The sequence below is a fragment of the Aliihoeflea sp. PC F10.4 genome (genome assembly GCF_054612275.1).
This window is the reverse complement of the sequence record NZ_JBTSWH010000001.1, coordinates 3886213-3942240: the sequence shown is the minus strand read 5'-3', so window position 1 is coordinate 3942240 and position 56028 is coordinate 3886213. Positions and strand designations below refer to the sequence as shown.

Below are 56028 nucleotides of genomic sequence, written 5' to 3'. Positions count from 1 at the left end.
TCTCCCTCGTCGAGCGCGCATCCGAGACCATCGACGCCGAAAAGGCGCAGGCGATGGCAAAGAAGATGCAGGCCGGCAAGTTCGACCTGAACGACCTTGCCGACCAGCTTCGCCAGATGCAGCAGATGGGCGGAATGGGCGGAATCATGGGAATGATGCCCGGCATGGGCAAAATGAAGGATCAGGTCGCGGCCGCCGGTTTCGACGACAAGACCTTCGGTCGCCAGATCGCGATCATCCAGTCGATGACAAAGGCGGAGCGGTCTAATCCCGATCTTTTGAAGCATTCACGCAAGAAGCGCATCGCTGCCGGTTCGGGCACCGACGCCGCGGCGATCAACAAGCTTTTGAAGATGCACCGCCAGATGGCCGACATGATGAAGGCCATGGGCGGCAAGGGTAAGGGCGGCGGCATGATGCGCGCTGCCATGGGCGGCCTCGCCTCCAAGATGGGGCTCGGCGCAGGCATGGGCGGTCTCGGTGGAATGGGCGGCGGCATGCCGGACCTTTCCAAGATGGACCCAAAGCAGCTCGAAGCCCTGCAAAAGCAGGTTCAGGCATCCGGCCTCGGCAAGGGAATGCCGGGTGGCCTTCCCGGCGGCGGTCTGCCGGGCCTTGGCGGCGGCTCGCTTCCCGGTCTCGGCGGCCTGCCCGGTCTGCCGAAAGGCGGCAGGAAATGATCCCGACGCTCGAAACGGAGCGCCTGATCCTGCGCGCACCCCGCGCCACGGATTTCGACGCCTATGCGCGCTTTTACGAAAGCGACGCGTCACGTTTCGTCGGCGGTCCGCAGGATCGTATCGGCGCGTGGCGGTTTCTGGCCACGTCAGCCGGAACCTGGCATCTGCGCGGTTTCGGTGAATTCGCAGTCGAGGAAAAGGCGAGCGGCGCTTCCGTTGGTCTTGTCGGCCCGTGGTTTCCCGAAGGTTGGCCGGAGCCGGAAATCGGCTGGATGATCTTTCCCGAGCACCAGCAGCGCGGCTACGGCTTCGAGGCCGCAGTGCGGGCCATCGCGTTTGCCTATCGCGATCTTGGTTGGAAGGCCGCCATCTCGTTGATCGTGGACGAAAACGAACCGTCGGCCGCTCTTGCCAGAAGGCTCGGTGCCGTGCGCGAAGGTGAAGCCGAGTTCAAGCCCTACGGTATCAACCCGTTCTGGCGGCACCTGCCGCCGGCTGATTTCCTCGCGCGCCATTCAGGGAAGCTTTCATGACCGAAACATTGGATGCACAGCGCGCCCGCGAAGTCCTCGCCTCCTACCGCGCGTCGATCGACAATATCGACGCCGCGCTGATCCACATGCTCGCCGAGCGCTTTCGCTGCACGCAGGCCGTGGGCAAGCTCAAGGCGCAGCATGACCTGCCCGCTGCCGATCCCTCGCGCGAGCAGACCCAGATCGAACGGCTTCGCCGCCTTGCGAACGAAGCCAATCTCGACCCCGATTTCGCGGAGAAGTTTTTGAACTTCATCATCCGTGAAGTCATCCGCCACCACGAGGCCATCGCCTCGCAGAAACATTGAACCGAACATCCATCCCAGGAGAACTGAAATGGCACTGAAAATTCGTCTGGCCCGCGCGGGCTCCAAGAAGCGTCCTTACTACCATGTCGTCATCGCCGACGTTCGCGCTCCGCGCGACGGTCGCTTCATCGAGCAGGTCGGCTCGTGGAACCCGATGCTGCCCAAGGACGGCGAGCGCGTGAAGCTCAATGAAGAGCGCATCAAGTACTGGCTCGACAACGGCGCGCAGCCGACCGATCGCGTGCTGCGCTTCCTCGATCAGGCAGGCGTTGCCAAGCGTGACGAGCGCCAGAACCCGACGAAGGCCGAGCCGGGCAAGAAGGCGCAGGAGCGTCTGGCTGCCCAGAAGCAGGCCGAGGAAGATGCAGCCGCCAAGGCTGCCGCCGAAGCCGAAGCTGCGAACGCACCGGCCGAGGAAGCTTCGGAAGAAGCCGCTTCGTAAGTTTCTGTCGCTTTTCGACAGTCGAAACCCCGTCGGCTCGTGCCGGCGGGGTTTTTCATTTTGCAGCGCCACAAAAATTATCGTTGCGGCGAAAGTCGGATCGGTCTTGTCTCATGCGTCTTTCAAAACGAAGCGCACGAGGCCGAACATGCTCTACGCCATACTTTGCTACGACCACGAAGATGCCGTCGGCCAGTGGACCGACGAAGAGGACGCCGCCGTCATGCAACGCCTCGACGGCGTTCTGCAAAAGGTCGAGAAGACGGGCCGGCTTGGTCCCGTCGCGCGCCTCCTTCCGACAACGGCGGCGACGACACTCCGCAAATCGGCCGGCGAGCCGCTCGTCATCGACGGACCGTTCGCCGAGACGAAGGAGCAATTCCTTGGTTTTTACCTGATCGATTGCACCGATCTCGACGAGGCCATCGCCTTTTCGAAGGAACTCGCCGAAGCAAATCCGGGCAACGGCTCCTATGAGATCCGACCGGTAGGCTACATGCGCCCGCCCAGTGCGCAGCAGGACGGCTGATGAGCGAACCGGCGACCATCGACAGGACGCTTTCCGCAGCACGTCCGCAAGCCGTCGGCGCACTGCTGCGCTATTTCCGCGATCTCGATCGGGCAGAGGATGCATTTCAAGAAGCGAGCCTTCGCGCGCTGAAAAACTGGCCGAAGAACGGACCGCCACGCGATCCGGCAGCCTGGCTCATCTTCGTCGGTCGCAATGTCGGGATCGACGCGGTGCGCCGCGACAAGCGACTGGTCGCCCTGCCGCACGAGGAAGCACTGTCCGAACTCGGCGACGTCGAAACGCCGATGGTCGAAACGCTCGACGGGCAGGACTACCGCGACGATATTTTGCGCCTCCTGTTTACCTGCTGCGACCCGGCTCTGCCGCCCGAACATCAGGTGGCTCTGGCGTTGCGCATCGTTTCCGGGCTGACGGTGCCGCAGATCGCCCGCGCCTTCCTCGTTTCCGACACCGCCATGGAACAACGGATCACCCGTGCCAAGTCGCGGATCGCGGCATCCGGCCGCGAATTCGAAACGCCCGACGCAGTCGCTCGGGTGCAGCGTGTGGGCGCGGTCGCCGCGATGGTCTATCTCGTCTTCAACGAAGGCTATTCCTCGCGAGCCGAAAACGTCGCGGCATCCGGTGTCCTGTGCGAGGAGGCGATCCGGCTTGGCCGCCTGCTGCTGCGCCTTTTTCCGACAGAGCCCGAGATCATGGGGCTTCTGGCCCTGATGCTTCTTCAGCATGCGCGGTCTGCGGCGCGCCTCGACGCGACCGGCGCGATCGTGCTCCTCGCCGACCAGGACCGGACCCGCTGGAACGCAAAAATGATCGCGGAAGGGCTGGCGCTCGTCGACAAGGCGTTTCGTCATAAAAGGCCGGGCAGCTACCAGATTCAGGCGGCCATCGCAGCGCTGCATGCGCGCGCTAAAACGGCGGCGGAAACCGACTGGACAGAAATCGAGCTGCTATACCGCATGCTGGAAACAGTCGAGCCATCGCCCGTCGTTACGCTCAACCGCGCGGTCGCGCTTGCCAAGGTGCAAGGTCCGAAGGCGGCTCTCGATCTCATCGAACCGCTCGGCGATCGCCTCGGCAGTTATTTTCATTTCCATGGCCTGCGAGGCGGGCTGCTTGCCGAACTCGGTCGCTGCCGCGAAGCGCGCGAAGCGTTCGACCGCGCGATCGCGCTTGCCCGCACACCTGCGGAGGCCACGCACATCCGCCGCCATCTGGATGAGATGCAGGTTTAGGCCGCTGCCTTGGCGCGCTTGTCGAGGAAGCCGGACATAAGCTCCAGCCCTTTACGCAGGATCGCCTCGTCATTGGCATAGCCGATGCGCAGATACCCTTCCATGCCGAACGCGCTTCCCGGCGTCAGCATCACGCCTGTCTCGTCGAGCAGGGCAAGGCAGAACGCTTCGGACGACATCGGCAGATTATAGCGCAGCATGGCGATGGTGCCCGATTGCGGCTTCACCCAGTCGATGAGCGGCTCGCGGGCGACCCAATCCGACAGGATCGCAAGATTGGTGCGCGTGATGCGCTTTGAGCGCGCAAGCATCGCGTCGGCGTTTTCGAGCGCCAGTGCGGCAAAATGATCGTCGATCATGCCGACGCTGATCGTGTTGTAGTCGCGGTGGATCGAGATCGCCTCGATGATTTCCGTTGGCGCGCAGACCCAGCCGAGCCGAAGACCAGCCAGCGCGAACGCCTTCGACATCGAACCCGTGCTAACGCCTTTTTCATAGAGGTCGGCAATGGAAACGGTCGCCCCGCCGCCGTCCTGATCGGTGCCGCGATAGACCTCGTCGCACAGGACCCAGGCTCCACTAGCGCGGGCGATCGATACGATTTCTTCCAGCCCCTCGCGGCCGATCAGAGCGCCGGTCGGATTGTTCGGATTGGTCAGGACGATCAGCTTCGTTCCATCTGTAGCAAGCCGGCGCAATTCGGCCGTATCGAGCCGGAAATCATCCTCCCGTCGCAGTTCGAGCCGAACGATTTCGGCCCCAAGGCTTTGCGGGATGGAGACGTGCTGCTGATAGGTGGGGATGACCGAGATGACGCGGTCACCCGGCTCGACGAGCGCCTGATGAACGAGTGCGTTCGCACCGGCCGCGCCATGCGCCACGATGATATTTTCCGGCTTCTGGTGCTCGTAGAGCGCTGCGATAGCCGCACGCAACCGCTCCGACCCCTCGATCGCGCCATAGGAAAGGCGCATCGTCAAAAGCTCCGTCAGATCGGCCGGGCCTTTGCCGGCGAGTTCCAGAAGTTCGGCGAGCGTCACCGAATCGACGCAGGTCTCCGCCAGATTGAAATCGCATCTTGTTTCATGCGCGTTCATCCAGATTTCGACGGCGAACGGATCGATTTTCATGGCAGGCGTCTCCGATATTGCAGACCAAGCGTGGCCATCGGTTCCTTAATGTCAAGCCGAACGGAATTTTGGAACCGACCTGTCGGATCGTGTCAGCGCGGATCGTCCTGATACCGACAACGCAGTGCGGAACCTATGGGAGCCTCTTATGACCGAACATTCCAACGACCTCGTTCTCGATCGTCTTATCGATGCGCCTGCCGACAAGCTGTTTCGTTGCTGGACAGATGCGGAGTTGCTGAAGCAATGGTTCGTTCCCGCGCCATGGACGATCGCAGGCGTTGAAATCGATCCCCGGCCGGGAGGGGCGTCGTCTATTACGATGCGCGATCCCGAGGGGAACGAATATCCGAACAACGGCGTCTATCTGGAAATCGTGCCGAACCGGAAGATCGTCTTCACCGACGCCTACACCGCCGGATGGGTGCCTGCGGAAAAGCCGTTCTTCACGGGCATCATCACCTTTGCCGACGAGGACGGCAAAACGCGCTATACTGCCCGCGCCCGCCATTGGCGTATCGAGGACCGGGACGCGCACGAAAAGATGGGTTTCCATGAGGGTTGGGGCAAAAGTGCCGACCAGCTCGCGGAACTGGCAAAGCGAATTTGAGCTTTTCTGACAATCGATGTCGGATCGGTACGATCCGGTTCGTCTTTCTTTCAGATCAACCAAAGGGAGAATCGAAATGAGCTATGTCGACGGATTCCTGCTTGCCGTTCCGAAGGCGCGACTGGACGAATACAAGAAGACCGCCACCCTGGCCTCCGAGGTCTGGCTCGAACATGGCGCGACCAGCTATGTCGAATGCGTCGCCGAGGACGTGCCCTATGGCGAATTGACATCATTTCCGCGCGCGGTTCAGGCCAAGGACGACGAGATCGTCATCTTCGCCTGGGCGACCTATCCCGACCGCGCCACACGCGACGCGGTGATGAAGAAGGTCTTCGAGGATTCACGCCTGAAGGCGCAGATGGAGGACATGCCGTTCGACGGCAAGCGGATGATTTTCGGCGGGTTCGAGGCGTTCATCGAACGCTGACCGGCAACAGGAGGAAACGATGTCCGACTACAAATATCCAGGCGTGATCCCGCATCTGAGTTCCAAGGATGCGAACGCCGCAATCGACTTCTACAAGGCCGCGTTCGGTGCTGAGGAAAACGGCGAGCGCACGCGCATGGATGACGGCAAGCGCGTCATGCATTGCGAACTGAAGATCAATGGCGGCACGTTGATGATCGCGGACGCCATGCCAGAATACGGCTATCCATGGGTCGAACCGCAGGGCGTCACGCTCAATCTGATCGGCGACGACGCGCGCGCCATCTGGGACCGCGCCGTAAACGCCGGTTGCGAGGTGGTGATGCCCTTGGAAGTTGCGTTCTGGGGCGACCTTTACGGCGTTCTGAAAGACCCGTTCGGGCACAGCTGGGCCGTCGTCGGACCCGCTCCGAAAAGCTGATGCACACATAAAAAAGGCCGCGATGCGCGGCCTTTTTTGCATGATCGGGCAGGTATCAGGCAGCTTGTTTCTTGGGCTGGATCAGGCCGCGTGCAACGAGCAGCTCGGCGATCTGAACCGTATTGAGCGCAGCGCCCTTCCGCAGATTGTCCGAGACGATCCAGATGTTGAGGCCGTTCTCGATCGTCTGGTCCTCGCGAATGCGGGAAATATAGGTCGCGTCCTCACCGGCCGAATCGAGCGGCGTGACGTAGCCGCCATCCTCGCGCTTGTCGATGACGAGGCAACCGGGTGCTTCGCGCAGGATGTCGCGCGCCTCGTCGGCGGTGATCGGATTTTCGAACTCGATATTGACCGCTTCGGAGTGCCCGATGAAGACCGGCACACGCACCGCGGTGCAGGTGACCTTGATCTTCGGGTCGAGCATCTTCTTGGTCTCGGCCATCACCTTCCATTCCTCCTTGGTCGAGCCGTCTTCCATGAAGACGTCGATATGGGGAATGACGTTGAAGGCGATGCGCTTGGTGAACTTCTTCGCTTCCACCGGATCGGCGACGAAGACGGCGCGCGTCTGCGTGAAAAGCTCGTCCATGCCTTCCTTGCCCGCGCCGGAAACCGACTGGTAAGTCGAGACGACGACGCGCCGGATTTTCGCCTTGTCATGAAGCGGCTTGAGGGCCACGACGAGCTGCGCGGTCGAGCAGTTCGGGTTGGCGATGATGTTCTTCTTCGTAAAACCGTCGATGGCGTCGGCGTTCACTTCCGGAACGATCAGCGGCACGTCCTGATCGTAGCGCCACGCCGACGAATTATCGATGACGACACAGCCCTGGCGACCGATCTTCGGCGACCATTCCTTCGACACGTTGCCGCCGGCCGACATCAGGCAGATATCGGTATCGGAGAAGTCGTATTGCGCGAGGTCGCGAACCTTCAGCGTCTTGTCGCCATAGGAGACTTCCGTGCCCTGGCTGCGACGCGAGGCGAGCGCGACGACCTCATCGGCCGGAAAGCCGCGCTCTTCCAGAATGTTCAGCATTTCGCGCCCGACATTGCCGGTTGCGCCTACGACTGCGATCTTGAAACCCATAGTCTTTCTTCCTCGATCTCTCCGCGTTCACCTTGGAGACTATCCGCCGCCGGCAGCGGGGCTCTCCTCCGGCCGATCCCGGGGAGAGGGCGAGGCGGCCGGACGGTCAGACGGTTTTGGTCGTCGTTTTGGAGAGCGTGCCGGCCGGGGTGAAGCGGTCGCGCGAAGGCATGCGATCGGTAAAACGTGCCGATTGCGAAAACGCCATGAATGCCATCAGAAGGCCGCGCATTTGAAAAATTCCCGTTCGGCAGGGCTTTTACGCGGATTGCGGGCAGAGTCAATTGGGGAGGGAAGAGGCGATCATCATAGGCGGCGGGAAGCGTAACCGCCAATTGATTGCTCCCTCTTCCCATCAATGCGGCCCGGCCCGCCCGCGCGTCTCGCCCAGAAGCTCATGCACGAAACGCAACTTCTCGCCCACCTGCTCGGAGATGACGAACGGATAGAGATCGGGCAGGCCCATGCAGCGGTTGATCTGGTTCGACGCCTCGCAGACGATCAGCCAGCGGGTCAAAAGCTCGTCGAAATCAGCCGGCGGCTCCGGGTGCTCGACATGGGTGGCGACGGGCGTGTCGGCAAAATCGCCCTCGTTCGGCGGCAGATCATGCTCGACGGCGGTGTCGAGGCGTCCGAGCGGCATGTTGAGCGCGGCGACCATTTCCAGCGTGTCATAGATGTGGAGATAATGGGCCCAGGTCTCGGCCCAGTCTTCCCATGCGTGGCTCGCCGCATAGTGCGAGATGTGGTTTTGCTCCCATCCGGCAACCGGCCCGGCTTCGTAATGGCGCTGGAGCGCCTGCGCATAATCCTCGCGGTCGTCGCCGAAGACCGCCCGGCAGCGATCGAGCCATTGCGGATCGTCACGGATCAGCCGGTCCCAGTAATAATGTCCGAGTTCATGGCGGAAATGGCCGAGAAGCGTGCGATACGCTTCGCCCATCGAAACGCGCATCTTCTCGCGTTCAGGGCTGTCGGCCTCGGCGACATTGAGCGTGATCAATCCATTGTCGTGCCCGGTCAGGATGCGCTCCCCGCCCGGTCCGCCACCAATCGGATCGGCCAGAAAATCGAAGGCGAGGCCGACTTCGTCTTCCGGCGCAGCTTTCGGCGCCACGTCGAGCCCGAAATGAAGGAGCTGATAGACCGCGCGACGCTTGGCAGCCTCGGTTTTCGCCCATCGCCGGTCGTTGCCGGCGACACTCATGTCGGGAACTGTCTTGTTGAGCGAACAGGCGCGGCAAAAGCCGGCCTCCGTTTCGGCCACCCAGTTGCAGCCGGCCGGAACGGCGTTGGTGCAGGCGATCCCCTCCTGTCCGGCGACAACGAAGTTCTCCTGCATCGGGTTGTAAAGGACGGTGGTGCCGCAGGCGAGACAAAGCCCGTTCTCGAAGTAAAGGCGACTGGAACAGTGCGGACAGGAGAAAAGCTTCATGGCGGAAAATCCGGGCGCGTGATTGCGCAGCAAAACGCGGCTTGCAGACCGATGTTCCGCCGCCCGAGCCGATCCCTGAGGTGTGCCATTTTTGCGGCACTTTTCTGCCGAATGCGGGCCGGGCTTGCTGCCGGCGCAGCGAATCACAATTCGGTCATCATGCTCTTTCAACGAGCCGGTCTAACCTGCCGGTAAGAAAACGCGTGCGAGTGTGGGCAAAAGCTGCAAAACGCATGCGCATTCGGGCATGGAAATATTCTCAGGTATTCTTGGAAAGGTGGACGGATGGCGGGACGGGGACTGGCAAAGACCATTTTCGGCGCGATCGTGGCGCTCGGCGCGACCATGTCGCTGGCGCACGCGCAGCAATGCGGCAATGACGGCTCGGGCTTCAACACCTGGAAAGGGCAGTTCGCCCAGCGCGCGGCATCGAGCGGTATTGGCCAGCGCGGCCTGAACGCGCTGCAGGGAACGAGTTACGCGACACGCACGATTTCCGCCGACCGAAAGCAGGGCGGTGGCTTCACCCTGACGCTCGACCAGTTTCTGGAGCGGCGTGGCGGCAACGCGATCGTCTCGCGCGGCACGCAGCTGAAGCGCCAGCACGCCGACCTTTTGAACCGTATCGAACGTGTCTATGGCGTGCCGGCCGGCCCCTTGATGGCGATCTGGGGCATGGAAACGGGCTTCGGCGGCTTCCTCGGCAATGAAAACATTCTCTCGGCAGTCGCGACGCTCGCTTATGATTGCCGCCGCTCCGAGTTCTTCTCCGAACATCTGGTTGGTGCGCTGCGCCTCGTCGATCAGGGCAATTTGTCGCCTCAGGCCAAGGGCGCGGCCCATGGTGAGATCGGACAGACGCAGTTCCTGCCGGCAAACGTCGTGCGCTACGGCGTCGACGGCGACGGCGACGGCCGCATCGACCTGATCGGTTCGCGCGCCGACGCGCTTGCCTCGACCGCCAACTTCCTGCGCGGCCATGGCTGGCGTCCAGGTGCCGGCTACCAGCAGGGCGAGCCGAATTATGCGGCGATCCAGGGCTGGAACGCGGCCCGCGTCTATCAGCAGGCGATCGCCGTTCTGGGCGCGCGGATCGACGCGGCGAATTGATAGCTGTCGCCAGATGACATTGAAAAGGCGCTGCGAAGCGCCTTTTTTCTTGCCTGCATTCCCGAAATGGCCATCGGGTATGGACGAAGCCGTTTCATGATACATTTAACCCGATAAGGACATTTGCCGCAGCTGAGGGGAACCGCGTCATGGCCGCCATCATCGATGTCATCAATTCCTATCTTTGGGGCTATGTCCTCGTTTACGGGCTGCTCGCCGTCGGCATTTTCTTCACGATAAGGCTGGGTTTCATCCAGTTCGCTCATTTCGGCGAGATGTTTCGCGTGCTCAAGGGCGGCGCGGAAACGGACCGCAAGGGCATCTCGCCGCTTCAGGCGCTGACAATCAGTCTTGCCTCGCGCGTCGGCACCGGCAACATCGTCGGTGTCGCGGTCGCGCTTACCCTCGGCGGCCCCGGAGCCGTTTTCTGGATGTGGATGGTCGCGCTTGTCGGCATGGCGACGGCTTATTCGGAATCGACGCTCGGGCAGCTTTACAAGATCGAGAATTCGGACGGCGAATATCGCGGCGGACCGGCCTTCTACATCACGCGCGGTCTCGGCGCGCGTTGGGCCGGCATGCTCTTCTCGTTCTTCCTTATCCTGAGCTTCGGCCTCGTCTTCAACGCGGTCCAGGCAAACTCGATTGCCGAGGCGGTCGAAGGCGCACTCGGCGTCCCGCGAATCTGGATTGGCCTCGTTATCGCCGTTCTTGCCGGTGTCGTTATTTTCGGCGGCATCCGCCAGATCGCGCGGGTCGCGCAGGTCATCATTCCGACGATGGCGGGCCTCTATCTCCTGATGGCGATCGTCGTTTTGGCGATGAACGCCTCGGAAGTTCCCGGTATCATCGCCTCGATCTTCGCGCACGCTTTCGGTTTCGAGCAGGCTGCGGGCGGTGTCGCGGGCGGGCTTATGGCCGCTATGCTGAACGGCGTTCAGCGCGGCCTGTTCTCCAACGAGGCGGGCATGGGCTCGGCACCTAACATCGCCGCCGTCGCGACCCCTCACCCGCATCACCCGTCGGCGCAGGGATTCGTGCAGGCGCTCGGCGTCTTCATCGACACCATTGTCATCTGCACGTGCACGGCGGTCATCATTCTCCTGTCCGACGTCTATGGAGGCGCGGGCGAGGCGCAGGGCGCGGCCCTGACCCAGTCGGCCCTTCAGGAGCAGTTCGGCGCGGTGGGCGTCTATTTCCTCGCCATCGCGATCTTCTTCTTCGCCTTCACCTCGATCATCGGCAATTATGCCTATGCCGAAAACGCGATGACGTTTCTGGGTTTGGACGGCAAGATCGGCTTGACCGTGCTTCGGCTTGCGCTTTTGGCGATGGTCGTCTGGGGGTCGTATGAGAGCGTTGCGACGGTGTTCAATGCCGCCGATGCCTCGATGGGCCTGATGGCGACGATCAACCTGATCGCGATTCTCCTTCTGTCCGGCACGGTCGCCAAGCTGACGAAGGACTATTTCGCGCAGCGCAAGGCGGGCAAACGGCCCCGGTTTGAGGTCGAGGAATATCCCGAACTGCAAGGCCGGATCGATCGCGACATCTGGAAGTGAGAGTCAGAGCAGCCATTCGATATTGAGGCGCTTCAAAAGACCTATGAAGGCGCGGCTGGCAAATCCCATGCCCGGCTCCTCAAGACGAACACGACCGGACGCCTCCTGCCATGCGATGCGGCCCGACCCGTTCGTGACCACGCGATAGGCCATCTGCGGCACGTCGTCGGTAAAAAGGTCAGCGGCGATGCCTGCAAGGCGCGGCGATTCGATCACCACGCCCATTTCGGTGTTGAGATCGACCGAGCGCGGATCGAAATTGAACGAGCCGACGAACAGACGTTCGCGATCGACGCTGAACGTCTTGGCGTGAAGCGTGGTCGCACCGGCGCGCAGCGCCGACACGGCCGCGCTGCCTGAACCGCGCAAGCGCCGCGATACGCCGATCCGTGCGCCCTTGCGGCGCTCCCTTCGGGTCGGCACCTGCCGCGTTTGCGCACGCATCTCGTAGAGCTTGATGCCCGCCGCCACCAGCGCCTTGCGATAGGGCGCGTAGCCGGCATGAACCACGCTGACATCGCTCGCCTCATAGGCATTGGTAAGAATCGAAATGTCGACGCCGCGCTTTCGCATCGAGGTCAAATCCGCGACCCCGACGCGCCCTGGTACGAAATAGCCCGAGATGATCTGAAGCTCGCGCTGCGGCGTTCCGATCACGTTTTGCAGAAGCCCGGCGAGATGCGTTTTCTCAGCGCCGAGCGCCTTTTTCGGATCGTCGGCGAAAAGCCGCACCTTCGCCCATTCCATCGGCAGCCGCGCGTCTGCCAGTTCGCGCACGATTTCAAGATCGCGCATCGCCTCGACATAGCGCTTTGCGGCAGGGTCGCGCTCCACGATGGACGAACGCCGGCGCAGACGGCGCAAATCGCGCGGCCCGACCCGTCGCAGGAGAAGGCGCGCGGGAAAGGCCGAGGACGCGTTCCAGTAGCGTTCGAATTGCACGCCTGTGTCTGCCACGACCGGACCGATCGCCAGAACGTCGAGATCGGCGAAGAGCGGGCCGTCCTCAACGCCGAAATACTCGTCGCCGATATTGCGCCCGCCGACGATGGTGGCATGGCCGTCAACCGTCAGACTCTTATTATGCATGCGCCGGTTGAGACGGCGAAAATCGAATGCGTATCCGATCGCCTTCGGCCAGCGGATCGGAAACGGGTTGAACAGCCGCACCTCGATATTTTGATGCCGGTCGAGCGCGAAAAGAACGTTGTCGAGCCCGTCGATGCCATTGTCGTCGAGCAGCAGGCGCACACGGACGCCGCGCTCGGCGGCCTCCAGCGCAGCCTCCAGAAGCAGCGTCCCGGTCCGGTCGCCGCGCCAGATATAATATTGAAGATCGAGCGTCTTTTCGGCCTGACGGATCAGCGCCATGCGGGTGGCGAACGCTTCCGTGCCGTCGGACAGGAGATAAACGCCGGAAAGCCCGGGGTGACGGGCTGCATAAGGGCCGATGGCGCGCGCGAGCGTGGTGCCGCTGACATCCGGAGCCGGGCCGGACGGCGGAAGGGCAAGCTCGGGCAGGCGCGTGGCCCGTCGCACCGCACCGGCGATAAGCAGGCCGCCGGCAACCGCGAACAGCAAGGACGATAAGCGCATGAACACCCTCCGCGCCCTATAAGTATCACAAAGGCGCGGAGGTTCCCGCCGCTTGTGGCGGCCGGGCGAGAAAGAGAATCAGCCCTTGCGTTTGCGAGCCGCCAGCGTGCGAAGGCGCAGCGCGTTGAGACGGATGAAGCCTTCGGCGTCCTTCTGGTCGTAAGCCCCGCGATCGTCTTCAAAGGTCACGAGCGCGTCGGAATAAAGCGACTTGTCAGACTTGCGGCCGGTGACGATGACGTTGCCCTTGTAGAGCTTCAGGCGAACCTCGCCTTCGACGTCCTCCTGGCTCTTGTCGATCAGCGCCTGCAGCATCTCGCGTTCGGGCGAGAACCAGAAGCCGTTATAGATGAGTTCAGCGTAGCGCGGCATCAGCTCGTCCTTCAGATGCGCCGCACCCCGGTCGAGCGTGATCGATTCGATCGCGCGATGCGCAGCCAGCAGGATCGTGCCGCCGGGCGTCTCGTAAACGCCACGCGATTTCATGCCGACGAAGCGGTTTTCGACCAGATCGAGACGGCCGATACCGTTGTCGCGTCCAAGCTCGTTGAGCTTGGTGAAAAGCGTCGCCGGCGACATCTCCTTGCCGTCGATAGCGACCGCGTCACCATTGCGGAACGAGATCGTCACTTCCGTGACGGCGTCGGGCGCGTCCATCGGCGAGACGGTGCGCATGTGGACATATTCAGGCGCTTCGGCCCATGGATCTTCCAGCACCTTGCCCTCGGAAGAGGAGTGCAGGAGATTTGCGTCGACCGAGAAAGGCGCCTCACCCTTCTTGTCTTTCGTGACCTGAATCTGGTGCTGTTCGGCGAAATTGATCAGGTCGGTGCGCGACTTGAAGGTCCAGTCGCGCCACGGCGCGATGACCTTGATATCCGGATTGAGCGCGTAGGCCGAAAGCTCGAAACGAACCTGATCGTTGCCCTTGCCGGTCGCGCCATGCGCGATGGCGTCGGCGCCGGTTTCCTTGGCGATTTCGACGAGGCGCTTGGAGATCAGCGGCCGGGCAATCGAGGTGCCAAGCAGATAGGTGCCTTCATAAACCGCGTTCGCGCGGAACATCGGGAATACGAAATCGCGGATGAACTCCTCGCGCACGTCCTCGATGTAAATCTCCTTGATGCCCATCATCTCGGCCTTGCGGCGCGCCGGCTCCAGTTCCTCGCCCTGCCCGAGATCGGCGGTGAAGGTGACGACTTCCGCGCCGAGTTCGGTCTGGAGCCATTTGAGGATGATGGAGGTGTCGAGACCGCCCGAATAGGCGAGTACGACCTTCTTGACGTCTTTCCACTTGGACATTTGGCGGGCCTGCTACGGTTGGGTTTTCGACCGCCTTTTATCAGGAATGACGGGCCGGACAAGGCGTCCGGGCCGCCTTGGCTTGTCACCGGTCCGCCGCACCCGCACGCCTGGCGCGCCGGTCCCGTCGTCCTGTTTCAAACAGATCGTAGAGAACGGCGAGCGCGCCCAGCCCGATGACGACCGCAAGATCGAGCCGCGGCACCTTCCACAAGATGACCCCGAAGAAGGCGACAAAGGCAAGGACGGCGAGGATCTGGATGAGTCTGTTGACGAGCATGACGGCGCTCCTATCGCCCGTAGATCGTTTGGGGCAACCAGTAGACGATCTGGGGGAAGGTGTAGAGAATCGCCATGGTGATGAAGACCATTCCTACATAAGGCAGCGACCCGGCGAAGATCTGCGTCAACCGCACTTCCGGCGGAGCGATGCCCTTCAGATAGTAGGCCGACATCGCCATCGGCGGGGTCAGGAACGAGGTTTGCAGGTTGAGCGCGATAAGAATGCCGAAGAACAGCGGGTCGATCTCGAAAATCACCAGTAGCGGCAGGAAGATCGGCACGAAGATGATGATGATCTCCGACCACTCCAGCGGCCAGCCGAGCAGGAAGATGATGAGCTGCGCCATTAAAAGGAACTGGAACGGCGTCAGGTCAAGCCCGACGACGAAATCGCGGACCACGTGCTCGCCCCCGAGATAGGAGAAGACCGAGGCGAACACCCACGATCCGACGAACAGCCAGCACACCATCGCGGTGGTGCGCACGGAAAGATAGACGGATTCGCGCAGCCGCCGCCATGTCAGCGCACGGTAGGCGATGGCGAGAACGAGCCCGCCCAGCGCACCGATCGCTGCCGCTTCCGAAGGCGTGGCGAAGCCGAAGAGGATGGCACCCAGCACCGACAAGATGAGAACCGCCAGCGGGAAGAACGAGGTCAGCATCATCCACATCAGCCGCGCGATCGGGATCGGTTCGGTCGGCTCAGCGATCTTTGGCGCAAGGCTCGGCTGCATGATCGCACGGATGATAATGTAGACCAGATACATGCCGGCGAGCAGGAAGCCGGGCAGCAGCGCGCCGGCGTAAAGCCGCACGATCGACGTACCTGATGCAGCAGCATAGACGATGAGCATGATCGATGGCGGGATGAGGATGCCGAGCGTTCCGCCCGCACAGATCACGCCGGACGCGAAGCTGGTGTCGTAGCGCGCCTTCATCATGGCCGGGAACGCCAGCAGCCCCATCAGCGTGACGACTGCGCCGACGATGCCGGTGGCGGTGGCGAACAACGCACAGGTGATGAGCGCGGCGACGGCCATGGAACCGGGCACGCGCCGCGTGGCGATGCTGAGCGTCTCGAACAGGCGGTCGACGATATTCGCCCGCTCGACGATGTAGCCCATGAACAGGAACAGCGGGATCGCCGTCAGAACGTCGTTCGCCATGACCGAATAGGTCTGGTTCACGAAGAGGTCGAAAATCCGGTTGTTGAAAAAGCCCCCGATCCATGACTGCCAGAGATCGAGTTGCGACACGTCCTGATCGAGAAGCCTATTATAGGGCGCCCACATGCGCCCGGCGTCGAAATAGGCGTAGTAGCCGAAGGCGATTGCCAACGCCATCAGCGTAAAGGCGATGGGAAAGCCCAGCATGATGACGAAGATGAAGAGCCCGAGCATGACGAGGGCGACGACTGGATCGCTCATGAACGTGGCTCCCGGGGCGTGACGACATCGACGGCTTCGCTGCCATGCTGGAGAACGGGCGCGTTCTCGCGCAGCATGATCGTTTCCAGTTCCTCCACGTCGGGAGCCGGCTGCGGCCATTCGTTCGTGCGCATGGTAACGATGCAGCGGCAGACCTGCGCGATCCCTTGCAGGAAAAGCAGAAGCCCGGCGGCCACGATCACCGTCTTGAACTGGTAGATCGGCATTCCGGCCGGGCTCATCGTGCTGACTTCCATGTAGCCCCATGAGCGGCTGGCATATTTCCAGCCGGAGATCACGAGGGCGAGAATACCGGGAAAGAAGAAGAAGAAATAAAGCACGAACTCGACCTTGGCCTGCGTTCGCGGCTGCCAGAGCCGGTACACGAAATCGCCGCGGACATGCCCGTTGCGCGACAGCGTATAGGCACCCGCCATCATGAACATCGTGCCGTACATCATGTAGCTGAGGTCGAATGACCATGGCGTCGGCGCGCGGAAAGCATAGCGCACGACGACTTCATATCCGACGCCGAGCGTCATGATGATGATGCACCAGGCAAACACCTTCCCGAACCACGCCGACACCTCGTCGGCGAATGCAATGAAGCGGAGCATGTCGGAGATCGTCCATTTCTGTGGGCGGCACCGACTGCCGCCGATAGACGGCAGTCGGCCGGAAAGGATGAGGACGCCGAGCCTAGCTCTGCATTCTCAGCTTGCCCGGGAAGTAATGCTCATAGGCGAGCGTCAGATCGGCCGAGTTCATGATTTCGTAGAACGTGACGCGCTCGACCCATTCGCGCTGGCTGACGAGGATCTTCTTCATCATGGGATCGGCCTCCAGCGTGGGAATGAGCTGGTCCCATGCCTCGAGCTGGGCGCTGAGAATTTCCATCGGTGTGCGATGGACGGTCACGCCGTGCTCGTCCTGCAGCCTGACGAGATCGGCCGAGTAATTGTCGAGCGCCAGAGCGGTGTTGGCCGTGGAAGCCGCCTCGACCGAATATTCGAGAATTGCCTTGAGATCGTCGTCGAGCGAATCGAACACGTCTCGGTTGAACATGAACTCGAAGGTTTCGCTCGCCTGATGATAGGACGACAGCATGTAGTGCTTGGCGACATCCTGCGAGCCGAAGCGAAGATCGGACGACGGGTTGTTGAACTCGAACGCGTCGATGACGCCGCGCTCCATGGCCGGCACGATTTCGCCGCCGGGCAATTGCGCCACGCTCATGCCCATCGATTGTAGGAGATCGGCGGCCAGCCCAACGGTGCGGTATTTGAAACCGTTGATGTCGGCGACTGTCGCAACCGGCTCCTTGAACCAGCCGAAAGGCTGGGCAGGCATCGGGAAACCATAGAACGCGACCACGTTCAGCCCCATCACGTCCTGCGTCAGTTCACGGTAGAGTTCCTTGCCGCCGCCCTGATGGAACCAGGCGAGCATGGTGGTCGCACTACCACCGAAGACCGGACCGGTGCCGAATAGGGACGCGGCCTTATGCTTGCCGTACCAGTAGGCGGCGACGGTATGCGTCGCGTCGATGATGCCGTCATTGACGGCGTCGAGCACCTGAAACGCGCCGACGACCGCGCCTGCCGGCAAAAGCTCGAACTTGATCCGGCCGGCCGACATCTTTTCGACGCGCTCGATATACTGCCGGGCAAAATCCATCCAGATGTCCGACGACGGCCACGACGTCTGCATCTTGATCGTCACCGGAGCCTGCGCAAGAACCGCCGGAGCGGCAAGCGCGCTGGCCGCACTCGCGCCAACGAGCGTTGATGCGCCGAGAAACTTCCGGCGCGAAAGCGTCTTCATGTCCATATCTATCCTCCCTGAGCGGCTCCGCTTGTTTTCCGGATTGTCCGCTGCCGGGGAGAATATTCATTACGCAACGTAAAGCAAGAAAAACTGTGCGTTTTTGTCGCACATCGTATTGAACGATAGTCGTAGTCGCCGACCGACCAGTCATCTGGGCAACATAGCCTGCCGGATGACATCTTGCGGAACAGCGACGGGCATGTTTACCCATCGGGATCGCAGAACCGTTAGGACTGCGCGAAAGGTGATTTGATGGACTTCCTGCCGACCACTGCAATTCTCATCCAGTTCGCGATCGCGACTTTCGTCATCTCGATCACACCCGGCCCGGACATGACGCTCTTCGTCGGTCGCGCGCTCTCGGAAGGACGGGCGGCGGGCTTTGCCTGCATGCTGGGCGCGATGTCGGGCATCGTCGTTCACACGACGCTGGTGGCGCTCGGCCTTTCGGCACTCATCGTCGCTTCGCCGCAGGCGTTCTTCGTGCTGAAGCTCGTCGGTGCGGTCTATCTGGTCTGGCTGGCGTACCAGGCGATCCGGTACGGCTCGGCCTTTTCGCCGGCAACGGGCGAGCAACGCTCAAAGCGGTCCTTCTTCGCCAACTGGGCGACGGGTCTCGGCATCAATCTGCTCAACCCGAAGATCATTTTGTTCTTCATGACCTTCCTGCCGCAATTCGTCTCTGCGAGCGATCCGAACGCACCGGGCAAGCTCTTCTTCCTCGGGGCGATGTTCATCGTGCTTGCTTTGCCGGTAACAGTTCCGATGGTAATCGCGGCCGATTCGTTCTCGGCGCTCCTGAAGCGCTCGCCGCGCGTTACCCGGATCATCGACTATCTGTTCGCAAGCGTCTTTGCCGCCTTCGCACTGCGCATCCTTATGACAAACGCGCGGTGACCTCGTCGCGCCAGTTTCCGGCGTTTCGTCCCGCGATCGCCCAATAGGCGATGCCACCAATCAACCCCGCAGCGAGCGTGACGAGCATCAGCCCGGCATCGGAAGCAGCGTCCGGCCGATCCATCGCCTCAGCGAACCGCCAGCCGGTGTAAAGCCCCACAACCGCCCCGCACCCGGCATGGGCAAGCCAAGAGCGCCAGCTTAGAAGTTCAGCCGCGACGGCGGCGATCATGAAGACGCCGAAGGACATATTGGCGATGATCAATGCGAAGAACGGAACCGTGACGTAAAGCGCCGGGCCGGCCTGCGACAGTTCGGGAACGATGGCGACGATGCTCGACGCAAAGAGCAGATTGACGAACAGGCTCGCCGTCAGACAGGCGCCGATGAAGCCGACGAGGATCGCAACGAAGCGGACGAGATAGGTAACGAAACGGCTCAAATCGCCGCTCTCACGCTTCGCCGTGGCCGGCGATCATCATCGCTTCCAGTTTGAGGCGGTCGGACTTTTTCATCCGCTCCGATTCCGACTTGAGCTGCCCGCAGGCGGCCAGGATGTCGCGGCCGCGCGGTGTGCGGATCGGCGAAGCGTAGCCGGCCGCGTTGACGTAATCCGCGAACTTTTCGATCTGCTCCCAGTCCGAGCACTGGTAGTTCGAGCCCGGCCATGGATTGAACGGGATCAGGTTGATCTTGGCTGGAATGCCCCTGAGCAGCTTCACCAGCGCCTTGGCATCTTCCATGGAATCGTTGATGTCCTTGAGCATCACATATTCGAAGGTGATGCGCTTCGCGTTCGACAGGCCGGGATAATCGCGGCAGGCCTGAATGAGTTGTTCGAGCGGATACTTCTTGTTGATCGGAACCAGAAGGTCTCGCAAATCGTCGTTCACCGCATGGAGCGAGATAGCGAGCATGACGCCGATCTCCTCGCCAGTGCGGTAGATTTCCGGCACGACGCCCGAGGTCGACAGCGTGATGCGGCGCTTCGACAGGGAAAGACCGTCCCCGTCGGACGCGATCAGGAGCGCCTTCTTCACTTCCTCGAAATTATAGAGCGGCTCGCCCATGCCCATCATGACGATGTTGGTGATCTTGCGTCCTTCGGCTGGTACGATGGCACCGTCCGGCGTGTCGCGGTCGGGAAAGTCGCCGAGCCGGTCGCGCGCGGTAAGGAGTTGCGCGAGGATTTCCTCGGCCGTCAGGTTGCGTACCAGCTTTTGCGTACCGGTATGGCAGAACGTACAGGTCAGCGTGCAGCCGACCTGGCTGGAGATGCACAGCGTCCCGCGCCCTTCCTCGGGAATATAAACCGTTTCGATCTCGACGGGACGACCGGCCCCGCGCGGCGGAAAGCGGAACAGCCATTTGCGCGTGCCGTCCTCGGAAATCTGCTCTTCGACGATTTCCGGCCGCCCGATCGTGAACGCCTCGGAGAGTTTGGCGCGCAGATCCTTGGAGATGTTGAACATATGCGCGAAATCGGCGACGCCGCGCACATAGAGCCAGTGCCAGAGCTGCTGCACGCGCATGCGGCGCTGCTTTTCGGGAATGCCGATCTCGCCGAGCGCCGCCGCCATCTCCTCGCGCGTCATGCCGATCAGCGACGGCTTTTCGCTGGTCTTGGGACGAAGCGCGGCGCGCGTGTCGGGCTGGGTGAGATCGAGCGTCAGGGTCATGGGCGTTCAAATGTCCAGTTGTCGCGGTGGCCGCGAGGAGCTAAGTTGTAACATGAAATGCGGGTCGGCCGCCAAGCGCGGGCCTGCCGGGACATGCCCGGCGAATGATGGCGTCCACATAAGCGACGTTGCGGCAAATGAAAAGGCCGGAGCATGCGCCCCGGCCTGTTCAAGACAGAGAAGCCGCCGAAATCAGCTGCAATTCTGGATCGAGTTCAGCGCCGCAGTAATGCCGCGCAGCGAGAACGTGTAGCTCGTGTCGTTGCCACGTCCGGATTTCGCGGCGACCTTCATGTCGGCACCGCCGCGCATGGCCGTGATCAGCTCGCTTTCCTGGGCAGCGTTTTCGAGCCATGCCGACGTGCCGCGCGTGAACAGCGAATAGCTCGAATTGCCGACCTGCACGGTAACCTTCGAGTTCGCCTGGAAATCGTATGAGGCGATGAACTGCGGCTCGTAGGTGACGTTCTGTCCCGGCTTCTGGCTGACGAAGAAATAGATGTCGCCATGGTTGAGGCTGGCCGGCTGCTTTTCCGTGGGCACTGTAAGCACATAGCACACGCGCCCGCCGTCACCCTCATATGAATAGGTGCCCCAGGCATTGTGCTGGCCGATCTTGGTTGCGGACTGGGCGAGCGCCGGCGAGGCGAGCGCGACCATGCCGAGGCAGGAGAGTGTCGCGAGAGTTCTGCGCATGGCTGACCTTGTGTGATCGTGTGAATGTTTAACGAGACGGACCGAAGGCCCGATTACGTCGAATTTTAGGGAAACGAGGTTACCAAAGACTGAATGCACAACGGCACGGCGATCTTCGGTTCTCCTTCCATGCTCTTGCATTGACGTCATCGCGAGCGGATTCACGATGCCTCTGTCCCTGACAGGAGTTGAACCGGGCAAAGACGGCAAGAATTTGACTGAATGTGTCGGCTTGTAAAGTTCGTCGGCAACTTGCCGGTTGCGCCCCAAACGCGTGCCCCGTAGACTTGAACTATACAGCGGCCTGAGGCCGTTCGGGAGAGTTTTCCGCCGCGCATGACGACGACGACTTCAAACGACCATGCCCGGCTGGCCGCCCGCGTGGCCCGCGATCGCGACCGCGCCGCTTTCGAAGCGCTTTTCGATCATTTCGCGCCGCGTGTGAACTTCTATCTCCAGCGTCTGGGGATGGATGCGGCGCAGGCCGAAGATATTGCGCAGGAGGTGATGTCGGTCCTGTGGCACAAGGCGCATCTTTTCGATCCCGCCAAATCGTCGCTGGCGACATGGCTATTCCGTGTTGCACGCAACCGGCGCATCGATCTGGCCCGCCGCGACAAATCGCACCGCATCGATCCGTTCGATCCGATTTTCGAGCCGGACGCCCCGGAACCGGCAGACCGCGTGGTCGACGGCGCTTTGCGAGATACCCGCGTTCAGATCGCGTTGAAAGTGCTGCCGCGCGAACAGATCGAACTCGTTCAACTCGCATTTTTCGTCGGCCTCACCCACAGCCAGATCGCGGAGCGGACCGGCCTGCCCCTCGGAACGGTGAAGTCACGCATCCGCTTGGCTTTCGCGCGGCTGCGGCAGGCGATCGAGGCCGATCCGCAGGTGGATAAGGATATCTGATCGCGGCCCGACGAATTTCGTTGACTCATTTGTTTCAATCAATTTCATTATCGAAACAAACGTTTCAACGAGCAGCCTGTGAGCCTCCCCGATATCTGGCAGCGCCTCGAAGCGCGCTATGACGGATTTTCCCCGCAATTGCAGCGGGCGGCGCGGTTCGTGCGTGAGCATCCGCAGGATGTGGCGTTGAACTCGATGCGGACCTTGTCGTCGCGTGCCGGTGTTTCTCCCGCTGCGATGTCTCGCCTGACGCAGGCGCTCGACATCGAGAACTGGGAGGCATTTCAGGCCGAGCACCGCGATTGGTTGACAACCGAACGGCAGGGCGTTTTCTCGAACCGGGCCGGCCGGCTCCTCGACAGCATGAAACTGCTGCAAGGCGAGGACGTCCTGCTCGACGCCATTCGCGATGCCGAGATGGCGAATGTGGAAACGGCTTTCGCGCCGCAGACGCGCAGGATGATCGACAAGGCCGCAGCGCTTCTCATCGAGGCGCCGTCGATAACCGTCTTCGGTATCAGAAGCTGCTTTCCGGTTGCCTTTTCGATCCACTATTCGCTTTCGCTGTTTTCGACCGGTGCGCGGTTGGCGACGGGAACGGGCGGCGCGCTGCTCGACGAGCTGGATCATCTCCGTCCCGGCGACGCCATCATCATCGTTTCGGTCGATCCCTATAGTCGCGAGGCGGTAGAGGCCGCCCGGCGCGCACAGGAAGCCGGCGCGCGCATCGTGGCCTTGACGGACGGGCCGCTCAGCCCGATCGCTCTCCTGGCCGAAGTCGCTTTGGTCGCGGGAAATGCCGGCCCAGCCTATATCGCATCGCCGATCGGCCTTCTGGCGCTCGCGCAGGGCCTGACGACACTTCTTTTCGCGCGCGGCGGTGATGACGCGCTTGCCGCGCTGCGCCGCCGCGAGAGCGCACTCGCCACACGATCCGCTTATCTGCCTTCAGGAAAACAGACATGACTGCCAACCGCACACGCATCCTTCATCGCGATCCCGCACGCATCTTGCCGCTGGCGGTCGGTGGCGACGGCCCGTATCTCATCGACAGCGCGGGAAAGCGCTATCTGGACGCCTCCGGCGGTGCGGCGGTCTCGTGTCTCGGGCACAGCGAGCGCCGCGTGATTGACGCGATCAAGGCGCAGCTCGACGTGCTGCCCTTCGCCCATACCGGCTTCTTCACCAACGAACCGGCCGAAAAGCTTGCCGATCACCTGATCGCCCGCGCTCCGGACGGGCTTAGCCACGTCTATTTCATCTCCGGCGGCTCGGAAGCCAATGAGACGGCTATGAAACTCGCGCGGCAATATTTCTACGAGCGTGGCGAAACCGGGCGCAAACATTTCATCGCCCGCCGGCAAAGCTATCACGGCAACACGATCGGCGCGCTGTCGGCTGGCGGCAACGCGGCACGACGCGCCGTCTACGAGCCGATTCTCCTGCCGGTCAGCCATATCGACCCGTGCTTCGACTATCGCGAGCGCCGCGAAGACGAGACGCCCGAAGAATACGGCTTGCGCGCCGCAAACGCGCTGGAGGCCGAAATCCTGCGGCTCGGGCCAGAAACCGTCATCGCCTTCATCGCCGAGACGGTAGTGGGCGCGACGATCGGCGCGGTGCCGCCCGCGCCCGGCTATTTCAAACGCATCCGCGAAATCTGCGACCGCTACGGCGTTCTTCTCATCCTCGACGAGGTGATGTCAGGCATGGGTCGCACCGGTACGCTTTACGGTTGCGAACAGGACGACGTTTCGCCCGATATCCTGACATGCGCGAAGGGTCTGGGAGCCGGCTACCAGCCGATCGGCGCGTGCATCCTGTCCGGCGCGATCCATGACACGATCACAGGCGGTTCGGGCGCGTTCCAGCACGGCTTCACCTATATCGGCCACGCAAGTGCCTGCGCCGGGGCGCTCGCCGTCCAGAACGTGATTGAGGAAGACGGTCTTCTGGAAAATTGCCGTGCGATGGGCGAGCTTCTCGACACCCGGCTGCGCGATGAATTTGGCGATCACCCGCATATCGGCGACATTCGCGGACGCGGGCTTTTCCGAGCCGCCGAGCTTGTCGAAGACCGGGAAACCAAAGCGCCGTTCGATCCGGCGCTGAAACTTCACGCGAAGATCAAGTCGGCCGCAATGGAGGAAGGCCTGATGGTGTATCCAACCGGTGGCACCGCCGATGGCAAGGCGGGCGATCATGTCCTGCTCGCGCCGCCGTTCATCATCGGCGAGGCTGAAGTCGACATCATCGTCGAGCGCCTGTCGCGCGCAATCGAAACCGCACTCAAGGCGGCCGCGTGAGCTTCCGGCCCTTCGCCATCGCCGTTGCGCCGAACGGTGCGCGCCGTACAAAAGCGGATCATCCGCGCTTGCCGATGAGCATCGACGATATCGCCCGTGACGCCGCCGAAGCGCTGGAAGCCGGGGCGGCGATGATCCATCTTCATGTGCGCGATGCGGAGGGTTGCCACACGCTCGACGTCGATCTTTATCGCGAGGCCGTCAAGGCCGTGCGCGATGCGGTCGGTGACGACCTGATCGTGCAGGTGACGACCGAGGCTGTCGGTCTTTACGCACCGCCCGAGCAAATCGCGGTCATCGACGCGCTCCAGCCTGAATCCGTTTCCATCGCCCTGCGGGAAATCCTGCCGGAAAACGGTGATGAACGCGCGGTTGCCGCATTGTTCGAGCGGATGGAAAAGGCGGGCACGCTTCACCAGATCATCCTTTATGAAGCCGGCGAACTGTCTCGCGTCGAAAGACTGGCAGCGCGCGGCATATTGCCGGACGGGCCGCTTGCGATATTGGCCGTTCTGGGTCGATATTTCGAGGCTGGCGCGACAGACGACGAATTCGACGCCTTCGTGAGCGCCGGTATCGCGCGACACCAATGGATGGCCTGCGCCTTCGGCCCGCGAGAGATCGAATTCATGCACCGGGTGGCCGAAGCGGGCGGTCACGCGCGCGTCGGCTTTGAAAATAATCTGTGGCTGTCGGACGGATCGCTGGCACAATCGAATGCCGCGCTGGTATCCGCAACAGCAACCTGCGCCAGCCCCCGAGGGCTTGCAAAAGCTGACGATTTGCGCAGGTTCTGGCGAGAGCCTGCGGTGGGGCTCGGTGTTGAAAAGCCGACCGGATAAGAGACGGACGGAAAATCCGGTGCTGATGCACGCAGCCCGGCAAGACAAACTTTCGACCCGCAAGGGGGAACGTGCAGCAAAGGAGAAGCGGAATGAAACCTAAGAATTTGATCGGCCTTGGCCTTGCCGTCGCGATGGGCGGCACGCTCGCCACCGGCGCAGCCAGCGCACAACAGCAATTCGTCACCATCGGCACGGGCGGCGTTACCGGCGTCTACTACGCTGCCGGCGGCGCGATCTGCCGTCTCATGAACCAGACGCGTGCGGATCACGGCTTCCGCTGCTCGGCCGAATCGACCGGCGGCTCGGTGTTCAATCTGAACGCCATGCGTCAGGGTGAATTCGACCTCGGCATGGTGCAGTCCGACTGGCAGTACCATTCGTTCAATGGCTCGAGCGACTTCGAAGAAGCCGGCCCATGGGAAGACCTGCGCGCCGTATTCTCGATCCACCCCGAGCCGTTCACGCTCGTCACGCGCGCCGACGCCAACATCGCCTCGCTGGACGATCTCGAAGGCAAGCGCGTGAATATCGGCAATCCGGGTTCGGGCACGCAGGCCTCGATGCAGATCATGCTCGACGCGCTCGGCTGGGAGCGCAGCGCGTTCTCGCTGGCGGCAGAACTTCGTCCCGATGAGCACGGTCCAGCGCTTTGCGACAACCAGATCGACGCTTTCTATTATGCTGTCGGTCATCCTTCGGCCAACATCGCCGACCCGACGACGACCTGCGGCGCGAAGATCGTCGCGATCGAAGGCGATGCGATCGACCAGCTCGTCGCCGACAACCCGTTCTATGCGAGCGTGTCGATCCCCGGCGGGCTCTACACCGGCAATGACGAGGACATCCCGACCTACGGCGTGCTCGCCACGCTGGTCGCCTCGACCGACGTTTCGGAAGATGCCGTCTACAATCTGGTGAAATCGGTCTTCGACAATTTCGACGCCTTCCGCCAGCTTCACCCCGCCTTCGCAAATCTGGAGCCGGAGAACATGGTGACGGACGGTAACTCGGCCCCCCTTCACCCGGGCGCGGAACGCTATTACAGGGAACAGGGCTGGCTCTAAGTCGGTCTTGAAGGGGTGCTCTGGCACCCCTTTCTCTTTTCAGGGGCCTGAGGGATTATCCGATGAACGCACGCACCGATGACGCACCGCGCAGCGACGAACTTGCGCAAATCGTGGCGGAGGCCGATACGGGCGGACGCGCGCCCACCGATCGCTTCTCGCGTTTCATGCTTCTGGCGGTGCCGCTTTGCTGGGCGCTGTTCCAGATCTGGTACGCCTCTCCTTGGCCCTATCAGCTTCGCATCGGTGTCTTCAACGCCACCGAAGCGCGCGCCATCCACCTCGCCTTCGGCGTTTTTCTCGCCTTCGTCGCCTATCCGGCGTTCAAGGGTTCGCCGCGCAACCATATTCCGTTGATCGACTGGGCGCTCGCGCTGGGCGCGGCTTTTTGCGCCGCCTATCTGTTCCTCTATCAGGCCGAACTCGCCCGCCGTCCCGGTCTGCCGACGACGATGGACCTGACCGTTGCGGTTCTCGGCATCCTGTTTCTTCTGGAAGGCGCGCGCCGCACGCTCGGCCTGGCCCTGCCCATCGTCGGTCTCGTCTTCATCGCCTACGCCTTCTTCGGCTCCTATCTACCGGGCTTGCTCGCCCATCGCGGCGCGTCGCTCTCGCGCGCAGCCTCGCAATACTGGCTGACGACAGAAGGCGTCTTCGGCGTCGCGCTCGGCGTCTCCACGGCCTTCGTCTTCCTGTTTGTGCTGTTCGGATCGCTTCTGGAGCGCGCGGGCGCGGGCAATTACTTCATCAAGCTCGCCTTCGGCCTCCTCGGCCATCTGCGCGGCGGACCGGCCAAAGCCGCCGTTCTCGGCTCGGCGTCGACAGGCCTCATTTCCGGTTCGTCAGTCGCCAATGTCGTGACCACCGGCACGTTCACCATCCCGCTGATGAAGCGGGTCGGCTATCCGCCCGTCAAGGCAGGGGCGATTGAAGTTTCGGCCTCGGTCAACGGCCAGATCATGCCGCCAGTCATGGGCGCCGCCGCCTTCCTCATCGCCGAATATGTCGGCATTTCCTATGCCGAGGTCGTACGCCACGCCATTATCCCGGCACTTTTGACCTATCTGTCGTTGTTCTACGTCGTCGATATCGAGGCGCGCAAATACGGCATGAAAGGCGTCAAGCAGGAACGACGGCGCAGCCGGCTGACGAGCCTTGCCATCGGCGGCATGACGATCAGCGGCTTCATCCTGTTCTGCGGCTTCGTCTATTACGCGCTCGGCTGGACCCGCTCGGCTTTCGGCAGCTATGCAAGCTGGGCCGCCGGTCTCGGCGCGCTGGCCGTCTATGTCGGCTCGATCGCGTGGCGCGCGCGCTACCCCGACCTCGAGGCCGACGACCCGGCCGCGATGGCCGACAAATTGCCCGACGCGGTCGAGGTCGCGCCTGCCGGCATCCATTACGTCATGCCGGTCTTTATCCTCGTCTGGTGCCTCATGGTCGAGGAACTCTCGCCCGGCCTTTCCGCCTTTTACGGCACCATGGCGTTGATCTTCCTCGTTGCCACGCAACGCCCGCTGATCGCGTTCTTCCGCCGTGACTTCAACCTGATCGCTCCGCTCAAGGCCGGCCTCGTCGATGTCGTCGAAGGGCTGGCAACGGGCGCGCGAAACATGGTCGGCATTGCCATCGCGACCGCCGCCGCCGGTATCGTCGTCGGCACCGTGGCACTCACGGGCATCGGCCTCGTCCTGTCGGAAATCGTCATCGCGGCGTCGGGCGGCAACCTCCTGATCATGCTCCTGATGACGGCTTTGATCTGCATGGTCGTCGGTCTCGGCATGCCGACGACGGCGAACTACGTCGTCGTCGCCACACTCATGGCACCGGTCATCGTCGAGGTAGCGACGCTGAATGGCCTCGCCGTCGCGCTCGTCGCCGTCCACCTCTACGTCTTCTATTTCGGTCTCATGGCCGACGTGACGCCGCCCGTCGGCCTTGCATCTTTCGCGGCCTCTGCCATCTCCCGCGCGGACCCGCTCCGGACCGGCATTCAGGCCTTCCGCTATGAAATGCGAACGGCCATCCTGCCACTGGTTTTCATCTTCAATCACCAACTCCTGCTGATCGGCATCGACAGTTGGTGGCATCTGATAATCGTGGTGACCGGCGCGCTTGTCGGCATGTTGATGTTCGTTTCCGTCACGCAGCAGATCTTCGTTACGCGCTCGCGCATCTGGGAAAGCGCGATCCTGCTTCTGGCCTGTTTCATGCTTTTCCGTCCGGGCTTCTTCATGGATCGGATTTCTGATCCCTATATCGACGAGCCGGGCGACAGAATTGTCGAGATCGCCGAAAGCATGCCGGCCGACGCTTTCCTGCGCTTCGAGGTCGAAGGCATGGATCTGTCTGGAAACGACGTCACCCGCATCGTGCAGCTCCCGCTCGGCGAAGCCGGACCCGGTGCGGAACGGCTGGCGGCTTCCGGCGTTCAGATCACCGCTTTCGGCGGACAGACCCAGATCGTCAATGTCCGCTTTCGCAGTCAGGCCGAACGAATCGGCCTGGAGGTCGGACAGAGGGTGTCGCGCGTCGAGGTCCCCGATCCGCAGACATGGCGCAACGAATGGATGTTCATTCCGGCCTTCGCACTGATCGGCTTCGTCGCCGCGCTTCAGTGGCGACGGCGTGAGTGGGATCAGCCGGCGATGCCGAAAACAAGGCCCGCCTGAACGAACGATACAACGGAAAAGCCGCCTCTCCATGAGGCGGCTTTCTCATATGCGCAGCTTGCACCTGGCCGGCAGACACAACCATGCCGACAGCCTGTCCCTATCGGCGGGCAGGACCATAAGGTATGGAGCCGGATGCATCACCGGCAGGCATCTGCCCGGAATTTACGCAAGCCGAGCTGGTGCCGCGATCCAGCGAACGTCCATCGAGGTTTTCCACGCCGTGAACACCGCTGCTCCGATATCCCCCCATCCGACCTTTGCCGATTGGGGAAGCCATGTGCGCGAGACGCTTGTTCTCGGCCTGCCGCTGATCGCCGCGCAATTCGCACAGATGGCGATCAACCTGACGAACACGCTGGTGCTCGGACGACTGGGACCGGAGGAGCTCGCGGCCTCCGTTCTCGGCTGGCAGCTCTTCTTTGTCGTGTGGATGTTCGGGTCGGGATTCGCGTTCGCCGTTATGCCGCTCGTCGCCAACGCGATCGGATCGAACGATCCGCGTGGTGGGCGGCGCTTCGTGCGCATGGGGCTTTGGGTCAGCTTCGCCTATGCCTGCGTGATGATCGTGCCCCTGTGGAACGCGCATGCGATCTTTCTGGCGCTCGGGCAGGACCCGGTCATCGCCGCGCTCGCGGCCGATTATACCGGTATCCTCAAATGGTCGCTCTTCCCGCAGCTTTCGATCATCGTCCTGCGCTCCTTTCTCGGCGCACTCGGCCGCCCGTCGATCGTGGTGACGGCGCTTGTCATCGGCGTCGGCATCAATGCGGCCCTCAATATCGCGCTCGTGTTCGGCAATTTCGGTTTCCCGTCCATGGGAATGCGTGGCGCGGGCTTTGCGACGCTCATCGCTACGTGCTGCGTCGTTCTGTTCCTCGTCGTCTACATCTCCCGTCACCGTATCCTGCGCCAGCAGGAGATATTTGTCCGCTTCTTGAAGCCGGACATGCCCGCAATCGCCGAGGTGTTCCGTCTGGGCTGGCCCATCGGAACCACCATCGTCGCCGAGGTTGCGCTGTTCACGGCCACCTCCTTCATGATGGGCCGGATCGGCACGATGGAACTGGCGGCGCATGGAATCGCGCTTCAGCTGAGCGGTCTCGCTTTCATGATCCCACTCGGCCTGTCCGCCGCGACGACCATCAGGGTCGGCCACGCCTATGGCCGACGGAACCGGCAGGATGTCTTCCGCGCGACCATGACGTCACTCTTGATGGGGGCTGGCATAGCCGTTCTGTCGGCGGCGATCTTCCTGACGATGCCCCATGCGCTTATCGGTCTTTATCTGGACCTCGACGATCCGTCTGTTTCATCGGTCGTGACGCTCGCAGTCTCGTTTCTCGCGGTCGCGGGCCTGTTCCAGATCGTCGACGGCATTCAGGCGCTGTCGAGCGGCGGGCTCAGGGGCATGCGTGAAACGCGCGTTCCGATGATCATCGCGCTCGTCAGTTATTGGGCGGTCGGCATTCCGGCGGGATACGGGCTTGCCCATCTTGCCGGGTGGGGCGGCATCGGCATTTGGTGGGGGCTAGCGCTCGGCCTTGCGGCCGCCGCGATCCTGATGACCGCGCGTCTCCTCTCCAGAATTGGGCACCTGCCGGCCTGACGGACACGAGATGCAAAAGGCCGGGAACGACCCGGCCTTTTTCTTTCGGCGTGGAGGCGGCGCTTACGTATTCGCCAGCGCTCCACTCCTTTGTGCCGTCACATAATTATAACCGAGGATACCGATGATCGCGGCGACGCTGACGATCTCGGCCGGCACGCTCGGCCACAGGCAGCCAATACCGCCCGCCAGCAGGATGCCACGGCCTACAATGTCGATGCGCTCGAAGAGATAGCCTTCCAGCATGGCGACGAACGCCACCAATGCCACCAGCGCGACGACACCGTTCCAGATTACCAGATGCACCGGCCCGCCGATGATGATTTCCGGATTGAAGACCATGAAAAGCGGGATGATGTAGAGCCCTTTGGCGAACTTCCATGCCTGAAAGCTCGTCTCGATCGGCTTCGATCCGGCGATGGCGGCACCGGCGAATGCGGCAAGCGCGATCGGTGGTGTGACGTTCGAATCCTGCGAGTACCAGAAGACGACGAGGTGGACGATCAGGAGCGGGATGCCGAACTCGGCGCTCATCGCCGGGCCAACGAGAATGATCAGCACGATGTAGCTCGCCGTGACCGGCAGACCGAAGCCGATGACGAGGCTGGCGATCAGCACGAGCAGCAGGGCGAGGACGATATTGCCCTGCGAGAAACTCATCATCAGCGAGGAGAATTTCAGTCCCAGCCCGGTCAGACCGATGACGCCGACAATGATGCCGCCGACGGCACAGGCGAGAGAGACGGTAAGCGCCGAACGCACGCCGACTTCGCAGGCTTCCACCAGTTTCGATGCGCTTGCGCGCGTGACACCAAAAGCGCCGCCATATTCGGCCAGTTTCTCAGCCGGCGACGAACCGTGGCGGCTTGCCATCGCGATTTCGACGACGAAGCGAAGGGCGGCGACGGCAAGGATCGCGAGGATCGCGAAGAAGCCGACGCGCATCGGCGACAGGCCCGCGACCAGCAGCCAGATCAGCAAGGCCAGCGGTGCAAGGAAATGCCAGCCTTCGCGCATCACCTGACGCACGGACGGCAATTCACTTGCCGGCAGACCTTTCAGCCCCTGCTTGATCGCGATCAGGTGAACGAACATGTAGACAGTAAGGAAGTAGAGGAACGCCGGATAGATCGAGACCAGCACGATCTGGGCATAAGGAATCTGCGTGTATTCGGCGATGAGGAACGCGCCCGCGCCCATCAGCGGCGGCGTGATCTGCCCGCCCGTTGACGCGGCAGCCTCGATGCCCGCAGCCTGGCTCGGCTTGTAGCCAAGACGCTTCATCAGCGGGATGGTGAAGGGACCGGTCGTCGCGACGTTCGCGATGGCCGATCCGGTGATCGACCCCATCGTGCACGATGCCACGACGGCCGCCTTGGCCGGGCCGCCGCGCTTTTTCCCGGTCGCGGCATAGGCGAGGTCGATGAAGAACTTGCCCGCGCCGGTCACTTCCAGCACCGCGCCGAACAGCACGAAGATGAAGACATAGGTTGCGGCGACGCCGAGCGGCAGTCCGAAGATACCCTCCTGCCCCAGATAGAGCTGGGCTATGAGGCGTTCGATATTGTAGCCACGATGCGACAGGATGCCCGGCATGAACTCGCCAAGCCAGGGCAGCGTGCCGCGCGGCCCCGCCAGTGCGTAAAGAATGAAGATGAGGCCGATAATGGTGATGCCAAGACCGACGACGCGGCGGCTGGCCTCGAGCAACGTGACGACGGCGAGAACACCGATCCAGATATCGGTCTGCGTCCAGAACCCGGCGCGCTCGAAAATCTCGTCGAGATAGACCGTGATGTAGAAACCGGAGACGATGGCCGCGACGAAGAAGGCCGCATCGATCACGCCTCCAACGATGCCGCGCTCCTTGTGACGCCCGAAAGCCGGAAACATCAGGAATGCGATCATCATGATCAGCGCGAGATGGATCGTGCGCTGATAGAAAAGACCGAGCGGCTGGATGCCTGCGGCGTAAAGCTGGAAGAGGCAAAGCCCGACCGACAGGAGCACGATAAGCTTGGCGACCGGCCAGGGTTGCGCTAACGCCGGCGGTTCGACCAGTCCGGCTCCCGTGTCGCCCGTTGCCGCGTCACGCTTCGTCGCGCTGCCCCAGAATTTGTTCAACATTCCCGAATGTCCCTGCTCTCGGAATCGCTCGCACGAATGGCGACGCTTGTCCCCTCGGCGAGTCTGGTGAGGCTTATTTCGATATCGCCCGCAACGATCCGGTGGTCGACCCGCGCCGAACCGATCCGCAGGCGGTAGCAATTTCCAGGCACGACCTCGTCGATGCCGTCTATCCAGTAACCGCCAGCGCCGTCCGATCTCTGGACGCCGCGTTCGGGGATGTGTCCGAGCCCGGCGGCAAAGTCCGGCTGGTGACTCCGTTCCAGAACCATCGCGCCGTCGCGCAGACTGTAACAGTCCTCGACTTCGAAACCGGCAACCGAATGGTTCCACACGATGCACCACGACTGCGCTTCGACGCTTGCCAGCGTGCCGCGATCTGGACCAATCACCTCTATTGTCCCGGCCACGGTCGGCATCACCGAAACGGTGAGTGCGAGGGCGGACAAAAGCCCGCACCTCGCGATCTTGAATGCGTCATGCCGCATTGAGCGGCTCCGGTCCTACTGCTCGCGCAGATTGTCCGGGATTTCCGCACCGACTTCTTCATAATAACGCAGAGCGCCGGCATGAAGCGGGATCGGGCTGGAACCCATGGTGAACTCGACGGTCGTGTCGTTTGCCGCCGGGTGGATGGCGACGAGATCGGCATGGCGATCGTAGAGCATCTTCGTGAGTTGATATGCCAACTCCTCGTCCATCTCCTCCGAAACGAACCAGACATTCGGGATGCCGACCGTCGGCACGTCCTCGGTGACGCCGTCATAGATGCCCGAAGGCAGCGTGTAGGCGGCGAAGATCGGCTCGATCTCCTGCGCGGCGGCGACCTGCTCGTCCGTGACCGGAATGAGGCGAATATTGCGGTTCGCCGTCAGGTTCATGATCGAGGAGGTTGGCGGGCCGACGCTCCAGATGCCGGCGTCGATGTCATTGTCGCGCAGCGCGTCGGCGGTCTCGTTGAAGTTGAGACGCTGTGCTGCGGCCAGATCATCATAGGTCATACCGACGGCTTCAAGAAGCGCGCGTGCATTGAGCTCCGTGCCCGAACCCGGCGCACCGACGGAAACACGCTTGCCGCGCAGATCTTCGAGCGACTGGATGTCGGAATCGGCCGGAACGACGATCTGCACCGCATTCGGATAGACCGAAGCAAGAACGCGCAGACCCTCAGCCTGACGGCCTTCGAACTGGCCGGTACCGGTGAAGCCCTGATAGACGCTGTCGCCAAGACCGATGGCGATGTCCGAATCGCCGCGATGGATCAGCGCGACGTTCTCCACCGAAGCGCCAGTGACTTCGGCGACGGCCGCATAGCCTTCGAGATGCTGGTTGATCAGTTCGGCGAGACCACCGCCGATCGGGTAGTAAACACCGCCCGTTCCGCCGGTCGCGACAGACAATTGTTCCTGCGCAAGCGCAGGGCCGGCCATGATGACAGAAGCGGCAAGTAGCGCCGTCTTGAATAATTTCATCCTGAAAACCTCCCTCAGGCATTGAGTGGGCGAAACATGAGGCACGAGTGAAAAGATATTGAAACGCCCGCAGCCTGGCTGCGGGTATTCCCTTTTGCGTTGATACTCATGCCTCGTCGGGTGAGATCGACGCCGCAGCCGGCGACCGATAGTTCTATTTGAGCAAGCCGCCACCTAGAAGACAATAGGGCGGCGGCCTGCGTATTAAGATCAGTCAGGTTTCGTGATCCTGCTTTCAGCCAATCAGGAGCCTCCGGCCTGCTCGGCCGCCAGTTCGGCGCGCGTGAGTTTCCGCTGCTTGATCGCCGACCATATGCCCCAGATGAGAAGCAATAGCGTGATCGCCATCACGGTCGCCGAGATCGGTCGATCGATGAAGGTCGAGAAATTGCCGCGCGACAGGAGCATCGCTCGCCGGAAATGCTCTTCCATCATCGGCCCCAACACAAAGCCGAGGAGAAGCGGAGCGGCCGGGAAATCGAAAATGCGCATCGCATAGCCGACGAAACCGAAGAAGACGACGAGCCAAACCTCGAATGCACTGTTGTTGACCGAATACGTGCCGATGCAGATGAACACCAGAACGGCCGGGTAAAGGAGATGATAGGGAATGGTCAAAAGCCGTACCCAAAGGCCGATCAGCGGCACGTTGAGGACGACGAGCATCAGATTGCCGATCCAGAACGACATAATAAGGCCCCAGAACAGCGAGGGCTGCTCGTTGATCAGGCTGGGACCAGGGGCGATGCCGTGGATCATCAGCGCGCCTAGCATCAGCGCCATGGTCGGGCTGCCGGGAATGCCGAGCGAAAGCGTCGGAATGAACGCGGTCTGGTCGGCAGCATTGTTGGCTGATTCGGGCGCCGCAATGCCTTCAACCGCGCCCTTGCCGAACCGTTTCGGGTCTTTCGAGACGCGCTTTTCCATCGCATAGGCGATGAAGGCGGCAATCGACGGCCCGGTACCCGGGAGAGCACCGAAAAACGCTCCGATCGCGGAACCGCGCAGGACGGGTCCGCCTGCGCGCTTTACCTCGTCCTTGGTCGGCTTCATCGCCCGGAACGACACGCTCTTGCGGTCGATAGTCGACGTATGAACATTGCGAACTGAGGCGATCACCTCGGAGACGCCGAAGATACCCATGGCGAGCGCCACCAGACTGACAGCATCCGTCAGTTCCAAAACGCCGAAAGAAAAGCGCGGCGTGCCGGTGTAGATGTCAGCCCCGACCGTGCCGAACATGATGCCGAGAATCACCATGGCGAGACCTTTGACCGCCGAGCCGTCGGAAATGGTTGCCGCGGCCACGAGGCCCATCACCATCAGCGCGAAATACTCGGCCGAACCGAAACTCAGCGCATAGGTCGCGATGACCGGACCGAACAGCATGATCAGCAGGATGCCGATCGAGCCGCCCGCGAAGGAGGAAAGCGCTGCGGTGAGAAGCGCGACGCCGCCGCGTCCCGAGCGAGCCAGCGGATAGCCGTCGAGACAGGTCACGGCATTGGCGGGCGTGCCGGGAATGTTGAGCAGGATCGCGGCGATCGAGCCGCCATAGGTCGTGCCGTACCAGATGCCGCCGAGCATGATCAAAGCCGTCGTCGGCTCCAGATAGAACGTGATCGGCAACAGCATCGAGATCGCCGAAATCGCACCGACGCCAGGAATGACGCCGATTATGGTCCCGACCAGAACGCCGATGAAGCAATAGAGAAGGTTCGTGCTGGAAAGGGCGGTGTCGAGGCCGAGCGCGATATTTGAAAAAAGGTCCATGGTCTAATCCTCCTCAGAACGGCCAGCGATACATGGCCATTGGCAGTCCAAGACCGACGGAAAAGATCAGCCACGACATGATGCAAAGGACGGCGCACAGAAGGAAAAGGCTGACTGGCCGGACACGCAGTTCAGCGAACGACGACAGGACCGTCACGCCGACGATCGCCGGCAAGAGCCCGAAAGGCCTGATCATGAGCGCGAATGCGCCGACGCCCAGCATGATGAACAGAGGTGTCCAGATGCGAACCGTGATCTTCGGACCTGGCTTGAAGAAAGCCGGAATCACCATTGCCACGCCGAAAAGGGCGAGCGTTATCCCCAGCGCGACCGGAAACATGCCCGGCCCCATGCGCCGCAGCGTGCCCATGTCGTAATGCGTCGCGGCGTACCAGGAAAACAAAAGGCCGCCGAAGATCAAAAGGCCGCCGCCGACGATGTCACGATAGTCGCGGGTTAGCATCCGCACCTCCCTATAGGTGAAGGGCCGCCTTTGCCGGGCGGCCCCTCAATTGCAGTTTTCAAGCTCAGTTCGCGTAGACGCCGGCCGCCTCGATGATCGGGCGCCACAGATCGATTTCGCTCTGGAGCTTGGCCTGGAGCGCTTCTGGCGTTGCGTCCTCGGCCGGCGAGGGAACAGTTCCCAGATCGCCGAAGCGGGCGATGACCGTTTCATCGGCGAGTGCAACCTGCAACGCCTGGCTCAAACGCTGAACAACCTCGTCCGGCGTATCCTTCGGTGCGTAGAGACCGTGCCAGATAGACACCTCGAACCCTTCGATGCCGGATTCGGCGCCGGTCGGAACGTCCGGCAGGCTTTCAACGCGATCGGGAACGGTCACGGCGAATGCCTTGATCGAGCCTTCATTGATCTGCGGAACGGTATTGGTGGTCTGGTCGCACATCAGATCGACCTGTCCGCCCATCAGGTCGGTGAGCGCAGGGCCGGTACCCTGATAGGGAATGGTCGTCATTTGCGTGTCGATGGCGTCCATGAACAGGAGGCCGCACAGATGCGACGCCGCGCCGATGCCGGCATTCGCATACATCACATCCTCACCGCCCTCGCGGACATAGTTGACGACTTCCTCGAGCGTTTCGGCTTCGAGATCGGGACGGCTGACCATGACCATCGGAACCTCGGTGACGAGACCGACGTAGGAGAAATCTTCGAGCGCGTTGAACGGAAGCTCGCGGTAAAGCGTAGCCGTCGTCGCCATGCCGATATGGTGGAGAAGCAGCGTGTAACCGTCCGGCTGCGACTGTGCGACGCGCCCCGCCCCAAGCGTGCCGCCGGCTCCGCCGACATTCTCAACGACGATCTGCTGACCAAGATCGGCGCTCATTGCCTGAGCAACGAGACGCGTTACGGTGTCGGTGGGACCGCCGGCCGAGAACGGCACGACGATGGTGATCGGCTGAGCCGGGTAGTCCTGCGCGGCCGCGATCTGCGGCGTGAGCGCCATGGCGGTGGCAAGCGTCAAAGACGCGACAAGAGCTTTCATCTGAAGTCCTCCCTTGGGAAAGCACGTCAACCGGCCCGGCGAGTTTGATCCTCCGCACACCGGTCAGTGAGAGCGATTAGAAAAAGCTGGAGAACGGGATGACAACGACTGATCGGAAATAAACGTCATCAGATGAGAATTGATTTCGTTCGCTTGGGTGGATTTCGTAACATTTGGAGCGAAGCGTGTGTGAAGGTCTACCCATTTTAAATGATGAGAGCGCTCAAGAGTGTTTCTTGTCCAGTTCGTAACGCTGCATTTTCTCGTAAAGTGTCTTTCGTGAAATGCCGAGCGCCTCATAGACGGGCTTGAGGCTGCCACCATGCGAACGCAAAGCATCCGCTATGACAGTTTTTTCGAAGCGGGCAACACGTTCGCCCAGCCTCAGGCCCGCATCGCCCACCGGCAACGGATCGAGCCCATCGATACCCAGCCCAAGTACGCAACGATCGGCGGCGTTGCGCAATTCGCGAACATTGCCCGGCCAGTCGCGCCGGGTGATCTCGGCAAGTAGCGGTTGAGGGATATCGACCATCTCGCGGCGATAGCGCCCTGCCGCTTCCCGAACGAGCTGGAGGAAAAGGACCGGTACGTCCTCGCGGCGCGCGCTGAGCGGCGGAATGCGCAGCGTGACGACATTGAGCCTGTAAAGAAGGTCGGCGCGAAACCGGCCTGCACTCGTTTCGTCCTCCAGTTCCACCTTGCTCGTCGCGATGAAACGGACGTCGAGCGGGATCTGTTCGTTCGACCCCAGACGTACGATCATCCTGTCCTGAATGACACGGATGAGCTTGGCCTGCAGATCGGCCGGCATCGAGCCGATCTCGTCCAGCAGCACCGTTCCGCCGCGCGCGTGTTCGAATTTTCCGTATCGCGCGCGGATCGCGCCTGGAAAAGCGCCAGCCTCGTGGCCGAAAAGCTCGCTCTCGATGAGATTGGCGGGCAGGGCAGCGCAGTTGATTGCAACGAACGGCTTCGTCGAACGGCCGCTCAGATCATGCAGCGCGCGTGCCGCAACCTCCTTGCCAACGCCCGTGTCGCCGACGATTAGAACGTCCGCGTCAGTAGCCGCGACGGCGCGCAGGCGGTAACGCAGGTCGATCATCGCCGGAGAGCGGCCCAGAAGCCTTGCCTCGACATCGTCGCGCTGGCCCGCCGCCGCGCGCAGGAGCCGATTTTCCAGAACCAGACTGCGCCAGTCGATCGCGCGCAGTGCGACGTCGGCGAGATGCTGACCGTTGAACGGTTTCTCGATGAAGTCATATGCCCCTTCGCGCATCGCCCGCACCGCGAGTTGCACATCGCCATGCCCGGTCACGAGAATGACTGGAACGTCGGCATCGATGTCGCGAACCTTGGACAGAAGTGTCATGCCGTCCATGCCCGGCATGCGGATGTCGCTGATAACCACGCTCTTGAACCCGGGTGTTATGTAATCGAGCGCCGGCTCGGCGGCCGCGAACTCGCTCACGTCGAAACCGGCGAGTTCGAGCGTCTGTGCCGTCGAGCGCCGGATCTCCTCTTCGTCGTCGATGAGCAATAGGGACGGCGGCGTCATTCGGCGGCCTCGCGGATTTCCAGTGTCGACGCATCAAGCAGGATCGTAACGAGCGCACCGCCTTCAAGGTGACGCTCCACCGTCAACTCGCCGCCGAAATCCTTGACGATGTTATAGGAGATCGAAAGTCCGAGGCCGAGACCCTTGCCGACGCCTTTCGTCGAAAAGAACGGGTCGAAGATGCGCCCCGCGATCGCCTCGGGCACCCCGGGGCCATGGTCGCGGATTGTGATCGCGATGCGCTCGCCGAGCGGCTGGGCACGCAACTCGATGTTGCGGTCTGCAAGCCCTTCGACCGCATCGGCGGCATTCGCGATGATGTTGACGAGCACTTGCTGCATCCGCACGGAGCCCGCACTGACGACGAGCGGTTCCGGGCCGAGATCGACGATAAGGTTCGCATCCGCCGCCTTCAGCCGCCATGCGATGATTTCCATCGTGTCCCTGACGACCTCGTCCAGAAGGACGGGACCGAGCTTTTCGTTCGGCTTGCGCGCGAAATTGCGCAGATGCCGGCTGATCGACGCCATCCGGTCGATCAGTCTCGATATGCGCTGGACATTGTCTCGTGCCTCGTCAGGGCGCTGGCGTTCGATGAGCACTGCGGCGTTGTCGGCATAGGAGCGCGCTGCCGCAAGCGGCTGGTTGAACTCGTGCGACAGCGCAGCCGACATCTGGCCGAGCGCGGCAAGCTTGCCCGCCTGAACGAGGTCGGACTGCGTCTTTCGAAGCGCGCGCTCGGTCGCCCTGCGCTCACCGACTTCCTCCTCCAGCAGGCGATTGACGGCGGCGAGGTCGGCGGTGCGCTCCGCAACGCGCCGCTCGAGCGTTTCCTGCGCCTCGCGCTGGACCTGAAGCCGTTCGGCGAGCCGTGCGCGCCGTTGCAGCCAGGCGATCGCACCCAATGTTCCAAGGCCGATGAGAAGCATCAGCAAGGCGATCGTCGTCAATGCCTGCGCGCGTGCCGACGCGGTGTCGAGCAGAACTTTCACCGTCCAGTCGGCTTCAGGCATCACCTCGGTGATGGCAAGATACTCGCGCGCCCCGTCTGCGCCAGCTATCCTCATGAGGTTGAGCCCGTCGGCCGTCCTGCTGCGCGTTACGGGCAGTTCGGTCAGATCCGCATCCGCATAGCGCCTTGTGGCAGCGGTACGCGCCCGCCGCTCTTCGGTCAGCGGTTCCACGGCCGAGAACATCCATTCCTGCCGGCCGGTCATGAAGACGATGCCTTCGGGGTCTGTCACGATGATCTCGTAGTCGCTGCCCCGCCAGGAGCGCTCGATCGCATCGACATCGACCTTGAACACGACGACGCCTGCGATCTGATTGGCGATCTGGATCGGCGCACCGAAATAATAGCCACGCTTCAAAGAGGTTGTACCGAGCGCGAAGAACCGCCCGTTCTTGCCGGCAAGGGCATTCTGAAAATAGGGTCGGTAACTGAAATTCTCGCCGACGAAGGAGGTCGGCCCGTCGAAATTCGATGCCGCGAGTGTCGTTCCGCTCGGCGCCATCACATAGATGTCCGATGATTCCAGAAGCTCGTTGATCGATTTGAGATAGACATTGACGGCGTCGACGAGATTGCGGTCGTCCGGACGCACCGCAAGCGCTTTTATGGTGTCCTGATCGGCGATGAGCTGCGGCAGCTTCTCGTAGCGATCGAGCTGGCCGCGCAACGCCGTGACGGCGAGTCCGAGCGTGTTCGCACCGCGCGTTGCCGCCTGATCCAGATAGATTGCGGTCACGGTGCGCGTTCCGAACCACGCGACGAGCACGGCAAGCATCGCGGCGGCAACCGCCAACCCGATCGAATGTCGACGCCGAAGCTCGTTCATCTTGCGTTTCGCACGCCTCCCATTCCTGCCCTGGCATCGACTATAGCGCGGCATTTAAACCGCTGTCGAACGGGTAGGGCGCCGCCTGCCGCTATCGGATATATTGCGGACGGAAGCGGAACCTTGGCCGGGCAGTCTGTGGCAGATGCCGGTTCAGCCGCTTGTTGGCAAGCCCGAACAGGCCGATGACGACAAGTGTCAGCAAAATGAAATACGCCGCCACGATCGGATAGCTGACGAAGGGATTGAAGGTCTGGTCGGCGAAATAGCGTGCGTAATAGAGCGCGTCGCCCGATTGCTGCCAGGACGGAAAACCCGAGAAAAAGACAAGCGTCGTCGCGTGCGTCAGAAAGATCGCTTCATTGGTGTAGGATGGCCAGGCAAGCCGCAGCATCGTCGGCCATATGATGCGGCGGAATTTTGAGAAGCCGCTCATTCCATAGGCGTCGGCTGCTTCGAGATCGCCCTTGGGGATCGAACGCAGGGCACCGTAGAAGATTTCCGCCGTGTAGGCCGACGTGTTGAACCACAGGACGACGAGCGCACCGCTGGTGGCGCGCGCCAGCCAGCGTGTTTCCGCCGTGATCGTTGTGAAGAGGAGATTGATCTCGATGCCGGCGCGCGGCAGGAGGATGAACAACTCGTAGGCGAAGAAGAACTGGATGAAGAGCGGCGAACCGCGAAACAGGAAGATGAATCCCGACGCAGGCTTGCTGAGGAGGCGGTTTTCGCTGAACTTTCCCAGTGCGAGCGCGGTCGCGACGAAGAAGCCGGCGGCAAGCGCGAGCACGGCGAAATATACGTTCCAGATCAGGCCGGATGCGATCAAAAACACCTGATCGCACAAGGTGATGTCCAGTCCGCGCGGAAGCAGGCGCTCGCCATAGTCGCCACCAAGCGAACGCAGGATATAGGCGTCGAAACTTTCCTGGCAGCTCCTCATGCGGCCACCCTTCTCTGGCGCTCGCCGGCGGCCGTCGCCTGTCCATGGCTGAAACGGCGCATCAGCCATTCGAAGACGCGTTCGCTGCATGCGGTCAGCGCGAGGTAGAAGATCAGCACGACGAGGAAATACCAGACCCGCCAGTCGGGGTGCGGATAGGCGTAAAAGCCCGTCTTGTGGCCGCCCAGTTCCCGAGCCCAATAGACGATGTCGCGAATGCCGAGCAAAAAGAGCAGCGGCGTCGCCTTGATCAGGATCATCCACAAATTCGAAAGACCCGGCAGCGCGTAGACCCACATCTGCGGCAGGAGCACGCGGCGGAAAGCCTGCGGCTTCGTCATACCGTAGGCTTCCGCGGTTTCGGTCTGCGCCTTGGGAACGGCGTTCATCGCGCCATAAAGCGTGTTCGCGGCAAACGCACCGAACACCAGCGCGAAGGCGACCAGGGCCAGCGAGAACGCGTAGATGTCATGTACCCATGCCGGCGATGACGCGAGCGGAACCTTCGCTTGCGCGCAGACGAGGAAGTCGTTTCCGCGCCGGATCGGCATGTCCCAGTCCGGGCAGCGCACCTGATGCAGGATGTATTCGAGCGATTGGTCGATCGCGATCGGGATGAAGAGGAAAAAGACGATGTCGGGAACGCCGCGCACCATCGATGTATAAGTGCGTCCGACAAGCCGCACCGGGCCGATATGCGAGCGTGTGGCGAGAGCGCCGGCAAAGCCGAACGCCAAAGCGAAGGGCGCGGCCAGCAAGATCAGCACCATGACGACCACGAACGACCAGTAGAACGCCAGATGCGTCCCGCTCGTCAGATAGCAGGCGAACCACTGCCAGTCTGGCAGCGTGCTCGGGTCGGTGCAAAATTCGAACATCGGCGACATTCCGGGCGGCGCAGCGGCCGCCCGGCTTCAGTTCGAGGATCAGAAGGTTGGTGCGTCCGCGCCGAACCACTTGGTGATGAGCTCGTTCAGCGAACCGTCCGCCTTCATCTCGTCGATGGCGGCGTTGAACGTGTCGCGCAACTCCTCGTCCGACTGACGCAGGCCAATGCCGAGGCCTTCGCCGAGCTGGACATCCTCACCGACGAATTCGAAGTCGCCCTGTTCGACGTACTGGACGAGGAAGTCCTTGTCGGCCATCACGGCGTCGGCTTCGCCGGAGCGAACGGCAGCGATGGTCTCGTCCGGGGTCGGGAATTCGACCAGCGTGGCGTCGGTTTCAGCGACGTAGCTCGCCTGCATCGTGTTCGACTGCACGGCCACAACGCCGGTTGCGACCGATTCATCTGCACCGGTGGGTGCCATATATGCCGAAAGGTCGGCCGGCATGTAGTTCTGGCTGAAGCCGATGACCTGTTTGCGCGCATCGGTGATCGACATGCCAGCCATGATGGCGTCGTAATTGCCGCCGACGAGGTTCGGGATAATCGTATCCCAGTCGTTCAGGACCCATTCGCAATTGAGCTCGGCGCGCTCGCAAAGCGCATCGCCGAATTCGCGCTCGAAGCCGTCGAGTTCGTTCTGTTCGTTGATGAAATTGTAGGGTGGGTAAGCGCCTTCCGTGCCGATGCGCACGATATCTTGGGCAAGGGCGGTGCCTGACGCGAAGGCGAGCGCGGCAGTTGCCAGGATCAGCTTTTTCATTTTCTCAAGTTCTCCTCTGAGGTGGTTTTCTTATGCTTGTGTTGCACGGAGAAAGCCGCGCAACCTTTGTGTTTGCGGGTTGCCGAACAGCTCTTGCGGCGGGCCCTCTTCCTCGATCCTGCCCTGATGCAGGAAAACGACGTGATCGGAAACGTCCGCTGCAAGCCGCATGTCGTGCGTGACCAGAAGCATGGTGCGCCCCTCGTCCGCAAGAGCCTTGATGACGCGTACGACTTCCTGCTCAAGTTCGGGATCGAGCGCGGAGGTCGGCTCGTCGAACAAAAGCGCGCGCGGCTCCATGCAAAGCGCGCGGGCGATCGCCGCCCTTTGCTGCTGTCCACCGGACAACATGGCCGGATAGGAGCCGGCCTTGTCCGCTATGCCGACCTTGTCCAGCAAGGACAGCGCCCGTGCCTCGACCTCGTCGCGCGGCTGGCGCAGAACCGTAAGCGGCGCCTCCATCACGTTCTGCAGGATCGTCATGTGCGCCCACAGATTGAACTGCTGAAACACCATCGAAAGGTTTGACCGGATTCGGATCACCTGCGACCGATCGGCCGGATGACGGTGATGGCCGTGACCACGCCAACGGACGGGTTCGCCCTCGAACCGGATTTCACCGTCCTGACTGTCCTCGAGAAGGTTACAGCAGCGCAGGAGCGTCGACTTTCCCGAGCCGGAAGATCCGATCAGCGACACGACATGCCCCCGCGGCGCGGTCATGTCGACGCCCTTCAGGACTTCCAGATTGCCGTAGCTTTTGTGCAGATTCTCGATCGAGATGACCGGTGATTCAGTATTGGCCACGCGCGCCCTTTGCCGTGATAAAGTCGTTCAGCCGCAATAGGGCGCAAAAGTCGCCCAAATGCAACGCCTTCCGATCAGGTCAAGCTGTCGCGGGTGCCCGGTTGTCCTTCATATTGACTTCACCCCGTCGCTTGGTGCCTTTGATGCTGCCGAGGAGGCATGAATGGCCCAGAAGAAAGCCCATGAAGTCGACGCGTGGCTGGCACGGCCGCAAACCGCCTTTCCCGTCGTTCTTATCTACGGTCCCGACCGGGGGCTGGTATCTGAACGTGCATATGCGTTTGTCAAACAGTCCGGCTTTAACGCCAACGATGCATTTTCCACGGTCAGGCTCGATGCGGCTGAACTCGAAGCCGATCCCGGCCGCCTTTTCGACGAGGCGCATACCGTCGCGATGTTTGCCGAGCGCCGCCTGATATGGGTACGCGGCGCGGGCGCTCAAAAAGCTCTGGCGGGCGCGTTGAAGGATCTGTGCGCCGAGCCGCCAGAAAGCGCTGTCATTCTGGTCGAGGGTAGTGATCTGAAGAAGGGATCGCCGATCCGCGCGGCGATCGAGGCGGGAGCGGCCGGCATGGCCCTGCCCTGCTACGCCGATCAGGCGCGTGCGATCGACGCGGTCATCGACGAGGTTCTGGGACGCGACGCTCTGTCCATCGCTCCCGATGCGAGGCAGGCGCTCAAGGCGTCACTCGGCGGAGACAGGCTCGCGACGCGGGGCGAGATCGAAAAACTCGCGCTTTATGCACGCGAATTCGGACGTATCGAACTCGAACACGTCTCCGATATCGTCGGGGACGTTTCGGCAAAGTCGCTCGACGATGCGACCGATGCGATCCTGTCCGGCAATGTCGCCGCTTTCGACGGCGCTTATGCGGGCTGGATACGCGGCGGCAATGCACCGTTCCAATTGTTGTCGGCGGTCATGCGTCAGTTTCAGCAATTGGAACTTTTGCGAAGTGCTGTCGACAATGGCGCATCGGCGCAATCGGCAGTATCCAGCGCACGTCCACCCGTATTTTTTAGCCGGCGAAATATCGTGGAAAGTGCCGTGAAACGCTGGAATGCGAACGCGTTAGCACGCGCTCTTGCCAGATTGCAGGCAACGGTTCTGGCTTCCCGTAGCCGCGCGAACCTCGATACTTCCACCATTCGTCAGGCATTGCTCGCCGTTACGGTGGAGGCGGGACGACTACGATAAACGGCGTTGTTTCACGTGAGTCGAAACCATTAAATACTGCGCTTAATGCGTCCGTTGCAGCTTGTGACAAATTGCGTCCAGCTGTTCGAGAGTGGCGTAGCGAATCTTGATATCGCCGCCCTTTTGCCCGTGCGTGATCGATACCTTGAGTCCGAGCGCATCGGTCAGCGTCTTTTCCAGCGCGATCGTGTCGGCATCTTTCTGTGCACCACCACCTTCTGAGCGCGCCTTTGCCGTTTCGCCGGAACGAACAGGTTGTTGCGCGAGCGCCTCGGCCTGCCGGACCGAAAGCCCCTCCTCCACGATCCGGCTCGCAAGCCCGTCTGGATCGATCGCGGTAACGAGTGTACGCGCATGGCCGGCCGACAATGAACCGTCCGTCACCATTTCGCGCACACGCTGCGAAAGTTTTAGCAATCGCAACGTGTTGGCGACATGGCTTCGGCTCTTTCCGATAACCTGCCCGAGGTCGGCCTGCGTATAATTGTGCTCATCGATCAACTGCTGATAGCCGAGTGCTTCTTCGACGGCATTCAGATCGGCGCGCTGCACGTTCTCGATGATCGCAAGTTCAAGCGCCACGCGGTCGGTCACGTCTCGGATGACGACCGGTACTTCCGTCAGCCCTGCGCGCTGCGCTGCACGCCAGCGGCGTTCACCGGCGATGATTTCAAAGCTGTCGCCCGGCATGCGCCGAACGACGACCGGCTGAACGATACCGTGCTCCCGGATCGACTGGGTCAAATCTTCAAGATCGGGCTCGGCAAATGTTCGCCTGGGATTGCGCGGATTCGGCGCGATTCGCTCGATCCCTGCCAGCCCGTCCGCGCGAACCGTTGGGGTCTCATCCTGCGCAATACCTGGCTTGTCTAGATCACCGATCAGCGCCGCCAGACCACGACCAAGGCGTTTGCGTGACAGATCTTCGCTCATCTCTTACTCCCTAGGCGGCACGCAGCGTACGTTCACGGCGGATAACTTCGGACGCCAACTGCAGATAAGCTTGGCTGCCCGAGCACTTCAAATCATAGAGAATTGCCGGCTTTCCATATGAAGGCGCTTCGGAAACCCGCACATTCCGCGGGATCACCGTTTCATAAACCTTGTCGCCCATGTGGGTGCGCACATCCTGTACAACCTGATTAGCGAGATTGTTCCGACCGTCGAACATCGTCATCACAATCCCCTGGATCGTCAGACGAGGATTGAGACTGGTCCGCACCTGATTGACGGTGTGCAGTAGCTGGCTCAACCCTTCGAGGGCGAAAAACTCGCATTGAAGCGGCACGAGAACGGAATCGGCCGCCGCCATCGAATTGAGTGTCAGGAGATTGAGGGATGGGGGACAGTCGATCAGGATGTAATCATACGCGTCCGCGCCGCCATCCGTCGCTTCGATTGCTTTGCGAAGCCGCAACGCCCGGTCGGGAGAAGACGAAATCTCCATTTCAACACCAAGGAGATCGAGGGTCGACGGGACGACTGCAAGCCCCGGGACCGCGTTCTGCACGGCGGATTGCGCGATCGTGACGTCGCCGAGCAGAAGATCATAAGACGATATTTCGCGCTCGCTGCGCTCGACACCGAGGCCAGTACTGGCATTGCCCTGCGGATCGAGATCGATGATCAGCACACGCTCGCCGATTGCGGCGAGAGCGGTTGCAAGATTGATTGCCGTCGTCGTCTTGCCGACTCCGCCCTTTTGATTGGCGACGGTTATAATTCTCGGGCGCTTGGCAACCATCATGAATGCTCCAGACGCTTCACATTCGATATCTCGAGAATCCGACTCATCGGATCGACCATGCTTTGATGCTCTACCAGATCGAATGACCATTGGTCACGCGCTTTACGGATTTCGGCCGCGTAATCCCGACCTTTGTGATAGAGCGCCCGCCCGGCTCCAGGTGCAATCCAATGGTTTGTCATCGACAAAAGCGCGTTTAGATCGGCTAGCGCACGCGCGGACACGATATCCGGAGCGATGCCGTCAACGCCTTCAATGCGCTGTGTGAGGATATCGACTGGCAAATCGTATTGCGAAACGCAGGTCCGTAGAAACGCAGCTTTCTTGTGATTGCTCTCAACAAGCGTCAACCGGAGTTTTGAGCCAATGGCGAGAATCCCGATCACGATGCCAGGCAGTCCGCCGCCACTTCCCAGATCAAGCCATGTTCGGGCATGCCCGCGATAAGCCCAGAGTTGAACAGAATCGAGCACATGACGATCCCAGAATTCCGCCAGTGTCGAGGGTGCTGCTAGGTTTATGGAGCGGTTCCAGTGCTTGAACAGCACTTCGAAATCACGCAGACGCTCTACCGTTTCACGTGAAACGGTGACACCCGCTATGTCCACCTGCTGACCGAAAATCATGCGGCTTCGGAAGAATTATAACGCTCGCGATGCGCGAGAAGTAGGGACAACGCGGCTGGCGTCATGCCCTCGAGCTTCGATGCTTGCGCTATTGATTCCGGCTTGACCTGCGCTAGGCGACCACGCAATTCCGTCGAAAGTCCTGCAATTGCCGCGTAGTCGATAGTATCCGAAAGCCGTGCCGATTCCTGTTGTTTCAAGCGCTCGATGTCGCGATCCTGCCGCTTCATGTAAACAGCATATTTGGCTTCGATATCGATCAAACGAACGATGTTGGAATCAATCATATTAAGCTGTGGCCAAAGCACACGCAGTTTCTCGAATGTGATCGAAGCATAGCTCAACAAATCATAGGCCGACCTGCGGCGACCGTCGGCATTTATCGGAAGGCCAAGTTTGCCGGCCTCTCCTGATGTTAACGTAAGAGATTGAAGATCTGCTCTTGCACGATCGAGCTTGAATCGTCGCTCAATGTAAGCTTGTTCCCGACGAGCCCCAACCACGCCGGCCTTCATACCCAAAGGTGTCAGACGTTCTTCGGCATTATCCGCACGTAGAGAAAGCCTAAATTCCGCACGCGACGTGAACATGCGATAGGGCTCGCTTACGCCCTTGGAGACGAGATCGTCCACCATCACGCCGATATACGCGTCACCGCGAGACAGGATCGTCGGGTCGTTACCAGCGGCTCGATTTGCGGCATTGATGCCTGCGAGCAAGCCCTGCGCGCCAGCCTCTTCATAGCCTGTCGTTCCGTTAATCTGCCCTGCCAGAAACAATCCTTTGCACGACTTCGTTTCAAGCGATGGGGACAATTCTCGCGGATCGACATGATCATATTCAATCGCGTAGCCAGGCTGCACGATCTCAACCTGACCAAGACCAGGCAGAGAACGAACGAATGCGGTCTGCACATCGAGCGGCAGCGACGTCGAGATGCCGTTTGGATAGACAAGGTCGCTATCGAGCCCTTCCGGTTCTAGAAAAATCTGATGGCCGTTTCGATCACCGAAGCGAACGATTTTGTCTTCTATCGACGGGCAGTAACGCGGCCCGACACCTTCAATTGCCCCACTATACATGGCCGATCGACCGATATTCTCCCGGATCAACCGATGCGTCTCGTCGTTGGTTCGGGTGATCGCGCACGCAATCTGTTCGGTTTCGATCTGATCCGTCAGCAAGGAAAACGGCACCGGATGTGCATCCGCATCCTGCTTTTCGAGCGACGCCCAGTCGATCGTCCTACGGGACAGACGCGGCGGTGTACCTGTCTTTAGGCGTCCAAGTCTTAAACCGAGTGATGCAAGCGTTTGTGCAAGACCGGTGGTACCTGCTTCACCCATACGCCCGGCAGGAAATGTCTTGTCACCAATGTGGATGAGTCCGCGTAAGAATGTTCCGGTCGTTAAGACGACTGCGCCGCATGCAAGTCGCCCACCGTTCTTCAGCACAACGCTTGAAACGCGCCCGTCGACAATATCGATATCCACCACTTCGTCGGCCACGACATCCAGATTGGACTGTTCGAGAACGAGTTCGGTAACTGCCTTGGCGTAGAGCTTACGATCCGCTTGAGTGCGCGGGCCATGCACAGCAGGTCCTTTGCTGCGATTGAGGATGCGGAACTGAATGCCGGCACGGTCGGCCGCTCGCCCCATGATGCCATCCAGAGCATCAATCTCGCGAACAAGCTGGCCTTTTCCCAGACCGCCAATTGCCGGATTACACGACATGACGCCGAGATTATTGAGGCTCATCGTCACGAGAGCGGTAGTCGCACCCATACGCGCGGCCGCAGTTGCTGCCTCGACGCCAGCATGACCACCACCGACGACAACCACATCGTAAACAGATGAAACGTGTTTCACGTGAGTCATTTCCCTATGCAAAACCGGGAGAAGATATCGCCTAAAAGTTCTTCCACATCAACGGCGCCTGTAATACGGCCCAATGCATCTGTCGCCCTTCGCAATTCCTCGGCAATCAGCTCCGGTTCCAAAAGAGCCTTAGCAGACTTCATGCTCGAAACAGAGACTTCGATCTCCGCAACATGCCGATCCCGCGACGGCACAGTATCGTAAACACCAATATGCCGCTCGATCAAATCGCCGATAAAGGACAGCAACGCCTCAATACCATCACCGGTTTTTGTCGAAATGCGCGGCGATCCCGAATGGTTGATAATGTCGGATTTGGTATAGACCGCAAGAATCTTGGTGTCCGATTGGACGACTTGCAGACCGCTTCCATCGTCGAGCAGCAAAATGAGGTCTGCTTGGTCCATGGCATCGCGCGCACGTTCGATTCCGATCTGCTCGACTTCGTCCGTGGCATCGCGCAAGCCGGCGGTGTCTGTGACACGAACCAGATGGCCGTCAAGCTCGACACGTATATCGATCAGGTCACGCGTTGTGCCCGCAATGTCGGTGACAATCGCAACCTCACGCTTTGCTAAGTAATTGATAAAACTAGATTTTCCAGAGTTTGGGGGGCCAGCGACGACAATATGATAGCCATCATTGATGATCTCGGCTGCCGAAAAACCATTTAAATGGCGCTCCATAGCTGTGATGAGTTCGTCGAGCGGGTCGGCGAAAGCATTGCCGAACGCGTCCGGCACGTCCTCCTGATCGGAAAAGTCGAGGTCCGCTTCGACACGCGCCCATATGGAAATCAACTGGCTGCGCCAGCTTTCGTAAAGCCGCTTTTGCGCGCCGTCCGCATTGGCCAAAGCGAGTTTACGTTGTGCTTCGGTTTCGGCAACGATCAGATCGGAGAGGGCCTCGGCAGCAGTCAGGTCGATCTGCCCGTTCAAGAACGCCCGCATCGTGAACGCGCCAGGTTCGGCAGGTTCGAACCCTCCGATCGCCCCAAGACGACGCAGCAGTGCAGAAACGATCGCCCGGCTGCCATGGAGCTGAATTTCCAGCACGTCTTCGCCCGTAAAGCTTTTCGGAGCTGGAAAATAGATGCAAAGCGCCTTGTCGATGACCTCGCCATTGCCGTCCAAAACAGGCGTCAACGTGGCAACGCGCGGCTCAAGCGCGGAACGACCGGTGAGCAGCGGAATGGCTTGTGGCACATGTGGGCCTGACACACGCACGATGGCGACGCCTGCGGGAAGTTTCCCGCTCGAAAGTGCATAAATCGTCGAGGCTTGAGCCATGCAACTCTCCAATGCAAAACGGCGGACATTGCTTGTCCGCCGATCCACAATCTTTCAGCCGATTTCGGCCAGGCTTAAGTATTCATCGAATCGAAGAAATCCGAGTTCGTCTTGGTCTGCTTCAGCTTGTCCATGAGGAACTCGATCGCATCGGTCGTTCCCATCGGCGCGAGAATGCGGCGAAGCACAAAAATCTTCTGAAGGTCCTGGCGCGGGACGAGAAGATCCTCTTTGCGTGTACCCGACTTGAGGATATCCATAGCCGGATAAATACGCTTATCGGCCACTTTGCGGTCCAGCACGATTTCCGAATTGCCGGTGCCCTTGAACTCTTCGAAAATGACTTCGTCCATACGGCTTCCGGTATCGATCAGTGCGGTCGCAATGATCGTCAAAGACCCACCTTCCTCGATATTGCGCGCGGCGCCGAAAAAGCGCTTGGGCCGTTGTAGCGCATTGGCATCCACACCGCCGGTCAGCACCTTGCCGGAAGACGGCACGACGGTGTTGTAGGCCCTGCCAAGCCGGGTAATCGAATCGAGCAGGATGACGACGTCGCGGCCGTGCTCGACAAGGCGTTTGGCTTTTTCGATGACCATTTCGGCCACCTGGACGTGACGCGTAGCCGGTTCGTCGAAGGTGGAGGAGACAACCTCACCCTTCACCGAACGCTGCATATCGGTCACTTCCTCGGGCCGCTCATCGATAAGAAGAACAATGAGGTAGGCCTCGGGGTGGTTGGTGGTAATCGACTGCGCGATGTTCTGCATCAGCACCGTTTTACCGACGCGCGGCGGTGCGATGATGAGTGCGCGCTGGCCCTTGCCGATCGGCGCGACGAGGTCGACCACGCGGGCGGAAATGTCCTTGCTGGTCGGAACGGCCAGTTCCATCTTGATCCGCTCGGTCGGGTAGAGCGGCGTCAGATTGTCGAAGTGGATTTTGTGACGGATCTTTTCCGGATCGTCGAAATTGATCGTGTTGACCTTGAGCAGCGCGAAATACCGCTCGCCTTCCTTGGGGCTGCGGATCGGGCCTTCCACAGTATCGCCCGTCTTCAGCGAAAAACGCCTGATCTGCGACGGAGAGATGTAAATGTCGTCCGGACCGGGCAGATAGTTCGCATTGGCCGAGCGCAGAAAGCCGAAACCGTCCTGAAGCACCTCAACGACGCCCTCGCCGATGATTTCGATCTCCTGCGAGGCGAGTTTCTTCAAAATCGCGAACATCAGCTCCTGCTTGCGCATAACGCTGGCGTTCTCGACCTCGAGCGATTCGGCAAACGCGATCAGATCGGTCGGCGATTTGCTTTTCAGCTCTTGTAGTTTCATTTCCTGCATGGACGCACCGGGCTGGTGTGGGAGAATCAATGGAAAAATAGGAAGGCTGCGACGCGGGACGTGCCGTCAACGGAAAATCGTGCCGCGTTGCGTAGGAAGGACTGCCCTTTTATCGCCGGTTTGCGTCAAGCGCAAGCGACAAGCGGCATCGTCAGAAAGGCTTTACCACCACGAGGATGACAATGACAATCATCAGCACGGTCGGCGCTTCGTTCATGATACGCCAATGTCGGGAGGATTTCTCGTTCCGGTCTTCGGCAAAGAGCCGAACCGCTTTCGAGAAATAGCCGTGCAAACCAGACATGGCGATCACCAGTAGAATCTTCAAGTGCAGCCAGCCGCCCGAAAAGGAAAATCCTTTCCACGCAAGCCACAGGCCAAGCACCCAGGTGATCGTCATCGCCGGATTGATGATGACGCGCAGCAAGCGCCCTTCCATGATTTTGAAGGTTTCCGACTGCGCCGATCCGACCCCTGCCTCGGCGTGATAGACGAACAGCCGCGGCAAATAGAGCATGCCCGCCATCCAAGCGATCACGGCGATGATGTGAAAAGCCTTTGCCCAAAGATAGAACGCATCTGGAAAGATGAGGGCGGCCACCACGGCCAGTACAGCAAAGGTCGCGAGCCCGATCACCGCCCGCATGCCAGGGCTGGCATTTTTCCTGAGTTCGCTCATTTCGCGCTGTCCCGGACAAGCTGGATCATGCGCTCGACATGCGCGATCGGCGTTTGCGGCGTGATCCCGTGCCCGAGATTGAAGATGAACGGCCCATCGGTCAATTCGTCGAGTATCCGCTTCACGCCTTCCTCCAGTGCCGTTCCGCCAACAACGAGCCTGAGCGGGTCGAGATTGCCCTGCACCGGCCCCTCGGCCTGCAGGCGCTTTGCCTGGCTCCAGGGGACGGACCAGTCGAGACCGAGCGCGGTAACGCCTGTCGCCTGCCGGTAGCCGTCGTAGAGCGCGCCTGCGCCCTTCGGAAAGCCGATGATCGGCACATCGGGATAGACACGGCGCACCTTCTCGACGATGCGCCGGACGGGCCGCACGCAATGCTCCTGAAAGGAAGCTTCATCGAGAACGCCCGACCAGGAATCGAAAATCTGGACGCAATCTGCGCCGGCCTCGATCTGGCGGATCAGATAATCGGCAGAGCAGTCGGCCAGAAGGTCGAGGAGGGCACGCATCTCGGTCGGGTGCCGATAGGCGAACAACCGGGCTGGCGCCTGATCGGGCGTGCCATGCCCTGCGATCATATAGGTCGCCACGGTCCATGGTGCCCCGCAGAACCCGATCAGCGTCGTCTCGTTCGGCAACTCGGCACGAAGCCGCCTGACGGTCTCGTAGACCGGTGCCAGATGCTCGTGGATGCGGGAAGGGTCGAGCCGTTCGATGTCCTGCGCCTCGATCGGCGTCATCAACGGCCCACGCCCTTCCTCGAAGCGAAGGTCGCGGCCGAGCGCGTGCGGGATGACGAGTATGTCGGAAAACAGGATCGATGCATCGAAGCCGAAACGCCTGATCGGTTGCAAGGTCACTTCGACGGCAAAGTCTGGATTGTAGCAAAGGTCGAGAAAACTGCCGGCAGTTTTTCGCGCTTCGCGATACTCGGGCAGATACCGGCCGGCCTGACGCATCATCCAGATCGGCGGTGGCGATACCGTTTCGCCTTTCAATACCCGCAGCATCTTGCGTTCGATCGACATTCTCGGCCTTTCCGGTGAGCGCCTTAAAAAAGAAAAGAAATTTTTAACGATTATTCTGTTTCTTAGAGTCTGTTGGAATCGGGGTTTCCCGCTTCTCCACGACGCCATGCGCGTCGGCCAGTGCTTATATCGCCGCAGGGCGAATCGCGAAACCTGTTGATGAGCAACGGGGATGGCTGCGATTCCACTTGGCGATTCAAGGCCTTCGATAGCGCATGTCCAGCCGGGTTGGTTCGATCGGGTTCTGGACAAGCGGTGCTTTGACCACGATCTTTCCCACAGGCGCAAAGCCGTTCGCACAGCAGCGCGAATTGTGGACAAATCGCGATCTGATACAGTGCCCGCAAAAAGGCGCCGTCTCTCTCCCGCTTTATGCACAGGCGCCCACAGGTCGGGCAGAATCGCGTGAACAAGCCGCAAAACTTCTTCCATCTCCATCTTGTTTCTGACGCGACCGGCGAAACGCTTCTTGCGGCGGGACGTGCAGCGGCCGCGCAATACAAGAACGCGCGCGCGATCGAGCACATCTACCCGCTGATCCGTACCGAAAAGCAGCTTGAGCGCGTCTTTGCCGATATCGAGGAAGCGCCCGGTATCGTGCTTTACACCGTCGTCGACCAGGATCTGGCCGCGCGGATCGACGCGCACTGCCAGTCGCTCGGACTGCCGGCCGTTTCTGTGCTGGAGCCTGTTCTGATGGTGTTCCAGTCCTATCTTGGAACCCCAGCCGGGCGGCGCGTCGGCGCACAGCACGTTCTCGACGCTGATTATTTTCGGCGCATCGACGCGCTGAATTTCACGATGGAGCATGATGACGGGCAATTGCCGCTCGATATCGAGGAAGCCGACATCATCTTGATCGGTATCTCGCGAACGTCCAAGACGCCGACCTCGATCTATCTCGCCAATCGCGGCATCAAGACCGCCAATGTCCCGATTGTCGTGGGCGTGCCGATCCCGCCCCAGATCGTGACGGCGAAACGCCCGCTGACCGTCGGGCTGATCGCGACCGCCGAACGGATTTCGCAGGTTCGGCAGAACCGCGTCCTCGGCGGTGCAGGCTTCGACCATGGCGCGTATGTCGACCGGCTTTCGATTTCCGAGGAACTGGCCTATGCCCGGCAAATCTGCAACCGGCACGGCTGGCCGACCATTGACGTGACGCGTCGTTCGATCGAGGAAACGGCGGCAGCCATTGTTGCCTTGCGCAACAAGACATTTCGCGAGGACACGCAATGACCCAACCGATCATACTGGCATCGGGAAGCCCTTTTCGCCGCAAGATACTGGAGGATGCGGGGATTGCGTTTACGGTCGAGCGGCCGCAGATCGACGAACGGGCGGTGGAAGAGGCCGTTGCGGCATCAGGCATGACGCCGGACGATCTGGCAACGATCCTCGCCGAGGCGAAGGCGGTCGATGTCAGCCAGAATCATCCAGGCGCGCTCGTCATCGGCTCCGACCAGACGTTGTCGATGGATGGCGAATTGTTTCACAAGCCGGCCGACATGGAGGAGGCCCGCCGTCGTCTCCTGAAACTTTCCGGCAGGACGCACCAGTTGAACAGCGCCGTTGTCATCGCACGCGACGGCGAGGCGATCTGGCGGCACGTCGCGATCGCACAATTGACGATGCGCACGCTCGATCCCGGTTTTGTCGGCCGTCATCTGTCGGCGGTGGGCGACGCCGCGTTAACGTCGGTTGGAGGCTACCAGATCGAGGGCAGGGGCATCCAGCTTTTCGAAAAGATCGAGGGCGATCATTTCACCATTATCGGTCTGCCGCTTCTGCCGCTCCTTCAAAAGCTGAGGGAACTGGGCGCGATCGATGGCTGACACATCCCATGCCTTCGTGATCGGGCATCCGGTCGCACATTCGCGCTCGCCCATGATTCATCGCTACTGGCTCGAGCAGCATGGCATCGACGGAAGCTACGA

The 56028-nt window shown here is 61.1% G+C and carries 56 protein-coding genes (2 of these 56 cut by a window edge); 23 read left to right on the top strand and 33 right to left on the bottom strand.

The genetic code is table 11. The annotated features are described in order from the left end of the window. From ffh to ACX82Z_RS19720, 6 genes are all read left to right on the top strand, one after another. Positions 1 to 680 carry the end of a signal recognition particle protein gene (gene ffh / locus ACX82Z_RS19745; RefSeq protein WP_459590796.1) on the top strand. It extends 901 nt beyond the left edge of the window, so the window shows 680 of its 1581 coding nt (coding positions 902–1581); the start codon falls outside the window, past its left edge; the stop codon is at positions 678 to 680. Next, the gene (locus tag ACX82Z_RS19740) at positions 677 to 1213 is read left to right on the top strand and encodes a GNAT family N-acetyltransferase (protein ID WP_459590795.1); all 537 of its coding nucleotides are present in this window, start codon (positions 677 to 679) and stop codon (positions 1211 to 1213) included. The genes ffh and ACX82Z_RS19740 overlap by 4 nt, the downstream gene beginning before the upstream one ends. Further along, a complete protein-coding gene (locus tag ACX82Z_RS19735; protein WP_459590793.1) occupies positions 1210 to 1521 on the top strand; it encodes a chorismate mutase in 312 nt (103 codons plus the stop codon). Before ACX82Z_RS19740 ends, ACX82Z_RS19735 begins: the two co-directional genes overlap by 4 nt. A gap of 28 nt (positions 1522 to 1549) precedes the next feature. After that, positions 1550 to 1963: a 30S ribosomal protein S16 gene (rpsP, locus tag ACX82Z_RS19730; protein ID WP_459590791.1), complete on the top strand. Its 414-nt coding sequence runs from the start codon at positions 1550 to 1552 to the stop codon at positions 1961 to 1963. Positions 1964 to 2111: 148 nt separating this feature from the next. After that, positions 2112 to 2492 (top strand): YciI family protein, encoded by a 381-nt coding sequence (locus ACX82Z_RS19725; protein WP_459590789.1) that lies wholly within the window; start codon positions 2112 to 2114, stop codon positions 2490 to 2492. Continuing rightward, complete coding sequence (locus ACX82Z_RS19720; RefSeq protein ID WP_459590787.1) at positions 2492 to 3730, top strand: RNA polymerase sigma factor; 1239 nt, start codon at positions 2492 to 2494, stop codon at positions 3728 to 3730. The genes ACX82Z_RS19725 and ACX82Z_RS19720 overlap by 1 nt, the downstream gene beginning before the upstream one ends. Here the strand turns inward: ACX82Z_RS19720 and ACX82Z_RS19715 are convergent. Continuing rightward, complete coding sequence (locus ACX82Z_RS19715; protein WP_459590785.1) at positions 3727 to 4860, bottom strand: aminotransferase; 1134 nt, start codon at positions 4858 to 4860, stop codon at positions 3727 to 3729. The two genes, ACX82Z_RS19720 and ACX82Z_RS19715, sit on opposite strands and share 4 nt — an antisense overlap. 148 nt (positions 4861 to 5008) lie before the next feature. Here ACX82Z_RS19715 and ACX82Z_RS19710 point away from each other — a divergent pair, with 148 nt between their 5' ends. The 3 genes from ACX82Z_RS19710 (at position 5009) to ACX82Z_RS19700 (ending at position 6321) form a co-directional block, all read left to right on the top strand. Further along, entirely contained in the window at positions 5009 to 5470 is a 462-nt protein-coding gene (locus ACX82Z_RS19710) for an SRPBCC family protein (RefSeq protein WP_459590784.1), read from the top strand. 76 nt (positions 5471 to 5546) lie between these two features. Next, positions 5547 to 5900 carry a DUF1428 domain-containing protein gene (locus tag ACX82Z_RS19705; RefSeq protein ID WP_459590782.1) on the top strand — a complete coding sequence of 118 codons (354 nt, stop codon included), beginning with the start codon at positions 5547 to 5549 and terminating at the stop codon, positions 5898 to 5900. 19 nt (positions 5901 to 5919) lie between these two features. Then, positions 5920 to 6321: a VOC family protein gene (locus ACX82Z_RS19700; RefSeq protein ID WP_459590780.1), complete on the top strand. Its 402-nt coding sequence runs from the start codon at positions 5920 to 5922 to the stop codon at positions 6319 to 6321. 55 nt (positions 6322 to 6376) lie between these two features. On the opposite strand, the gene ACX82Z_RS19695 is transcribed toward ACX82Z_RS19700, so the two are convergent. The 3 genes from ACX82Z_RS19695 to ACX82Z_RS19685 all read right to left on the bottom strand — a co-directional run bounded on the left by ACX82Z_RS19695 (position 6377) and on the right by ACX82Z_RS19685 (position 8846). Further along, positions 6377 to 7411: an aspartate-semialdehyde dehydrogenase gene (locus ACX82Z_RS19695; protein ID WP_459590778.1), complete on the bottom strand. Its 1035-nt coding sequence runs from the start codon at positions 7409 to 7411 to the stop codon at positions 6377 to 6379. 106 nt (positions 7412 to 7517) lie between these two features. Continuing rightward, positions 7518 to 7643 (bottom strand): hypothetical protein, encoded by a 126-nt coding sequence (locus ACX82Z_RS19690; protein WP_459590776.1) that lies wholly within the window; start codon positions 7641 to 7643, stop codon positions 7518 to 7520. A gap of 123 nt (positions 7644 to 7766) precedes the next feature. Then, positions 7767 to 8846 (bottom strand): zinc-binding metallopeptidase family protein, encoded by a 1080-nt coding sequence (locus tag ACX82Z_RS19685; RefSeq protein ID WP_459590774.1) that lies wholly within the window; start codon positions 8844 to 8846, stop codon positions 7767 to 7769. A 285-nt stretch (positions 8847 to 9131) separates the two neighbouring features. Here ACX82Z_RS19685 and ACX82Z_RS19680 point away from each other — a divergent pair, with 285 nt between their 5' ends. Next, positions 9132 to 9956 carry a lytic murein transglycosylase gene (locus tag ACX82Z_RS19680; protein WP_459590772.1) on the top strand — a complete coding sequence of 275 codons (825 nt, stop codon included), beginning with the start codon at positions 9132 to 9134 and terminating at the stop codon, positions 9954 to 9956. A 149-nt stretch (positions 9957 to 10105) separates the two neighbouring features. Further along, entirely contained in the window at positions 10106 to 11518 is a 1413-nt protein-coding gene (locus tag ACX82Z_RS19675) for an alanine/glycine:cation symporter family protein (protein WP_459590771.1), read from the top strand. Between the two features lie 3 nt (positions 11519 to 11521). On the opposite strand, the gene ACX82Z_RS19670 is transcribed toward ACX82Z_RS19675, so the two are convergent. From ACX82Z_RS19670 to ACX82Z_RS19645, 6 genes are all read right to left on the bottom strand, one after another. Continuing rightward, complete coding sequence (locus ACX82Z_RS19670; protein WP_459590769.1) at positions 11522 to 13114, bottom strand: phospholipase D-like domain-containing protein; 1593 nt, start codon at positions 13112 to 13114, stop codon at positions 11522 to 11524. Between the two features lie 78 nt (positions 13115 to 13192). Then, positions 13193 to 14416: an argininosuccinate synthase gene (locus tag ACX82Z_RS19665; RefSeq protein WP_459590768.1), complete on the bottom strand. Its 1224-nt coding sequence runs from the start codon at positions 14414 to 14416 to the stop codon at positions 13193 to 13195. Positions 14417 to 14501: 85 nt separating this feature from the next. Then, positions 14502 to 14696 (bottom strand): hypothetical protein, encoded by a 195-nt coding sequence (locus ACX82Z_RS19660; protein WP_459590766.1) that lies wholly within the window; start codon positions 14694 to 14696, stop codon positions 14502 to 14504. 10 nt (positions 14697 to 14706) lie between these two features. Then, positions 14707 to 16125, bottom strand: a complete 1419-nt coding sequence (locus ACX82Z_RS19655) for a TRAP transporter large permease (RefSeq protein ID WP_459590765.1) — start codon at positions 16123 to 16125, stop codon at positions 14707 to 14709. Beyond that, complete coding sequence (locus tag ACX82Z_RS19650) at positions 16122 to 16742, bottom strand: TRAP transporter small permease subunit (protein ID WP_459590763.1); 621 nt, start codon at positions 16740 to 16742, stop codon at positions 16122 to 16124. The genes ACX82Z_RS19655 and ACX82Z_RS19650 overlap by 4 nt, the downstream gene beginning before the upstream one ends. A gap of 82 nt (positions 16743 to 16824) precedes the next feature. After that, the gene (locus tag ACX82Z_RS19645) at positions 16825 to 17955 is read right to left on the bottom strand and encodes a TRAP transporter substrate-binding protein (RefSeq protein WP_459590761.1); all 1131 of its coding nucleotides are present in this window, start codon (positions 17953 to 17955) and stop codon (positions 16825 to 16827) included. A 249-nt stretch (positions 17956 to 18204) separates the two neighbouring features. On the opposite strand from ACX82Z_RS19645, the gene ACX82Z_RS19640 reads away from it, so the two are divergent. Next, a complete protein-coding gene (locus ACX82Z_RS19640) occupies positions 18205 to 18849 on the top strand; it encodes a LysE family translocator (RefSeq protein ID WP_459590760.1) in 645 nt (214 codons plus the stop codon). Here the strand turns inward: ACX82Z_RS19640 and ACX82Z_RS19635 are convergent. The 3 genes from ACX82Z_RS19635 to ACX82Z_RS19625 all read right to left on the bottom strand — a co-directional run bounded on the left by ACX82Z_RS19635 (position 18830) and on the right by ACX82Z_RS19625 (position 21224). Then, complete coding sequence (locus tag ACX82Z_RS19635) at positions 18830 to 19291, bottom strand: hypothetical protein (protein ID WP_459590758.1); 462 nt, start codon at positions 19289 to 19291, stop codon at positions 18830 to 18832. The two genes, ACX82Z_RS19640 and ACX82Z_RS19635, sit on opposite strands and share 20 nt — an antisense overlap. Before the next feature lie 10 nt (positions 19292 to 19301). Then, on the bottom strand, positions 19302 to 20528 hold the full coding sequence (gene rlmN / locus ACX82Z_RS19630; protein WP_459590757.1) for a dual-specificity RNA methyltransferase RlmN: 1227 nt from the start codon (positions 20526 to 20528) through the stop codon (positions 19302 to 19304). Positions 20529 to 20720: 192 nt separating this feature from the next. Then, a complete protein-coding gene (locus tag ACX82Z_RS19625) occupies positions 20721 to 21224 on the bottom strand; it encodes an invasion associated locus B family protein (protein WP_459590755.1) in 504 nt (167 codons plus the stop codon). A 336-nt stretch (positions 21225 to 21560) separates the two neighbouring features. Here ACX82Z_RS19625 and ACX82Z_RS19620 point away from each other — a divergent pair, with 336 nt between their 5' ends. From ACX82Z_RS19620 to ACX82Z_RS19590, 7 genes are all read left to right on the top strand, one after another. Beyond that, positions 21561 to 22136, top strand: coding sequence for a sigma-70 family RNA polymerase sigma factor (locus ACX82Z_RS19620; protein ID WP_459590754.1), 576 nt, complete (start codon positions 21561 to 21563; stop codon positions 22134 to 22136). Positions 22137 to 22214: 78 nt separating this feature from the next. Then, a complete protein-coding gene (locus ACX82Z_RS19615; protein ID WP_459590752.1) occupies positions 22215 to 23102 on the top strand; it encodes a MurR/RpiR family transcriptional regulator in 888 nt (295 codons plus the stop codon). After that, on the top strand, positions 23099 to 24442 hold the full coding sequence (locus tag ACX82Z_RS19610; protein WP_459590751.1) for an aspartate aminotransferase family protein: 1344 nt from the start codon (positions 23099 to 23101) through the stop codon (positions 24440 to 24442). Before ACX82Z_RS19615 ends, ACX82Z_RS19610 begins: the two co-directional genes overlap by 4 nt. Next, positions 24439 to 25284 carry a beta-keto acid cleavage family enzyme gene (locus tag ACX82Z_RS19605; protein WP_459590750.1) on the top strand — a complete coding sequence of 282 codons (846 nt, stop codon included), beginning with the start codon at positions 24439 to 24441 and terminating at the stop codon, positions 25282 to 25284. The genes ACX82Z_RS19610 and ACX82Z_RS19605 overlap by 4 nt, the downstream gene beginning before the upstream one ends. Positions 25285 to 25376: 92 nt before the next feature. Then, on the top strand, positions 25377 to 26351 hold the full coding sequence (locus ACX82Z_RS19600; RefSeq protein ID WP_459590748.1) for a TAXI family TRAP transporter solute-binding subunit: 975 nt from the start codon (positions 25377 to 25379) through the stop codon (positions 26349 to 26351). A 62-nt stretch (positions 26352 to 26413) separates the two neighbouring features. Continuing rightward, positions 26414 to 29023, top strand: a complete 2610-nt coding sequence (locus ACX82Z_RS19595; RefSeq protein WP_459590747.1) for a TRAP transporter permease — start codon at positions 26414 to 26416, stop codon at positions 29021 to 29023. Between the two features lie 49 nt (positions 29024 to 29072). Next, a complete protein-coding gene (locus ACX82Z_RS19590) occupies positions 29073 to 30632 on the top strand; it encodes an MATE family efflux transporter (RefSeq protein ID WP_459590745.1) in 1560 nt (519 codons plus the stop codon). Positions 30633 to 30695: 63 nt separating this feature from the next. Here the strand turns inward: ACX82Z_RS19590 and ACX82Z_RS19585 are convergent, their stop codons facing one another. From ACX82Z_RS19585 to ACX82Z_RS19530, 12 genes are all read right to left on the bottom strand, one after another. Further along, positions 30696 to 32759, bottom strand: a complete 2064-nt coding sequence (locus ACX82Z_RS19585) for a TRAP transporter permease (protein WP_459590744.1) — start codon at positions 32757 to 32759, stop codon at positions 30696 to 30698. Continuing rightward, positions 32753 to 33247: a DUF1850 domain-containing protein gene (locus tag ACX82Z_RS19580; RefSeq protein ID WP_459590742.1), complete on the bottom strand. Its 495-nt coding sequence runs from the start codon at positions 33245 to 33247 to the stop codon at positions 32753 to 32755. Before ACX82Z_RS19580 ends, ACX82Z_RS19585 begins: the two co-directional genes overlap by 7 nt. 15 nt (positions 33248 to 33262) lie before the next feature. Then, positions 33263 to 34231, bottom strand: a complete 969-nt coding sequence (locus ACX82Z_RS19575) for a TAXI family TRAP transporter solute-binding subunit (protein WP_459590740.1) — start codon at positions 34229 to 34231, stop codon at positions 33263 to 33265. 243 nt (positions 34232 to 34474) lie between these two features. Then, a complete protein-coding gene (locus tag ACX82Z_RS19570; RefSeq protein WP_459590739.1) occupies positions 34475 to 36004 on the bottom strand; it encodes a tripartite tricarboxylate transporter permease in 1530 nt (509 codons plus the stop codon). 13 nt (positions 36005 to 36017) lie between these two features. Beyond that, positions 36018 to 36467, bottom strand: coding sequence for a tripartite tricarboxylate transporter TctB family protein (locus tag ACX82Z_RS19565; RefSeq protein ID WP_459590738.1), 450 nt, complete (start codon positions 36465 to 36467; stop codon positions 36018 to 36020). Between the two features lie 64 nt (positions 36468 to 36531). Continuing rightward, positions 36532 to 37509 (bottom strand): tripartite tricarboxylate transporter substrate-binding protein, encoded by a 978-nt coding sequence (locus ACX82Z_RS19560; protein WP_459590736.1) that lies wholly within the window; start codon positions 37507 to 37509, stop codon positions 36532 to 36534. Positions 37510 to 37732: 223 nt separating this feature from the next. After that, positions 37733 to 39067: a sigma-54-dependent transcriptional regulator gene (locus tag ACX82Z_RS19555; protein WP_459590735.1), complete on the bottom strand. Its 1335-nt coding sequence runs from the start codon at positions 39065 to 39067 to the stop codon at positions 37733 to 37735. After that, entirely contained in the window at positions 39064 to 40905 is a 1842-nt protein-coding gene (locus tag ACX82Z_RS19550; RefSeq protein WP_459590733.1) for a sensor histidine kinase, read from the bottom strand. The genes ACX82Z_RS19555 and ACX82Z_RS19550 overlap by 4 nt, the downstream gene beginning before the upstream one ends. Before the next feature lie 91 nt (positions 40906 to 40996). After that, a complete protein-coding gene (locus ACX82Z_RS19545; RefSeq protein WP_459590732.1) occupies positions 40997 to 41848 on the bottom strand; it encodes an ABC transporter permease in 852 nt (283 codons plus the stop codon). Next, positions 41845 to 42726 (bottom strand): ABC transporter permease, encoded by an 882-nt coding sequence (locus ACX82Z_RS19540; protein WP_459590730.1) that lies wholly within the window; start codon positions 42724 to 42726, stop codon positions 41845 to 41847. The genes ACX82Z_RS19545 and ACX82Z_RS19540 overlap by 4 nt, the downstream gene beginning before the upstream one ends. Before the next feature lie 48 nt (positions 42727 to 42774). Next, a complete protein-coding gene (locus ACX82Z_RS19535; protein ID WP_459590728.1) occupies positions 42775 to 43497 on the bottom strand; it encodes a transporter substrate-binding domain-containing protein in 723 nt (240 codons plus the stop codon). Between the two features lie 30 nt (positions 43498 to 43527). Further along, the gene (locus ACX82Z_RS19530) at positions 43528 to 44304 is read right to left on the bottom strand and encodes an ABC transporter ATP-binding protein (RefSeq protein WP_459590726.1); all 777 of its coding nucleotides are present in this window, start codon (positions 44302 to 44304) and stop codon (positions 43528 to 43530) included. Between the two features lie 163 nt (positions 44305 to 44467). Here ACX82Z_RS19530 and holA point away from each other — a divergent pair, with 163 nt between their 5' ends. Continuing rightward, entirely contained in the window at positions 44468 to 45502 is a 1035-nt protein-coding gene (gene holA / locus ACX82Z_RS19525) for a DNA polymerase III subunit delta (RefSeq protein ID WP_459590725.1), read from the top strand. Between the two features lie 42 nt (positions 45503 to 45544). Here the strand turns inward: holA and ACX82Z_RS19520 are convergent, their stop codons facing one another. From ACX82Z_RS19520 to hemE, 8 genes are all read right to left on the bottom strand, one after another. Continuing rightward, entirely contained in the window at positions 45545 to 46435 is an 891-nt protein-coding gene (locus ACX82Z_RS19520) for a ParB/RepB/Spo0J family partition protein (protein ID WP_459590723.1), read from the bottom strand. Positions 46436 to 46445: 10 nt separating this feature from the next. Then, a complete protein-coding gene (locus tag ACX82Z_RS19515; protein ID WP_459911895.1) occupies positions 46446 to 47246 on the bottom strand; it encodes a ParA family protein in 801 nt (266 codons plus the stop codon). Beyond that, positions 47246 to 47875, bottom strand: coding sequence for a 16S rRNA (guanine(527)-N(7))-methyltransferase RsmG (gene rsmG / locus ACX82Z_RS19510; protein WP_459590721.1), 630 nt, complete (start codon positions 47873 to 47875; stop codon positions 47246 to 47248). The genes ACX82Z_RS19515 and rsmG overlap by 1 nt, the downstream gene beginning before the upstream one ends. Further along, a complete protein-coding gene (mnmG, locus tag ACX82Z_RS19505; protein ID WP_459590720.1) occupies positions 47872 to 49746 on the bottom strand; it encodes a tRNA uridine-5-carboxymethylaminomethyl(34) synthesis enzyme MnmG in 1875 nt (624 codons plus the stop codon). The genes rsmG and mnmG overlap by 4 nt, the downstream gene beginning before the upstream one ends. A gap of 5 nt (positions 49747 to 49751) precedes the next feature. Further along, positions 49752 to 51044 carry a tRNA uridine-5-carboxymethylaminomethyl(34) synthesis GTPase MnmE gene (gene mnmE, locus ACX82Z_RS19500; RefSeq protein WP_459590718.1) on the bottom strand — a complete coding sequence of 431 codons (1293 nt, stop codon included), beginning with the start codon at positions 51042 to 51044 and terminating at the stop codon, positions 49752 to 49754. A gap of 74 nt (positions 51045 to 51118) precedes the next feature. Then, positions 51119 to 52384 (bottom strand): transcription termination factor Rho, encoded by a 1266-nt coding sequence (gene rho, locus ACX82Z_RS19495; RefSeq protein WP_459590716.1) that lies wholly within the window; start codon positions 52382 to 52384, stop codon positions 51119 to 51121. 151 nt (positions 52385 to 52535) lie between these two features. Then, on the bottom strand, positions 52536 to 53063 hold the full coding sequence (gene hemJ / locus ACX82Z_RS19490) for a protoporphyrinogen oxidase HemJ (protein ID WP_459590715.1): 528 nt from the start codon (positions 53061 to 53063) through the stop codon (positions 52536 to 52538). Then, positions 53060 to 54091, bottom strand: coding sequence for a uroporphyrinogen decarboxylase (gene hemE / locus ACX82Z_RS19485; RefSeq protein ID WP_459590713.1), 1032 nt, complete (start codon positions 54089 to 54091; stop codon positions 53060 to 53062). The genes hemJ and hemE overlap by 4 nt, the downstream gene beginning before the upstream one ends. A gap of 405 nt (positions 54092 to 54496) precedes the next feature. Between hemE and ACX82Z_RS19480 the strand changes: the two genes are divergently transcribed. The 3 genes in view from ACX82Z_RS19480 to ACX82Z_RS19470 are tightly spaced (each overlapping or abutting the next) and all read left to right on the top strand, a layout consistent with a single transcriptional unit that may run on beyond the window. Next, positions 54497 to 55330, top strand: coding sequence for a pyruvate, water dikinase regulatory protein (locus tag ACX82Z_RS19480; RefSeq protein WP_459590711.1), 834 nt, complete (start codon positions 54497 to 54499; stop codon positions 55328 to 55330). Next, positions 55327 to 55926, top strand: a complete 600-nt coding sequence (locus ACX82Z_RS19475; protein ID WP_459590710.1) for a Maf-like protein — start codon at positions 55327 to 55329, stop codon at positions 55924 to 55926. Before ACX82Z_RS19480 ends, ACX82Z_RS19475 begins: the two co-directional genes overlap by 4 nt. Next, positions 55919 to 56028, top strand: partial view of a shikimate dehydrogenase gene (locus tag ACX82Z_RS19470; RefSeq protein ID WP_459590708.1) — the 5' end (the start) only. It continues 727 nt past the right edge of the window; 110 of the gene's 837 nt are visible here — the first part of the coding sequence; its start codon is at positions 55919 to 55921; the stop codon falls past the right edge of the window. Before ACX82Z_RS19475 ends, ACX82Z_RS19470 begins: the two co-directional genes overlap by 8 nt.

Excerpts from the sequence above, each read along its gene's own strand:
- ACX82Z_RS19595 (WP_459590747.1), top strand. The coding sequence starts at position 26,414 with ATGAACGCACGCACCGATGACGCACCGCGCAGCGACGAACTTGCGCAA.
- ACX82Z_RS19590 (WP_459590745.1), top strand. The coding sequence starts at position 29,073 with ATGCGCAGCTTGCACCTGGCCGGCAGACACAACCATGCCGACAGCCTG.
- ACX82Z_RS19540 (WP_459590730.1), bottom strand. The coding sequence starts at position 42,726 with ATGTTCGAATTTTGCACCGACCCGAGCACGCTGCCAGACTGGCAGTGG.
- ACX82Z_RS19675 (WP_459590771.1), top strand. The coding sequence starts at position 10,106 with ATGGCCGCCATCATCGATGTCATCAATTCCTATCTTTGGGGCTATGTC.
- rsmG (WP_459590721.1), bottom strand. The coding sequence starts at position 47,875 with ATGATTTTCGGTCAGCAGGTGGACATAGCGGGTGTCACCGTTTCACGT.
- ACX82Z_RS19515 (WP_459911895.1), bottom strand. The coding sequence starts at position 47,246 with ATGGTTGCCAAGCGCCCGAGAATTATAACCGTCGCCAATCAAAAGGGC.
- ACX82Z_RS19535 (WP_459590728.1), bottom strand. The coding sequence starts at position 43,497 with ATGAAAAAGCTGATCCTGGCAACTGCCGCGCTCGCCTTCGCGTCAGGC.
- rpsP (WP_459590791.1), top strand. The coding sequence starts at position 1,550 with ATGGCACTGAAAATTCGTCTGGCCCGCGCGGGCTCCAAGAAGCGTCCT.
- ACX82Z_RS19475 (WP_459590710.1), top strand. The coding sequence starts at position 55,327 with ATGACCCAACCGATCATACTGGCATCGGGAAGCCCTTTTCGCCGCAAG.
- rho (WP_459590716.1), bottom strand. The coding sequence starts at position 52,384 with ATGCAGGAAATGAAACTACAAGAGCTGAAAAGCAAATCGCCGACCGAT.
- ACX82Z_RS19740 (WP_459590795.1), top strand. The coding sequence starts at position 677 with ATGATCCCGACGCTCGAAACGGAGCGCCTGATCCTGCGCGCACCCCGC.
- ACX82Z_RS19520 (WP_459590723.1), bottom strand. The coding sequence starts at position 46,435 with ATGAGCGAAGATCTGTCACGCAAACGCCTTGGTCGTGGTCTGGCGGCG.
- ACX82Z_RS19545 (WP_459590732.1), bottom strand. The coding sequence starts at position 41,848 with ATGAGGAGCTGCCAGGAAAGTTTCGACGCCTATATCCTGCGTTCGCTT.
- holA (WP_459590725.1), top strand. The coding sequence starts at position 44,468 with ATGGCCCAGAAGAAAGCCCATGAAGTCGACGCGTGGCTGGCACGGCCG.
- mnmE (WP_459590718.1), bottom strand. The coding sequence starts at position 51,044 with ATGGCTCAAGCCTCGACGATTTATGCACTTTCGAGCGGGAAACTTCCC.
- ACX82Z_RS19560 (WP_459590736.1), bottom strand. The coding sequence starts at position 37,509 with ATGAAAGCTCTTGTCGCGTCTTTGACGCTTGCCACCGCCATGGCGCTC.
- ACX82Z_RS19725 (WP_459590789.1), top strand. The coding sequence starts at position 2,112 with ATGCTCTACGCCATACTTTGCTACGACCACGAAGATGCCGTCGGCCAG.
- rlmN (WP_459590757.1), bottom strand. The coding sequence starts at position 20,528 with ATGACCCTGACGCTCGATCTCACCCAGCCCGACACGCGCGCCGCGCTT.
- hemE (WP_459590713.1), bottom strand. The coding sequence starts at position 54,091 with ATGTCGATCGAACGCAAGATGCTGCGGGTATTGAAAGGCGAAACGGTA.
- ACX82Z_RS19555 (WP_459590735.1), bottom strand. The coding sequence starts at position 39,067 with ATGACGCCGCCGTCCCTATTGCTCATCGACGACGAAGAGGAGATCCGG.
- ACX82Z_RS19580 (WP_459590742.1), bottom strand. The coding sequence starts at position 33,247 with ATGCGGCATGACGCATTCAAGATCGCGAGGTGCGGGCTTTTGTCCGCC.
- ACX82Z_RS19575 (WP_459590740.1), bottom strand. The coding sequence starts at position 34,231 with ATGAAATTATTCAAGACGGCGCTACTTGCCGCTTCTGTCATCATGGCC.
- ACX82Z_RS19670 (WP_459590769.1), bottom strand. The coding sequence starts at position 13,114 with ATGCGCTTATCGTCCTTGCTGTTCGCGGTTGCCGGCGGCCTGCTTATC.
- ACX82Z_RS19710 (WP_459590784.1), top strand. The coding sequence starts at position 5,009 with ATGACCGAACATTCCAACGACCTCGTTCTCGATCGTCTTATCGATGCG.
- ACX82Z_RS19695 (WP_459590778.1), bottom strand. The coding sequence starts at position 7,411 with ATGGGTTTCAAGATCGCAGTCGTAGGCGCAACCGGCAATGTCGGGCGC.
- ACX82Z_RS19685 (WP_459590774.1), bottom strand. The coding sequence starts at position 8,846 with ATGAAGCTTTTCTCCTGTCCGCACTGTTCCAGTCGCCTTTACTTCGAG.
- ACX82Z_RS19665 (WP_459590768.1), bottom strand. The coding sequence starts at position 14,416 with ATGTCCAAGTGGAAAGACGTCAAGAAGGTCGTACTCGCCTATTCGGGC.
- ACX82Z_RS19625 (WP_459590755.1), bottom strand. The coding sequence starts at position 21,224 with ATGCGCAGAACTCTCGCGACACTCTCCTGCCTCGGCATGGTCGCGCTC.
- ACX82Z_RS19705 (WP_459590782.1), top strand. The coding sequence starts at position 5,547 with ATGAGCTATGTCGACGGATTCCTGCTTGCCGTTCCGAAGGCGCGACTG.
- hemJ (WP_459590715.1), bottom strand. The coding sequence starts at position 53,063 with ATGAGCGAACTCAGGAAAAATGCCAGCCCTGGCATGCGGGCGGTGATC.
- ACX82Z_RS19715 (WP_459590785.1), bottom strand. The coding sequence starts at position 4,860 with ATGAAAATCGATCCGTTCGCCGTCGAAATCTGGATGAACGCGCATGAA.
- ACX82Z_RS19640 (WP_459590760.1), top strand. The coding sequence starts at position 18,205 with ATGGACTTCCTGCCGACCACTGCAATTCTCATCCAGTTCGCGATCGCG.
- ACX82Z_RS19720 (WP_459590787.1), top strand. The coding sequence starts at position 2,492 with ATGAGCGAACCGGCGACCATCGACAGGACGCTTTCCGCAGCACGTCCG.
- ACX82Z_RS19610 (WP_459590751.1), top strand. The coding sequence starts at position 23,099 with ATGACTGCCAACCGCACACGCATCCTTCATCGCGATCCCGCACGCATC.
- ACX82Z_RS19700 (WP_459590780.1), top strand. The coding sequence starts at position 5,920 with ATGTCCGACTACAAATATCCAGGCGTGATCCCGCATCTGAGTTCCAAG.
- ACX82Z_RS19645 (WP_459590761.1), bottom strand. The coding sequence starts at position 17,955 with ATGGACATGAAGACGCTTTCGCGCCGGAAGTTTCTCGGCGCATCAACG.
- ACX82Z_RS19735 (WP_459590793.1), top strand. The coding sequence starts at position 1,210 with ATGACCGAAACATTGGATGCACAGCGCGCCCGCGAAGTCCTCGCCTCC.
- ACX82Z_RS19570 (WP_459590739.1), bottom strand. The coding sequence starts at position 36,004 with ATGGACCTTTTTTCAAATATCGCGCTCGGCCTCGACACCGCCCTTTCC.
- ACX82Z_RS19585 (WP_459590744.1), bottom strand. The coding sequence starts at position 32,759 with ATGTTGAACAAATTCTGGGGCAGCGCGACGAAGCGTGACGCGGCAACG.
- ACX82Z_RS19600 (WP_459590748.1), top strand. The coding sequence starts at position 25,377 with ATGAAACCTAAGAATTTGATCGGCCTTGGCCTTGCCGTCGCGATGGGC.
- ACX82Z_RS19655 (WP_459590765.1), bottom strand. The coding sequence starts at position 16,125 with ATGAGCGATCCAGTCGTCGCCCTCGTCATGCTCGGGCTCTTCATCTTC.
- ACX82Z_RS19690 (WP_459590776.1), bottom strand. The coding sequence starts at position 7,643 with ATGCGCGGCCTTCTGATGGCATTCATGGCGTTTTCGCAATCGGCACGT.
- ACX82Z_RS19680 (WP_459590772.1), top strand. The coding sequence starts at position 9,132 with ATGGCGGGACGGGGACTGGCAAAGACCATTTTCGGCGCGATCGTGGCG.
- ACX82Z_RS19550 (WP_459590733.1), bottom strand. The coding sequence starts at position 40,905 with ATGAACGAGCTTCGGCGTCGACATTCGATCGGGTTGGCGGTTGCCGCC.
- ACX82Z_RS19565 (WP_459590738.1), bottom strand. The coding sequence starts at position 36,467 with ATGCTAACCCGCGACTATCGTGACATCGTCGGCGGCGGCCTTTTGATC.
- ACX82Z_RS19620 (WP_459590754.1), top strand. The coding sequence starts at position 21,561 with ATGACGACGACGACTTCAAACGACCATGCCCGGCTGGCCGCCCGCGTG.
- ACX82Z_RS19660 (WP_459590766.1), bottom strand. The coding sequence starts at position 14,696 with ATGCTCGTCAACAGACTCATCCAGATCCTCGCCGTCCTTGCCTTTGTC.
- ACX82Z_RS19650 (WP_459590763.1), bottom strand. The coding sequence starts at position 16,742 with ATGCTCCGCTTCATTGCATTCGCCGACGAGGTGTCGGCGTGGTTCGGG.